This window comes from Veillonella montpellierensis (assembly GCF_947090115.1).
In the GTDB taxonomy this organism is placed as follows: Bacteria; Bacillota; Negativicutes; order Veillonellales; family Veillonellaceae; genus Veillonella; species Veillonella montpellierensis.
In genome coordinates this window covers 115,343-156,643 of the sequence record NZ_CAMUMS010000004.1, presented here as the reverse complement: position 1 = coordinate 156,643, position 41,301 = coordinate 115,343, and the positions used below count along the sequence as shown (strand labels likewise).

General features: G+C 38.9%; 33 protein-coding genes and 1 other RNA gene (1 of these 34 running past the window's edge). 31 read left to right on the top strand and 3 right to left on the bottom strand.

Going from position 1 to position 41,301, the window contains the following annotated elements:
* Positions 1 to 1,025: 1,025 nt before the first annotated feature.
* Together P6940_RS03345 and P6940_RS03340 are read left to right on the top strand one after the other, a co-directional pair.
* The gene (locus tag P6940_RS03345) at positions 1,026 to 2,081 is read left to right on the top strand and encodes a DMT family transporter (protein WP_277293199.1); all 1,056 of its coding nucleotides are present in this window, start codon (positions 1,026 to 1,028) and stop codon (positions 2,079 to 2,081) included.
* A gap of 450 nt (positions 2,082 to 2,531) precedes the next feature.
* Positions 2,532 to 3,887 carry an NAD(P)-dependent oxidoreductase gene (locus P6940_RS03340; RefSeq protein WP_028258075.1) on the top strand — a complete coding sequence of 452 codons (1,356 nt, stop codon included), beginning with the start codon at positions 2,532 to 2,534 and terminating at the stop codon, positions 3,885 to 3,887.
* 797 nt (positions 3,888 to 4,684) lie between these two features.
* Here the strand turns inward: P6940_RS03340 and P6940_RS03335 are convergent.
* Positions 4,685 to 5,257, bottom strand: a complete 573-nt coding sequence (locus tag P6940_RS03335) for a biotin transporter BioY (RefSeq protein ID WP_277293198.1) — start codon at positions 5,255 to 5,257, stop codon at positions 4,685 to 4,687.
* A 925-nt stretch (positions 5,258 to 6,182) separates the two neighbouring features.
* Between P6940_RS03335 and P6940_RS03330 the strand changes: the two genes are divergently transcribed.
* The 8 genes from P6940_RS03330 (at position 6,183) to P6940_RS03295 (ending at position 13,497) form a co-directional block, all read left to right on the top strand.
* A complete protein-coding gene (locus P6940_RS03330) occupies positions 6,183 to 6,890 on the top strand; it encodes an MBL fold metallo-hydrolase (protein WP_277293197.1) in 708 nt (235 codons plus the stop codon).
* On the top strand, positions 6,880 to 8,139 hold the full coding sequence (locus P6940_RS03325) for a DUF445 family protein (protein WP_277293196.1): 1,260 nt from the start codon (positions 6,880 to 6,882) through the stop codon (positions 8,137 to 8,139). Before P6940_RS03330 ends, P6940_RS03325 begins: the two co-directional genes overlap by 11 nt.
* Entirely contained in the window at positions 8,136 to 9,452 is a 1,317-nt protein-coding gene (locus P6940_RS03320; protein ID WP_277293195.1) for a DUF445 domain-containing protein, read from the top strand. Before P6940_RS03325 ends, P6940_RS03320 begins: the two co-directional genes overlap by 4 nt.
* 79 nt (positions 9,453 to 9,531) lie before the next feature.
* The gene (locus tag P6940_RS03315) at positions 9,532 to 10,224 is read left to right on the top strand and encodes a hypothetical protein (protein WP_277293194.1); all 693 of its coding nucleotides are present in this window, start codon (positions 9,532 to 9,534) and stop codon (positions 10,222 to 10,224) included.
* 188 nt (positions 10,225 to 10,412) lie between these two features.
* Positions 10,413 to 10,892 carry a YhcH/YjgK/YiaL family protein gene (locus tag P6940_RS03310; RefSeq protein WP_277293193.1) on the top strand — a complete coding sequence of 160 codons (480 nt, stop codon included), beginning with the start codon at positions 10,413 to 10,415 and terminating at the stop codon, positions 10,890 to 10,892.
* Entirely contained in the window at positions 10,876 to 11,784 is a 909-nt protein-coding gene (locus P6940_RS03305) for a DMT family transporter (RefSeq protein ID WP_277293192.1), read from the top strand. The genes P6940_RS03310 and P6940_RS03305 overlap by 17 nt, the downstream gene beginning before the upstream one ends.
* 23 nt (positions 11,785 to 11,807) lie before the next feature.
* A complete protein-coding gene (locus P6940_RS03300; RefSeq protein WP_277293191.1) occupies positions 11,808 to 12,665 on the top strand; it encodes a polysaccharide deacetylase family protein in 858 nt (285 codons plus the stop codon).
* Positions 12,666 to 13,146: 481 nt separating this feature from the next.
* The gene (locus P6940_RS03295; RefSeq protein ID WP_277293190.1) at positions 13,147 to 13,497 is read left to right on the top strand and encodes a NifB/NifX family molybdenum-iron cluster-binding protein; all 351 of its coding nucleotides are present in this window, start codon (positions 13,147 to 13,149) and stop codon (positions 13,495 to 13,497) included.
* A gap of 267 nt (positions 13,498 to 13,764) precedes the next feature.
* On the opposite strand, the gene P6940_RS03290 is transcribed toward P6940_RS03295, so the two are convergent.
* Positions 13,765 to 14,943, bottom strand: a complete 1,179-nt coding sequence (locus P6940_RS03290) for an MFS transporter (protein WP_277293189.1) — start codon at positions 14,941 to 14,943, stop codon at positions 13,765 to 13,767.
* 1,000 nt (positions 14,944 to 15,943) lie between these two features.
* Between P6940_RS03290 and P6940_RS03285 the strand changes: the two genes are divergently transcribed.
* From P6940_RS03285 to P6940_RS03185, 21 genes are all read left to right on the top strand, one after another.
* A complete protein-coding gene (locus P6940_RS03285; protein ID WP_038152215.1) occupies positions 15,944 to 16,429 on the top strand; it encodes a MarR family winged helix-turn-helix transcriptional regulator in 486 nt (161 codons plus the stop codon).
* Between the two features lie 1,574 nt (positions 16,430 to 18,003).
* The gene (locus P6940_RS03280; RefSeq protein WP_028258289.1) at positions 18,004 to 18,303 is read left to right on the top strand and encodes a winged helix-turn-helix transcriptional regulator; all 300 of its coding nucleotides are present in this window, start codon (positions 18,004 to 18,006) and stop codon (positions 18,301 to 18,303) included.
* A gap of 53 nt (positions 18,304 to 18,356) precedes the next feature.
* A complete protein-coding gene (locus P6940_RS03275; RefSeq protein WP_277293188.1) occupies positions 18,357 to 18,788 on the top strand; it encodes a GNAT family N-acetyltransferase in 432 nt (143 codons plus the stop codon).
* Between the two features lie 329 nt (positions 18,789 to 19,117).
* The gene (locus P6940_RS03270; protein ID WP_277288197.1) at positions 19,118 to 20,059 is read left to right on the top strand and encodes a DUF535 family protein; all 942 of its coding nucleotides are present in this window, start codon (positions 19,118 to 19,120) and stop codon (positions 20,057 to 20,059) included.
* 253 nt (positions 20,060 to 20,312) lie between these two features.
* An RNA gene (ffs, locus tag P6940_RS03265) (signal recognition particle sRNA small type) lies at positions 20,313 to 20,412 on the top strand.
* A gap of 102 nt (positions 20,413 to 20,514) precedes the next feature.
* Complete coding sequence (locus P6940_RS03260) at positions 20,515 to 20,655, top strand: hypothetical protein (RefSeq protein ID WP_277293187.1); 141 nt, start codon at positions 20,515 to 20,517, stop codon at positions 20,653 to 20,655.
* A gap of 356 nt (positions 20,656 to 21,011) precedes the next feature.
* Positions 21,012 to 23,219: a DNA polymerase III subunit gamma/tau gene (gene dnaX / locus P6940_RS03255; protein WP_277293186.1), complete on the top strand. Its 2,208-nt coding sequence runs from the start codon at positions 21,012 to 21,014 to the stop codon at positions 23,217 to 23,219.
* The gene (locus P6940_RS03250; RefSeq protein ID WP_028258285.1) at positions 23,219 to 23,545 is read left to right on the top strand and encodes a YbaB/EbfC family nucleoid-associated protein; all 327 of its coding nucleotides are present in this window, start codon (positions 23,219 to 23,221) and stop codon (positions 23,543 to 23,545) included. Before dnaX ends, P6940_RS03250 begins: the two co-directional genes overlap by 1 nt.
* A gap of 1 nt (position 23,546) precedes the next feature.
* Positions 23,547 to 24,140 carry a recombination mediator RecR gene (recR, locus tag P6940_RS03245; protein ID WP_038114086.1) on the top strand — a complete coding sequence of 198 codons (594 nt, stop codon included), beginning with the start codon at positions 23,547 to 23,549 and terminating at the stop codon, positions 24,138 to 24,140.
* 7 nt (positions 24,141 to 24,147) lie between these two features.
* A complete protein-coding gene (locus tag P6940_RS03240) occupies positions 24,148 to 24,450 on the top strand; it encodes a hypothetical protein (RefSeq protein ID WP_277293185.1) in 303 nt (100 codons plus the stop codon).
* 16 nt (positions 24,451 to 24,466) lie between these two features.
* Positions 24,467 to 27,055 carry a 3'-5' exonuclease gene (locus tag P6940_RS03235; RefSeq protein ID WP_423839106.1) on the top strand — a complete coding sequence of 863 codons (2,589 nt, stop codon included), beginning with the start codon at positions 24,467 to 24,469 and terminating at the stop codon, positions 27,053 to 27,055.
* Positions 27,056 to 27,191: 136 nt separating this feature from the next.
* Positions 27,192 to 28,241 carry an RluA family pseudouridine synthase gene (locus P6940_RS03230; RefSeq protein ID WP_277293183.1) on the top strand — a complete coding sequence of 350 codons (1,050 nt, stop codon included), beginning with the start codon at positions 27,192 to 27,194 and terminating at the stop codon, positions 28,239 to 28,241.
* Positions 28,242 to 28,332: 91 nt separating this feature from the next.
* Entirely contained in the window at positions 28,333 to 29,319 is a 987-nt protein-coding gene (fliB, locus tag P6940_RS03225) for a flagellin lysine-N-methylase (protein ID WP_277293182.1), read from the top strand.
* A gap of 122 nt (positions 29,320 to 29,441) precedes the next feature.
* A complete protein-coding gene (locus P6940_RS03220) occupies positions 29,442 to 33,221 on the top strand; it encodes an N-6 DNA methylase (protein ID WP_277293181.1) in 3,780 nt (1,259 codons plus the stop codon).
* Positions 33,222 to 33,271: 50 nt separating this feature from the next.
* Positions 33,272 to 34,255 carry a site-specific tyrosine recombinase/integron integrase gene (gene xerA, locus P6940_RS03215; protein WP_277293180.1) on the top strand — a complete coding sequence of 328 codons (984 nt, stop codon included), beginning with the start codon at positions 33,272 to 33,274 and terminating at the stop codon, positions 34,253 to 34,255.
* A gap of 21 nt (positions 34,256 to 34,276) precedes the next feature.
* On the top strand, positions 34,277 to 34,786 hold the full coding sequence (locus P6940_RS03210; protein ID WP_277293179.1) for a restriction endonuclease subunit S: 510 nt from the start codon (positions 34,277 to 34,279) through the stop codon (positions 34,784 to 34,786).
* 164 nt (positions 34,787 to 34,950) lie between these two features.
* The gene (locus P6940_RS03205) at positions 34,951 to 35,589 is read left to right on the top strand and encodes an RNA polymerase sigma factor (RefSeq protein WP_277293178.1); all 639 of its coding nucleotides are present in this window, start codon (positions 34,951 to 34,953) and stop codon (positions 35,587 to 35,589) included.
* A gap of 691 nt (positions 35,590 to 36,280) precedes the next feature.
* Positions 36,281 to 37,444: a restriction endonuclease PLD domain-containing protein gene (locus tag P6940_RS03200; RefSeq protein ID WP_277293177.1), complete on the top strand. Its 1,164-nt coding sequence runs from the start codon at positions 36,281 to 36,283 to the stop codon at positions 37,442 to 37,444.
* Positions 37,445 to 37,516: 72 nt separating this feature from the next.
* Positions 37,517 to 38,482 carry a DNA cytosine methyltransferase gene (locus tag P6940_RS03195; protein ID WP_277293176.1) on the top strand — a complete coding sequence of 322 codons (966 nt, stop codon included), beginning with the start codon at positions 37,517 to 37,519 and terminating at the stop codon, positions 38,480 to 38,482.
* Positions 38,483 to 39,354: 872 nt separating this feature from the next.
* Positions 39,355 to 39,975 (top strand): hypothetical protein, encoded by a 621-nt coding sequence (locus P6940_RS03190; protein ID WP_277293175.1) that lies wholly within the window; start codon positions 39,355 to 39,357, stop codon positions 39,973 to 39,975.
* 19 nt (positions 39,976 to 39,994) lie between these two features.
* On the top strand, positions 39,995 to 40,423 hold the full coding sequence (locus P6940_RS03185; protein ID WP_277288316.1) for a DUF805 domain-containing protein: 429 nt from the start codon (positions 39,995 to 39,997) through the stop codon (positions 40,421 to 40,423).
* Between the two features lie 407 nt (positions 40,424 to 40,830).
* Here P6940_RS03185 and P6940_RS03180 read toward each other — a convergent pair whose 3' ends face one another.
* A protein-coding gene (locus tag P6940_RS03180) for an MFS transporter (RefSeq protein WP_038152178.1) crosses the window boundary here: on the bottom strand, positions 40,831 to 41,301 show its 3' end. It continues 795 nt past the right edge of the window; only the last 471 of its 1,266 coding nucleotides appear in the window; its start codon lies beyond the right edge, outside the window — the gene reads right to left on this strand; it ends in the stop codon at positions 40,831 to 40,833.

Genomic DNA, 41,301 nt, shown 5'->3' with positions numbered 1-41,301 from the left:
GGATAGGAAGTTGCTGATTAAGCGATAAGCACTTACCTTTGGGTAAGTGCTTTTTATTATGCCTATGTATCTTACATTATATAGTAGATTAATCAATTTTGTACTATAATCCTTACTGCACATAGTTATTAGCCTATACTAGTAATAGTAGCGGCATGTACAAAAATAGTAAGTGCTTTTTCTATTCCTGCACATGGAAACTTTGTTACGGACTCACCGTATTGTGATGTACATATAAAGTACATGCGGAATAGAGTAATAAAAAGTTTTTACTATCGTTAGTTAATATCATCCTTGTAGGGAGTACACTATGGAGTATGTCACAGACTTTCAAAAAGACTCAGTGTGCCTTGTTGTATAGAGGGATATGATGGATTGTGGTATAGTAATGGTATGTATATGAAGAGATACACCAATCATAATGGCTACACGTATGGTAATACGTTATGGGTTTCTTCGTATAGGGTATAGATATGCTAGTATCATTATAAATACATGGGTGTCAACATATGGTGTGCATGTATGAACAGTACTTTACTAACATTTGGTGAAAGATGTATATGTTACTATTTTTAGCGTAGTATATGTGTGTGTAATGAGAATTATAAAACCCCATTGTGTCATTAGGTGTATAGGTCTTAATGGGGAGAAAATTATTAGTACATTACTATGGTATATATGATATAGGATATTAGCCTATTGACATGCGTCTAGTGAGAATCAATATAGGCATATAGATAATAAAAGTATTGTAACTATACATACATGTGTTTATATAAGCGGTGTATGCATCGATATATTATCGTAATGATTGATAAGGACTACTGTGATTGATATAGGAAAAGGTATTGCAATTATAAATGCATGCGTGTATATCGGTGGTCCGTGCATGGATATGCTATCTTAATAATTGCTATATGTAGTGATAGTTCCTGTGTATTGACGAGTTATAACGATAGATGTATAGTATCTAATGATGACTATAAGCATAGATTACATATACTATATAGATGGAGATGATTACTATGAAAGAAAATCAACATATAGGTGCAATTATATTGGCTGTATTAGCAGCCGTCTTTTTTTCACTGAATACACCGTTATCAAAATTGTTACTTACAGACGTGCCAGTTACGTATATGGCCTCTTTTTTATATATAGGCGCAGGTATTGGCGTAGGTCTTATGTATTTACTGCGTCACAATAGAGAAGAACGAATGGAGCCCTTATCAAGGTCTGATTTGCCTTATGCAGTGGGAATGATTGTACTAGACATAGCGGCGCCCATCTTTCTTATGTGGGGCATTAGTATAGGATCTGCATCGAATGCATCTCTATTAACTAATTTTGAAATCGTAACGACCACTATTATTGCCCTACTTTTATTTAAAGAACGAGTATCTCTTATTTTGTGGCTAGCCATTGCGTTGATTACCGTTTCTAGTGGCTTATTATCCTTTGATACGACGAGTAGTTTTCAATTTTCCTATGGATCTATTTTCGTTCTACTCGCCACCGTATGTTGGGGATTGGAAAATAACTGTACCCGTCAGTTGTCGAGTAAAAGTACCTATGAAATTGTAGTCTTAAAAGGCTTGTTTTCTGGGGGAGGTTCCTTTGTCATTGCCAGTTTGATAGGTGAAAGCTTACCTTCGCCAATGTATATTCTATTCGCAATGGTATTGGGCTTTATTGCCTACGGAGTTAGTATTTTCTTATACATACGAGCACAACGTGAATTAGGGGCTGCCAAAACGAGTGCCTATTATGCGATTGCTCCCTTTGTGGGCGCATTTCTTTCTTTCATCGTCAATGGTGAAGCCTTAACAGAAATATATTTTATAGCTTTTTTAATCATGGTAGTGGGAACAGTTTTAATCGTTTATGATACCATACGAGTGAACCATGTCCATTATCATATGCATACAATCTATCATACACATGGTGGTTCCTATCATAGTCATGCAATTAGGCATGAACATGCGCACCATCATGTATTACAAACGACAACGCATACTCATAAGCATACAGATTTTATGAATAGCAAGGCTCATAGAAAGGATCATGAGGCGCATCGATAGATGATGAAATTGGTGGGCATACCTATACAAGAACTATATACTATGTATTGACAAGCCTTATTTGATAGCCTAAGGGATACGGCACGGGTGAGATACAAGGGTTATGGCGCTCTTTAATCTATTTGATAGCCTAGGGGATATGGCACAAGTCTATGAATCATGGAACCATATCTTACACGTAGTGCCAGCATATGGGTAGCGGTTACTTTTAAAAACATGTAGACAATAGGAAGTATTCATCATGTAGTGCTTGTGCCTAAGCCTTTCATGTATGCGTATCACTTAGTTTTCTATCTATTGTATAAGGTATTATATATATTCATTATAGATATACTACCTTGCTTGACTAGATTTGATTTGCCCCCTATTATTAAAATAGAGATTATTATGATTAGTACATTTACAGTATATACAATAGATCGAACCCATAGTGGTAAGGAGGCATGTGCCATGAACCAACACACAGAAGAATTTGAAAATTTTGATACAGACTATACCCTGGAAGAAGCCTTAGCCGAAGCTAAGAGATGTTTAAATTGTCCTAAGCCATTGTGCCAAACAGGGTGTCCGATTGACAATCAAATTCCCCGTTTCATCCAAGCTATCGCTCATGGTAACTTTGGGCATGCCAATGAAATTTTGGCAGAACGAACCAACTTACCATCGATTTGCGGTCGCGTATGCCCTCGAGAAAAACAGTGTGAAGGTCATTGCATTTATAATAAAGCTAAGAAACCACCAATTAATATTGGGAAATTAGAACGATTTGCGGCGGACTTTGAAAGTATTAATAAGCTTCATAAAACTAAGAAAGTTAAGAAAGACCAAGGTAAAATTGCGGTCATTGGTTCTGGGCCTGCAGGGTTAACCGTTGCAGGGGATATGAGTAAGTTGGGGTATGATGTGACCGTATTTGAAGGACAGGAAGAGCCAGGCGGCGTACTTTTATTTGGCATTCCAGAATTTCGCCTTCACAAATCGATTGTACGTCGTGAAATCGCTCGACTAGAAGATTTAGGCGTGCATTTTGAATGCAACACATACATTGGTCCATCACGGACCATTGATGACTTAATGCAGCGAGAAGGATTTGATGCAGTCTTTATTGGTACGGGTACCCATGTGCCTCAAAACCCAGCGTTAGAGAACGATCAAGTGCCAGGCGTGTTGCAAGCGATGGCGTTATTGACAGCCGTACAATTGGTAGATAATGGCACCGAAGTGCCTGAACGCATTCCTGTGAAAGCTGGCGATGACGTAGTGATTATCGGTTGCGGTAATGTGGCGATGGATGCCGCTCGTACGTGCATTCGTTTGAAAGCTAATTCTGTTACCGTTGTCTATCGTCGCGGTATTGAACAAATGCCAGCGAATCAAAGTGAATATGAAGAAGCATTGGCAGAAAACGTACAATTCAAATTTTTCTCATCTCCTGTAGCAGTGACAGGCACGTCCCATGTAGAAGGCTTAGCCTATGAAACGATGGAAATTACAGAAGAGGGAAAACTAAAAGGGACGGGAGAAACTGGTGTAGTGCCATGTAATAAAATTATCTACGCCACAGGACATAAACCGAATGCGCGCCTTGTAGGTGAAGGTAATAGTATTGCCGTGGACGATAGCGGCTATGTTATTATTTCAGAGGATCCATATGGTATGACGAGTCGTGAAGGCGTGTTTGCCGGTGGTGACGTCGTTCATAGACCTGCTACGGTTGTATTGGCTATGAAAGAAGCAAAACGTGCGGTAGATGGCATGGTTAAATACTGTGAAACAAAACGCATTCAAGAAACGATGAAAGACTAATTCGTATCAATCATCGACATAAGTGTGTTTTGATGACAAGATTCATAGGGGACCATTAATTTACCAACGTAGTTCATCGGTAGATGCTAGTAGTTCTCTTTATATAGACGTGGAATCAGAAGCGGTGTATGGGGAGCAATGGAAAACAATCTGGTATCTCTTATGTTAGAGCCCTTTTTTCCTGTGCTTTACGTATGTTGTATATCATTTTCATTGTATCGACGTAGTTCGTCTTTTCGTAGAAAGTTTCTCATGAGGAGCGAATCTACTCGCAAGGAATGTACAATACGAGAGAGACAAGGTAACTAAATTTCCATTGTTCTATGAAAGTGTCTTCAAAAATTGTGCGCTTTTCGTCATATAAGAAACGTAGTAAACGATTTTATACTAAACAGTTACACATTGTATGTTACTGTTCTATGGCATTTAAACTATACAAGTAAAAGTGTAAATCATACACATCATATTTTACTGAAACAACAAGGAGCTACACGAAGTGATATATCATTTCGTGTAGCTCCTTGTTGGTAGTACGCGTAACTAGATAACCCGTATCATATCGAGCTTAATACGAATCTATTACACTGCCGCGTATCGTATGTGCAAGTTCATAGAGTCATGAATATAGTATGTATCGCTTCATATATGAATGGGCGACTCAATACATAGACTATGATTTGTGAGTTATATCGATAGTTTCGTTATATGAGTGTTACGACTCAATACATAGGATATGATTTGTTAGTTGTATCGATAGTTTCGTTATATGAGTGTTACGACTCGATACTAGACTATGATTAATTCGATTCTTTTGCTTGCCATGAATGTGTAGAATGAGTAATTGCTTTTACAATGCGTGGTTCTACTAATGATAATAGGCAAATCATAATTACATCTGCAGGAATATCAAAGGCAAAGGCACTGGTCATAATGGTCCAAACTGGTAAAATTTGATTCATATATAGGTTAATAATCAATCCTTTATACCCTAGGCCAAATATATAGGTAATGATAATGCCCAAGAAATTTAATAGAAAAAAGTGGAAACGACTCGTTACCGGATAGGCACGGTATAGACCACTGATACAGGCGATGGTAGCGAGAAAACCGATGAGATACCCAAAGCTTGGTCGAAGTACATAACCAAGACCACCACCAGCAGCGAATACAGGGACACCAATTAAACCGAGTAGTATATACGATCCCATGACAGAAATGGCATAACGCATAGGCAATAAAACGGCAGTTAATAGGACAAAGGTAAATTGCAACGTATAATAATCGAAATAAGGAAGTGGAATTTGTACTTTGGCACCGATAATAATAAGCGTTAAGCATAAGGCTGCTCTAAGTAATAATTGTAACTGCATTGGTAGATTCCCCCTGTATTACATGTAGAAACGTATCAGAGAAAGGCTCTGACTAACAAATTAAGTTATTTTTATTATAGAAAGTAAATAACACAATGTCAACTTTATAGGATTCATATAGATAACAATATAACTACGCTATGTACCGTAGCCTAAATCTATCATAGAAGTATTTTAGTTATCTATGATAAAGGTATTCGTATATGCTTGGGGAAAGCAATGGAAAGATAGGTAAGGGTATTAGTAATTATTTTTTAGGACATGTGAAGTACTGGCGATGAGAACTATATATAATGACGATAGAGGTCAAAACATAAAAGAGTAGGAATATACATTATATGCATCATAGAAGTATTTCAGTTATCTATGATAAAGGTTTTCGCATATACTTGGGGAAAGCAATGCAAAGATTAGTGTATCGCGCTTCTATATGTATGTAAATCATGGATAGCTTTTATCTAGCTAAGTGTGCGAATGATAGATAATGGTATGTGTATGTAAATAATGGCTTTCGTTCTATCCGCTTAGTGGTGTCATTGATATATAGTTGTGATAGGTGCTATCAATATTTTTTAAGAGTTATATGATGGTGTAGATATATGCTACTCATTATGGTTAGTAGAAGCAATTTTTATGGGAAGGCAATAGAGCATAGGAGTTAGCCGATAGAACAACTAGAAAGGGGATTTGTAATAGGTTTAGCCGCTACGTACAGACTACAGAATCATTTTATAGATAATAATTGTCAGCATATAGGGTCACAGATATGGTATAATAATATGATAATATTAATCAATTAATAAATCATTCTATCCATAGGTGTATCAATATACAATATGTTCTCTATGATATGCAAGATAGGGGTAGATTGATGATGAGTATATAGAGTAGCAGCTAAGTAGTATGGATGCAATAAGGAGTTCTTATGAAATTATATTTTTTACATCACAGTGGCTTTATGATTGATGATGGCCATCGTTGTTATATATTCGACTTTTATAAAGATCCGAAAGGGCATGTACAAGCCATGGCGGATCAAGGTCGTGAATTATGGTTTTTTGTGACCCATGTGCATGGGGATCACTATAATCCTGCCATTGCTGAGGTGATTAGCAAGGGAACGGCAAATCGATATATTGTACATGAGGACGTACCGCTTACTAAATTTATGACGGCACCAGTTGGTGAGGTAATACCTATGAGAGTGGGTAGTACCATAACCGTAGATGACGTTACGATTACGATGTACGGGTCCACCGATGAGGGCGGTTCATTTCTTGTGGATACAGGTAGAAAACGAATCTTTCATGCGGGCGATTTAAATTGGTGGCATTGGAGTGGCGATACACCAGAAAACATAGAAGAAGCACGTCAGTTGATGCTAAAAGAATTTGCACCACTTACGGGATTGTCAGTAGACATTGCTATGTTTCCTGTCGATGCTCGCCTAGAGGAGGCGCGCGAATGGGGCGTATGGGAATTTTTACATAGAGTATGCGTGAAGGAGTTACTAGTGCCTATGCATTACTTTGGTTCTGTATGGCAACCATCCTCCTATTTTAAAGCGCGCTATGGATCAATTCCATTATGGATTCCTCAGCAAGATGGGGAGGCGTTTAGTTGTGGTGAGTAAGTGCCTAGAACGGATCAAGTATAAGCCCATGGCGACCATTGTATTACTCTTCATGACGGTTATATTTCTGATAGCCTATCCCTATAAAGCGTATGTATGGGGTGCTTTCATCATGCATATGAGTGGAGCAGCCATGATTGGCGGTTTAGCCGATTGGTATGGTGTTACGGCTTTATTTTCAAAACCTTTGGGTATATCCTATAAAACAGCGATTTTGCCACGCAGTAAAGATCGGCTGATTCTATTAGCGCGGCGCATGTTGTCCGAAGAGATATTGCGTGTGTCGTACATGTATAAAATTATAAAAAAAGAACGCCTTATGAAGCGGATACTTCAATATGTGGTGAGTTCAGAAGGACAGGCACAAGGGCGTGTCATTTTACATAGTCTTGCCGATCATGTATTGTCACATATGGAACTAGGACCAATTCGCAGGGAAGTGACTCGTTTACTAGCTACAAGTGTAACAAATTGGCGCATTACGCCGCTGGTCATTCAATTTGGTCGATGTGCGTTGGAAAAAAAGACAGCCACCATTTTTTGGTATTATTTCAATCGCACATGTCAACAAGTTATCGTATCGGATCGAGTGTATCCCTATTTATATGCCATTGTGAGTGCTATTTTAAAGCGCTATTCAGAAGGCTATTTAATGCGAGAACTAGGGTTAGCCTTTGGCGGCGATAGTCTATCTCCAGCCTATTTAGTACGGTTATTTCAACGTAAAGCCGTAGAATTATTAGATCGTCATGATTCCTTAGATTCCCCATTAGGTCAGTACATATGGGGGCGTTCCATTTACTTTTTCAATAAACTAGAAACCAATGAAGAATGGCAACAGTTTTTAGAAGACCATAAGGATAAATTTTTTCGCTATATCATCGACCACTGGCAAGGACAGTTTTTTGATGGAAATCGCATTGAATGGCAACGAGTTATCGACATGGGACTAGATAGTATGAGCCATATGGCGAGTAGTATGGCCGATGATGAAAGTAAAAAAGAACCGTTTGAACGCTTTTTACTCATGCGATTGGTAAGCGTATTACAATGGGTACGTCCTATCATTGATCGCATTGTAGAGGAAGAATTAAGGAGCTATACACCGCAAGAAATGACGGATATGGTGCGTTCACGCTTGTATTATGATTTACAAATGATTCGTATTAACGGATCCTTTGTAGGGGCCGTATTGGGCGGTATGTTTTTCGTGGTGGCCCAGTTGATTCGAGAGGTCGTGATACGATGATACAACGATACTTTCAGAATAGCACCTATCATAAGCGAGCCAATGCCCTATTATTCGTTAATATAGTGTTGTATGGAGTGGTGTTTGTAGGTCAATTTTTTACAACCGCCGTTTGGTTTGACGCCTTGTATTGGTGCGTGCAATCGGCACTTATCGGGAGCGTAGCCGACTGGTTTGCCGTGACCGCCCTCTTTCGTAAACCGTTGGGGTTTCCCTATCATACGGCATTAATTCCAAATAATAAGGATCGCTTAATTCGTGGCATTACAGCCATGGTGGAAAGCAAGATTTTAACGAAAAAACGTTGTGAAAGTATGGTGCGCCATATAGAATTTTTACCGATATTGGATCGGTACTTGATGACTGAATCGGGGCAACGGGCGTTGCGATTACTGTTACATCAGACTATTCACGCCATTTGGCATGCGAAAAGTTATGATGAATGGGCTTTTTTAGGGTCGAAGAAAATTCGCCAATGGATGAGCGAGCGCTCTTTGGTGCCAGCGTTGCAACATGTACTATTAGATTTATGCGAGCATAATCGCTATGAATCGATGGTGGTACAAGTCTTATCCGAGTTACAACGACAGATACAGCACCCGGCGATTGTGAATTGGTTAGCCACCATTATTGATGAAGAAGTGCAACGGAAAAAACATAACTTCCTTTCCGATTTATTGCTATCTTTTTCAGAAGCAACGGATATCATTAATCCCCATGATTTGGCTAATTCCATTCTCCATGAACTGTATGACATGCTAGAAATTTGGAAACAGCCAAATAATGAGGAACGAATCGTTTGGTTACGTCAATGGGTGGAACCGATTCAATCGCTTGGTGACAATCGAGATGTATGTGCGGCTCTCGATGTATCGTGGCTGCGTTGGATTGAAGGACAACCGTGGGAATCGATTATAAAAGAGCATGTATGTCCCTATATAGGGGACTTTATCATGAATGGTAATGAACAAGGTGACACACCAGCGACCTTGGTGGAACAGATTATCTTGACCATTTGGGCTCGTCATTACCAAGACGAAGCCTTGCGTAAACGCATTGAAACTACATTGCATCGCATTTCCTTATACCTGTTGGAACAAGGTTACAGTTTGCTCGGTCTTATTATTGGTGAAGTATTGCAAGGGTTTAGTACAGAAAAATTCATCGCTTTCATGGAAAGCAAAATAGATGATGACCTCAGCTGGATTCGCATTAATGGATCCATAGTAGGCGGTGTTTGTGGCTTGTTGGTATGGTGCATATTGCACTTCATCTACGAACCACTCTTACTCTATTGGCATATATGGTTATGAGATTTTCTGTATATAACATGGCTTGACAGAGGTATAGGATTGCTAATATAGAACATGAGGGGCTAGATAGGAGGTAACTATGTTAGGTGATTTATCAGCTCATTATGAAAGTAATGGCAATCCAGCATGTATTAGTGATGGCGTAGGTGATGCGGGCGGCGTATCCTATGGCGCCTATCAATTATCCAGTACTATGGGGAGTGTAGATCGATTTATTGAGTGGCTAGAACGTCATGAAAATAAGGCGTATCGTACAGTGGGAGATCAGCTACGTCTATATCCAGTGACAAGTGAAGCGTTTAATGACCTATGGCGCCGATTGGGCACTGAAAGAGAAACCGATTTTTTACTGATGCAACATGACTTTATACAAGAAACGTACTATGATCCAGCGTGTCAATGCTTGGCGGCACTGGGCTTTCATAGGGAGCATCATTCACATACCATGCAAGATGTGATTTGGAGTCGTGCGGTGCAATATGGTGCGTTTGCGATAGGAGATATGTTTACAGAGGCCTCTAAAGAGGCTGGGGCTATGGAACTCGCCTCGGTGGATACGTGGCGCTGGGATCGCCCTATGATTCGTGCCATTTATACAGTGTGTCAATCGAGTGAATGGAACTATGGGCCTTTACGAGATAGTTTACATCGTCGGTTTGAGGACGAGTGTAACGAGGCGTTACGTCGATTTGAAGCGGAAGTACCAGAGCTCTGTAAGGGTGATACGGACGGGATAGCCAATACGGTGCCGTTCGTATCCGCTGTGAAATAGTGCCGTGTTAGAAATGGCTGTCAATTCCTAGATGTAGTCTTGTTGTGATAAGTAGCAAACTATAGTTTATATAAGACACTTTTGGCTTTATACAGAAGATAGGGATGCTGCGTGTTACATGGTGCCACTAATTTTATGGATTTTACTGTGCTATAATACTAAGTAATAGTTCAGTAAGGAGGAATACGATGATATTTCAATCGATTGCCATTGATTACAGACAGTTTGGCTATGCGCCAGCGATTGTACGCGCATTAGATTTTTTAAAACATACAGATTTGAAATCCCTAGAGGGAGGACGACATAATTTAGAAGGTGAAAAAGGTTCACTGATGTATGCGAATGTAGATGATGTAGATACACTTCTATGGGAGCAGAGCAAACCAGAAGCACATCGTAAGTATATTGATATTCAATACATGGTGACAGGGGAAGAAGAAATCGGCTACATAGGGGTAAAACCAACGATAGAACCGATTCACGCCTATCCTGAGCGGGACTTATACTTTTATGACCCAGAGCTAGTCGATGAGGCACGTGTACATCTACAGGAAGGGTGTTATGCGATTTTTTACCCTGCCGATTGGCATCGCCCTTTGATAGCGGCACATAATAGGCCGATACCTATTAGAAAGGTAGTGGTGAAAGTTCATGTGGATCTTATCTAAGATACCTAGTACGTGGATTGGATTTATCTTAACACTGTTAGGCGGTATGTTATGGGGATTGTCGGGCACATCGGTACAGTTCATTCATGCCTATCGCCACGTGGATTTACAATGGCTTGTGACGGTTCGTTTGTTGGTGGCGGGCCTCATCACCTTGGCGTGGGGTGTATATAGAGAGCCGCAACAGATTAAGGATTTACTACGTCATCCGCAAGATATGAAAAAGACCGCCATATTTTCTATATTTGGCATTTCCATGTGTCAATATGCCTATTTTCGAGCCATTGGTGCTGCAGGCGTGGGCATTGCTACGGTGATTCAATACTTGGGACCGACGTTGATTATTATATATTTGTTAATTCGATATAGGGCAATTCCGAGAAGAAGTGAAATGATTAGCGTGATACTGGCATTTTTGGGAACCTTATCAATTGTATTTCATAATGGTTTCACGTTAGTGGCGTTAAATGTATCTGTCGTCTTATGGGGTCTATTATCAGCGGTAGGCATTGCCGTTTATAGCGTTCAGCCTATCAGTATTTTGCAGCGCTATGGCACATCTACGATTATGGGCATGGCCATGCTTATCGGTAGTTTAGCCGCCTATCTGTTGTTTAGACCTACAGGACCTGGTGGCGAATGGGATATGATGACATATCTAGCCGTATGGGGCGGTATTGTTGGGTTAGGCACGATTGTTTCTTTCAATGCCTATATGGAAGGGATTCGACGTATTGGACCTGTGAAAGGATCTATATTGTCGTCGGTGGAACCGATTTCAGCGGCGTTGTTGGGATGGTGGCTATTAGGTAATACATTTACCATACTTGATATGGTTGGATTTGTATGTATTCTATCTACCGTATTTATTTTAGCTATCGTTAATCAGTAAGATTTCTTGCGAGGTGTTATGTAGTGAAAGCACTACAAGTAATAATTATTGTGATTATAGGTATAATCATCGGCTTTGTGGGGTGGATCACGTATACGTGGACCCATTCCTATGAATACTATGCAGGCGGTATTCCCGTATTAAATTATCATCAAGTAGCAGATACGGGGGCCGGCGTTTTAACATTGCATTCTGAGCATTTCCGCCAACAAATGGAATATTTAAAATCGGAAGATTATCATCCGATTAGCTTAGATGAATTAGAAGCGTATCTAGAAGGACGCGGATCGTTGCCATGGAAACCAGTTGTCATCACCTTTGATGATGGCTATGAAGATAACTACCAAGTGGCGTATCCGATTTTGAAAGAATATGGATTTAAAGCGACGATTTTTATGATTGGTCAAGATGTGAACCGCAAAGGGTTTTTAACGGCCGCACAATTACAAGAATTACAGGCGCATGGTATTGATATTGAAAACCATACATATGCACACAAGCCATTAGATACGTTTAGTTATGATGAAACCGTAGCGGATTTAATTCATGCTAAAGCAATTTTACAGGATATTTTGCATAAAGACACAAAATATGTAGCCTATCCACAAGGGCGATATAATGAAGATGCGAAACGGGCAGTGCATGATACGGGCTTTACTCGTGCTTTCACAGTGGGGCCAGGATTTGCCACTACGGATAGCGACCCGATGGCAACGCCACGGATGCCTATTTTTGAAGGCGCTACTGCATGGTTCACAAATTACGATTTATTTAGAATTCGCATGCATGTAGCACAATTGGTAGAATGGTCATGGAATGTGCGGATGTTTGCGAAACGCCATAATGTACCTTGGCTATATGGTATTATGCCGGATATTTAATAGGCCTATAGACTAGGATGATGGACGTAACAAGGGATGATATAGAGTGCTATGTAGGCAGCTATATAGATAGACCTGTTCTTTATTCATAGATAAAATATAGCCCAGGAGCTGCATAGTTATGTGGCTTCTGGGCTATGTACGACTTATGATAGATAGTTGGTTCGTAGCAAAGGAATAGGATGGGTTTATGGACCATAACGCCTACTGTTCGATGTAGGGGCGCGAGATGATTACTGTATGGATGTGAAGAGCTATGGCATGTGTATAGAATATAGTAGGCTTATGGCCAAGAAGGGCGATAGTTCTAAGATGTGTCATGTCATTTGACGAAGGCCTTTACTATCTAACAGCTACTGTAGAAAGCATCTTTACATATCTTACTATGAATCAGTGTTTCTTAGGCATATAGAGATAGTAGAGTGATACTTTCATGAGGAATGGATAGATAGTTACTATGGAGATAGATAAGGAGGATTTTATGAAGATTGCAGTTACTTATGAAAACGGACAGATTTTTCAACATTTTGGTAAATCGAAACAATGGAAGGTGTATGAAGTAGAGAACGGACGCAGTACGACGTCTTGTGTATTTGATGTAGAGGCAGAAGGTCATACAGCACGGGTTCAGTTTCTTGTGGATCATCACATCGATACAGTGGTGTGCGGAGGTATTGGTGGGCCAGCGCTAGCGGCGTTGAAGGCGGCAAATATTACCGTATATCCAGGTCACACAGGCGATGCTGATGCGGTGGTAGAACAAGTTATAACAGGGGCGATTGTGGCAGATGAAAATTATACACCACATACGTGTCATCATGGGAAAAATTAAAAAATTTACTCGGTAGCCGTTTGTTGTACACCCTATACGTGTCATTATGAAAGCCATGCATCGTGAGAAGTGGCATAGCAGGCGATTTTATCCGCAGTATTTCTTGTATGCGATGGACGATAGGCCATACATGGATTCGTGCTAGATGCGTATGGAATATGTTACACTATAAAGTCAAAACTATCAGCCATGGAAAGATGGAATGGATGCATGAAATTGTCATAGTCTATGAAGTCCTAGAGAAGAGCGATAGGGACATAGACTTGGTTATCGGACTTTCAATAGAATCCAAAGAGCGGCGAGGACAAAGGAAATCCCGTTTACCCAAAAGAGGATTGTAAAGCCAAAGCTGGCCATAATGGTGGAACCTCCGACGGCGCCGAGAAAGAAGCCGATGGAAATCATGGACTGGTTATAGGCGAACACTTGGCCGGAGAATTGTTTAGGTGTCAATGAGGATAAATAGGTGTGAAGCGACGGTAAGAGCCCACCCATGCCGAGACCTTGTAAGAAACGCAGTATGCCTAATTGCACATAATTTGTCACATAGGCTTGAGGAATCGTTAGTAGGCCTACATAGACGAGAGATACTAATAGAATGCGTCGAGGCCCAATGCGATCAATCATATGACCTAGATAGGAACTACTCATGGTTTGTGCCACGCCCATAATGGAAAAAACGGCACCGGAAATGAGGGCGATGTTAGCCGTGTTTGCTGGCACCATGCCTTTAATATAGACGGTCATCACCGGTTGTAAGGACATGACGCACATGGAATAGATTAAGGCGGCTATATACAAGGTGATAATGGTTTTAAAATTAGGAATATGGGTATATAAGGTTTTGAGCGATTGTTTTTCTTTTGCCGCTGCTGGCGTGAAATCTTCATGGATAAAGAAATAGGTGGATAGAAAGGCGATACCCATCAATATACCGATGATTAAAAAGTCGATATGGATGCCAAAGGCGCTGGCAATATAACCGCCGATAATAGGGCCTATGAGTGAGCCGGCAAGATTGGCAGAAGTGAGCATACCTAAGGACCAACCGGTATGCTCTTTTGGCACTTCCGAGGCTAAGAGAGCTACGGATCCAGAAAAAAATCCGTTCACAAGGCCTTGAAAAAAACGGGCTAGAATGATTTGCTCTGGTGTTTGTACAAAGGCTAATCCGATATTGCATAGGGACATGCCGAAACTAGCGCGAAGGAGCGTAATCTTTCGTCCTTTTCGATCGGCTAGACGCCCCCAAAAGGGAGCCACTATGGCGGACATGATAAAGGTAATCCCCATGGCAAGGCCAGACCACAAGCTCATTTCTTCAGGATTTTTTACGCCTAACTCATGAAAATAGAGGGGCGAAATCGGTGCAAACTGACTGATGCCGACAGACATCAAAAAAGCACCGACTAAACAAATATATACCATGCGTTTCCATGGTTCCAATGGAATCACTCCTTTAGGTGTAGTGTAACGCTATATAAGTCATATCTATATAGCTGAATTTGAAGGTTGTAGTACAGCATATGCTTTCTAGGTAGCTCATGCGGTAGCTAGAAAGCATGTAACATGAATAGAGTCGCCACCTAAATCAATTACCCTATGTGACGTATGCGCGTATCGTGTTCGACTATATCCAGTCGATTACTGCTACCAGTAGCCACCTATTTGGTACATACGTGCATGGACCTTACATAGTATACGAAGCGTATCTCGCATGGCTACTAGCAATCTATCTGATTGTACATTACTTTTATTGTACTCATTCTATACATAGGTGTATAGAGATAATTTATGATAGCCTATGGACCACGTCTTACCTATTAGGATAGAGAGTTTGTTCGTGGTAATGCATCGGTAACGGTCCCGATGGTCTTGCGTATCATAATCGAGTCGGGTTTTAGCGGTAGGTCTTGTCGAGTATCATGTGCCTGTTGCAGTAACCTGCCATGAAGCGAGCACTATATAGGTATCTTTATCATCATAGGCGTGGTAGATGCTAAGCATAGCAAGACAAGAGGGATGAGGAAGCACTCTATTGCTAGAAAACAATGTGCTACACCGTTGGATGAGTGAGATATAACTAATGATAATAACACATGTATCGTAATTAATTATATAATAATAAAAGAGAGAATACGTAAAATGGTAAACCATACTGACATACGCTAGTGGGTATTCTTTTATGTACAACCTCGTAGTAGTATGGATTTAGTGTTGTAAGCTAGAATCGACTCGTGCTGGCTTCGTAGTTACATGCGCCGTCTACTAAGGAGATAACATTGATGAGTGGGGCATAGGGGATGTATGGTATACCAATGATGCTTACTAGTTGTGTGAAAGCTCGTACGTATTTCTCTATAAATTGACTAGAATTGTCATATATGATAAAATAATGCAAGTGTATGTAAAAGTAGGAGCTGTAGTAGGGTAGGGAGACCTTAATATGAAAAATGAATTATTTGATTTGACACAGTTTTCAATAGACGAAATATTATTATTAGAAAATCAAGTATGTTTTCCGCTATATGTAACGGCAAAAGATGTGGTAAATGCGTATCGTCCATTTTTAGAAGCCATTGATTTAACATATACTCAATATATTGTTATGATGGTGTTATGGGAAGTGAAATCACTTTCTGTTCGTGACTTGGGCCACCGATTATCACTTGATTCAGGTACATTGACACCGGTGTTAAAAAAATTAGAGAAAAAAGGTGTATTAACACGTACTCGTTCTCGTGAAGATGAACGTGTTGTAGATATTACGATTACACAAGCTGGTATTGATTTAAAAAAGGTAGCAGCAAAAGTGCCAGAACAGATGAATGAACGCGTGCAAGGTTTTTCGTTAGAAGAATTTCGCCAACTACGAACATTGTTGAATAAATTACAACGATGCTTAGCTGCAGGCGAAGAAAAGAATAAATAAATGATATACGCCCTACTGTGAAATAACATTCATAGTAGGGCGTATGTGCTAGTTCCATGAGGGTTATAGGACAAAACGTGCTATACATCTAATCCCGTGAATTGGTAAAAGAACAATCATCATTATGAAATCACTCTATACAATGGGGATTATAGGATAAAATGCGCTATACATCAAACTCTATGAATTGATACAAGAATCATCATACTTATGCAAATTACTCCCTACAGGGCACTCCCGTGTGGGAATCGAGTTGTCTAATCTGGATTGTACAATCATATATTATATATGTTAGAGATACGTGGTTTGTACCTATCCGAGGTACTTTTCCATGACATATACTAAAAAGCCTAGTATGCCATTGAAATTTTCAATGGTATACTAGGCTTTTTAGTTGCGTACACATACCGATTATGCGTACGATGGTACAGTAGATTGATGACTGTACACGGTAGAGAGCTTGTTAGTAGCACCTGCTATCTAGTATGACATCCACATAGATATCCATTAGATATACACTTGCTATATATAGTATGTCTTCTACATACTGTGAAAACGAATTGGTCTAGACACTTGTCATAGTACTCACTTGAGTTATCTGATAACACGCACTTGGTTTATTTATATAGACACTCGTCGGTACCTGCTCACTAGAGCAATTTGCTAATAATTAGTAGGAAAATTACTATGACACTTGTCATAGGTTGCTCACTGGAGCAAAATTAGTAGAAAGGCACTTGCCATTATGTATAGAACCACTTGGTAGAAATTGATACGATCACTTGACACTATGTATAGAGGCACTTGCCATTATATGTATATAGTATTGATACAATCACTTGATTCATAGAAAGTAGAAAGAACTCACTAGAGCATATATAATCGCACTTGCTGTTATAGATCTACTTGGATATACGCACTTGCGTACATATATATAGTTAATATCATCATCTCTTAGATAGTTATATCATCAGCACTTGCTAATCATCTATCGTAACTACTTAGCTTTCATCATCTATTCTACACACTTGTGTACTTGTACTGTACTTACAGTACGTATATAGATTGAATTTGTATAACGTAAGATCTTTCGCTATCTATGCTTGTATTATACAAGATTTTTTCTTCATTATCAAGTAGAGTAAGAAAATGAGAATTTAATATAATTAGCTATCATCTGCCTTGGTAAAGAAAATTAGTCCGTTAGATTGAAGTGCCAATAGATTAAAATCTAGTAAACATCGATATAGTTGAAGTATAAGAACGAACAGTATTCCCTATTTTTGTAAGTGTTTATCATGAAGGGAATAACAATAAGCAAAGGATTTGTAATTTGCTAAATAATAATTATTATTATTTAAAAGCTTTTACAAAGAGTATTTTTAATAAGTATGACTAAAAAGTATAGGTATATCTTAAAAAATTATAGATAAATGACGGATATCCTTTTATAGAAATGGATTAATATATTATAATCATAATAAATAATGATTATAGATAAGTATATTATATAGAACCTCTAAAGTTAGAGCTAAGGCGTAGTAACGATAGCATAATCAATAGAGGTGATTTCGATGGGTACAGTTAAAGCGGGCTTTCAGTTATTACATGGATTAGTTAAGTTAAAATGGGTACCAGAAATTTTATTAGCCTTACATGAGGAGAGCAAGTCTTTTTCACATATATTAAGTGCCATTCCTTTGCTAAGTCCTACTGAATTGAATCGCAAATTAAAATTATTACAACAGGAACAAATTATTGAAAAACGCAAAGATGGAAGATATCGCTTGTTATGTTATGGAGAAGACGTGGTCGCTATTTGTGAATTGTTAGTAGATTTTTACCAACGACACCATGAAAAACAAGTCAGTTAGTCGTGCCATCGGTGAATAGGTAATCTGTTATAGGGGCTACGAAAGGATTCCATATGGTGATTACACTGAAAGAGTCGACGCGAGTTTTAATGGATGAAAAGGCGATTCGCACAAACGTATTTGTAAAAGAGCAAGGCTTTCAAAATGAATTTGATGATATAGATGCGACCAGTTTTCATATGGTTCTATACATCGATGGTGTCGCGGCCTGTTGCTGCCGCTATTTTTCTAGTGATAGTGGGGCGTATATACTAGGACGATTAGCTACATTACCCCTCTATAGAGGGCAAGGGTTGGCGCGGTGTATAGTACAAGCCGTAGAAGAACGAGTGGTGCAGGCGGGCGGTATCACTCTACTTCTTCATGCACAAGTACAAGCTCGTCCTTTTTATGAATCGATTGGCTACGCACCACAAGGGGCGATCGATTTCGATGAAGGCGTGCCACATGTATGGATGAAAAAAGACATAGCACTGGACATGTAAAGCGACGTCATAAGGGCATGGAGAGGAATGGTAGATAAGAAGTGTGTACGTCTTGATGTTTTTACAGTTCTATCGGTATGTACGTAGATATCATAGGGTAGTACAAACTATTGGGTTTTACATCACTTGATGCATAGATAGGACAGTCCTATCTATGGCTAGAAATCTATGTTGCCAGTGGTGACGACGGTAGAGGTTGTGGGCAGCATGAACATAGATCGGTGTGTAAATTTAGTTGAAAATATAGTATACTATATGAATTAGAATAGAAGTCGCAACTAGAGTAGGCGTAGTAACAAGTTAGATAAGCATCTATAGGAGGTACTGTAGTGGGGTATATACGGCAACAGCAAGACGTGGCGATGAAGATTTATGGCAATCGTAGCTGGCGTGAAGGACGGCGACGGTGGCTATTTGTGTTGCGGTCGATTAAAAATAGAAAGCAAGTTGAAGCGTTTACTAATTACTTTCAAAACTATGCGCCACTACCAGATTTTTTAGAAAAGCATATAGAAGTAGAAGAAGTGATCAATCGTATTTTCTTCTATGCCAATTCTTCTGCCGCAGAACGGTTACAAGGGATACAAGATCATTTCGATGCATTATCGCAATTGTTTTCTACTGCAGGCATTCAACAGATGTATCGAGATATAGGGTATATGGATGTAGCCGAAGAAGATAAAACGGCGGGCATTACTATTTGGGAATCATCTGAGTTAGGCATGCAAGCAAATTTGGTGTATATACCAGGGCAGCGCAAGGAAGGTTTGTTATCGTTACTCTTGACGATTGACGGCGAAGGACTGTATCATATCAATTTTCGCTTTGAAAAGGATCTAGAAACATCAGAAATCGTAGTACATGTGGGAACGATTCAGGGGTATCCGAATGGATTAGACAAGGCGAAACAGGCAACGAAAAAAATGTATGGCTATCGACCTAAGAATTTTATTTTCTTTATCCTACGTCAATTGGCTACCGTGTTGGGGATTACTCGAATGAAAGCTGTGTCCGATGAGGGCTTTTATACGAATACCCATATGATTCGTGGCAATCGCCATAAATTGATTCGCTTTAATCCATTTTGGGAAGAATTAGGCGGTCACGTATCGCATGATGTGCGTTTTTATGATATACCCGTTACAGAAATGCGAAAGAGTTTAGAGGAGATTAAATCACAAAAGCGGAACCAATATCGTAATCGTTATGCCTTTCTCGATGGCGTTACCGAAGAGATAGGACGTCGATTAGCGCCGTATGTTAGAGTATAGATAACGCTACTAATGACGTTTGTAAAGGCGTTCTTAACAGAGCATATTGTGGGTATAGATATAGGACTGACCTAATACTTCATTTCCCAATGAATAGACAGGGAAGTCCTTTTTATCCATCGCTAGCAGTTTGTGTCACAGATGGTTGACTACTAAGATGCGCATAGAATAAATGGAATGGAAATATTGTCATTATGGTATATATATAGTATAATGATAACACTAAATACTTATAGCATTGGATTATGGCAGTTCTTTGGCCCCGTGCAATGGGAGCCTGTGAATCGTGTCAGGACTGAGAGGTAGCAGCACTAAGCAGTTACTTTCATGTGCCATGGGAACTCCAGAGGGCTGTCATAATCGAGTGCTACAAGCGGCTAAGCAGTCATGAAGGCTGCTTTTTTTTATATACGATCTAGCAGTAGTGGCGCATAGGATCGTGTGCGTGTGAAGTGGTGCGTACTAGCAATGATGTGTTATCAGCGTGCAATGAAAGTTGGTATGACAGAATTTTGACTGTTTCTGATGTATATATGTGGGCGAGAGGCTTTTATTCTAAGAAACTAGGGCCTATGACGCAGTTCATTGTAGGCTAGTGAGTATGGCTGACAGTAAAGCAATGATACTATCTATGATAACGCACGTAGGATAGGCGCTTTGATTCGTGAAATTCTTTGTATGATCATATCGTTTGGAATGAAAAGAATATCATGAGGATATCGTGGATGATGGATACTTTTACCGTGTTAGGTATAGTAAGCACTGAAAGCGATACAATGTGAATGTGTGGGAACGAGAATTGAAGGCCCTGTGTTAGGTATATGCGGCTATGTAGTGGTATAATTTGATTAGAAGACGATTCAGTTGATGACGTAGAGAGGGCGCTTCATCGATGAGTAGAGTAGCCCCATGCATGGACAGATACAGGCATAGCGGTTAGGAAGGAGGCAGCATGGCGTATATTGCATTATATAGAAAGTATCGACCTAAGACTTTCACCGACGTGGTGGGACAACATCATGTGAGCGATACGTTGATGCGAGCCATTCGTGAAGATAAAGTGGCCCACGCGTATTTATTTGCAGGCCCTCGTGGAACGGGGAAAACGAGTATGGCTAAGATTTTTGCACGGGCTATTAATTGTGAACAAGGTCCTACCGATCATCCTTGTAATGAATGTCAATCGTGTCGTCAAATTTTAGAAGGCCAGGCGATGGATGTATTCGAAATTGATGCGGCTTCGAATCGAGGTATTGATGAAATTCGCGCATTGCGGGAAACGATCAAGTTTATGCCCGTAGAGGGGCGTAAGAAAATCTATATCATTGATGAAGCGCACATGTTGACGACGGAAGCGTGGAATGCGTTGTTAAAAACCATTGAAGAACCGCCAGCTCATATTATGTTTATCTTTGCCACTACGGAATTGGAAAAATTACCGGTTACGATTTTGTCGAGGTGTCAACGCTACACATTTAGGCGGATTACGGTGGATGATATTGCAGAGCGGTTACACTATGTGGCGGCGCAAGAATCGATTCCCTTAGACGAGGGAGCGGCACAGTTGATAGCGATTCATGCCGATGGGGGCTTGCGTGATGCGTTAAGTATATTGGATCAATGTGCCGGTATGGCAACAGATACGATTACACCGCAAGTGGTAGAAAGTATTATGGGGCTCGTGAGTAAGAAGTGGATTTTGACGCTCTTTGATGCGCTATGTGCTGGCGATGGCGCTATAGTGTTACGGTGTATCCAAGAAGCACTCGTAGAAGGGCGTGATGCGATTCAGATTGTAGAGGCCTCCATACGTCATATTAGAGCGCTATTAATCGCTAAGGTGATGCCTGAGGCGGATGAGATTAAAGTGTATGACACATGGCAATCGTCTTTTTTTGCACAAAGTGAGGCGATTACGGTGGATGACATCAATCGTTACATTCGCGCTTTGCAGAGGATTCAAAATGATGCAAAACAAGTGGATAATCCGAGGACAATTGTGGAAATGGGATTTTTGGTGCTCTGTTCACAAGTGGCGACCTATGACGATTCTATGGAAACACGAGTATCTGTATTAGAACGGACGGCGGAGAAACGTGATGAAAGTCTGCTAAATCGTGTGGCACTTTTGGAAGCGCAAGTAGAGGCCGCACCGTCTAGTCCAGGTGAAAGGCGAGCGGTGCATGAAGCGACTGGACATGGAGCAAGCTTTCACAGGACGGGTGAAGCACCTAATACGGTAGCGAAAGCGGGCGTGACAGAACCAGAAGTGGGGCGCACACCGCCTCTAGAGGTCCATACAGTAATAGCGACAGACGTGGCCCCCTCAGCCACTACGACGAAGGGCGAAACGCCCTCGGTAGATGTTACTACACCGATAGATACTGTACAGACTGCGTATCGTACGCCACCTCCTAAGGCGCGTACGAGCACTATAGAACAGAAACAATCGCCATCGACACTTCGTGTGACGAGTACGGGGCAAGGTGTGACGATTGGGACGGGCATTGTTCGCACAGATGAATATAGAAACATTCATGGCAAAGTGTTACAATGGATGCAGTGCCACAAAAAAAATATGTGTGCCGGATTTTATCGGTCTGGGCAAGTGGTCTATGTGGATACGAGCCGTGTGGTCATCGTCTTTAACAGTGATTTTAATATCAAGATGGCTTCCACGGAACAGATGATAGCTGATGCGACGGAAGCGTTTGGCGCAATACTCGAGTATCCGATTACGATGGAGGTCATCGGTGCTGGCACGGAGGAAGACCAAGGGTATCGAAGAGCGGCCCATGAGGCTATGAACGCGCGAAGTGCAGCCACTGATACAGTAAACGCAGCACCGTCTAAGGCCTATGTAGAGGCGGCAGAGCAGATGGCGTCACGGCTTACGCGAAAACCGACGAAGACTGTGGAAAAAGAGGTATCGCCTCCTACTAGCGAAGTGATGGTAGAAAGCTTTGCGCAAGATGCATCACCTACGGATAGTAAGGTGACGAACCTAGACGAGGCAGAGACCCGAGTAAAATGGGATATAGAGCACATGAGTGAGGAAGAGAAACAAAATCCCTTGTTAGTAGAAACACTACGATGTTTTTCAGCAGAGGATTATGATATTTATAAAGAATATATTAATGATGAGCAGGAGGAAAAATAATGTTTGGTAATATGGGAAATATGGCAGGTATGATGAAAAAAGTTAAAAAAATGCAAGAAGATATGAAGAAGATGCAAGAAGAACTTAAAACACGTACTGTAGAAGTGTCTGTTGGCGGTGGAGCGGTAGCCGTAGTGATGAATGGGGAAAAAATGATTGAATCCTTAACCATTAATCCGAGTGCCGTAGATCCAGAGGACGTAGAAATGTTGGAAGATTTAGTAAAAGCGGCGATTAATGAAGCAAGTAAGAAAATTGATGACTTGTTAAGCTCTGAAATGGGGAAAGTAACAGGTGGTTTGAACTTGCCAGGTGGTTTATTCTAATATGGCAGCAAATTCGTTAGAACGGTTAGTGGAACAATTTCGACGCCTCCCTGGTATCGGCGCTAAGTCGGCACGTCGCTTGGCATATCACTTGGTAGAAATGGAACAGGATGAGGTAGATCAACTAGTGAATACCATTGTGGAAGCTAAGGCGGCCACCCATCGTTGTTCCTGTTGCTTTCACTTGTCATCGCAAGATCCTTGCGAATTTTGCAGCGACGAACGGCGTGATAGAACGACGATTCTCGTAGTAGAAACGTCACGCGATGTAATCGCCATTGAACGAAGTGGCGATTATAAAGGATTATATCATGTGTTAGAGGGTGCTTTGTCGCCTATGGACGGCATTGGGGCCGATGATATTCGCATTAAAGAACTCATTGCCCGTTTGCGCGATGGCACCGTAGAGGAAGTCATTTTAGCGACGGATCCCGACGTGGAAGGGGAAGCGACTGCGTTGTATTTGGCTAGATTACTACAACCGAGTGGCATTAAAGTGACACGCATTGCGCGCGGTATTCCTGTAGGTGGCGACATTGAATATGCCGATGAATTAACCTTAGGCGGTGCCGTAGTCAATCGTCAAGAAATGTGAGGTATCTATGGATATAGTATCACTGGTAGCATCGAATCCGTTAGTGGCTCAGAATGCTACTGTACAAGAATTACTAGCGAATCCTACGCTGGCCGTCATCGCAGTTATTGTGGTGATTGCCTTGCTGATTAAAATCGCTTTTTATACGATAAAACGAATTGTGTTGAATGTGGCGGTAGGCTATTTGTTTTATCTAGGGGTCAATCATGTTTCTCACACTGCGGTGGATATGAGTTTTTTGAGTTGGCTCTTAACGGCGCCTTTGGGCCCCTTACCCGTTATTGTTACGTGGTTACAACATAATTTCTAATGCCTAGGAGGTCATGATGAACATCAATGCACAACAACGCCGTGTGGTAGAAGAGCTCGATCGCAATCTATTATTGTTGGCGTCAGCAGGTACGGGCAAGACGAATACGCTCGCCTATCGAGTGGCGCACATTATTCGTTCTGGACGGGCTCGTGGAGAGGCGATACTTTGTATGACATTTACCAACAAGGCGTGTCATGAGATGAAAGAACGCATACAATCTTTGGTGGGCATTGATGCAAAAGCTGTGGAAGTAAGTACATTCCACAGCTTTTGTTATAAAATTTTACGAGAAGAAGCGCGTCTCAATGAAATGCTACCATCAGATTTTACCATCTTTGATGAAGAAGATTGTAAAGAGTTATGGCAACCATTAAAACCAGCACGGATGAAAGAGATGGACTTTCAAAATCTTATCATGTGTATCAAGGAATATCGGTCGCTGTATGACTATGATTCGGAGGATGCACGAGAAGATTATAGAAAAACGATTGAACGGCTCTATGAAGAGGAATACTTGAAAATCGTTTCCTATTTTGGTGGCGCCGACAGTCTTGTTATGAAAGAGGATCGTGAGCAGTTTCGCCAGCAAGGGGCAGATATACTCATAGCCTATGAAACAGCTCTACAAGCCGTACATGGTGTAGATTTTATCGATTTAGTAAGCCTCGTGCATCGCTTGTTTAAGGATGAAGTGATTCGAGAACGGTGGCAGAGACGCTATTCGTATATTGCAGTAGATGAAATGCAGGATACGGGCGAACTGGAGTATCGCGTCATGTCCCAACTATGGCCAGGTAATCATGTTTTACTATGTGGGGATTATTTTCAAACCATTTATGAATGGCGCGGATCGAATCCGTTCAAGCTACTTAGAGACTATCAGCGTGACTTTCAGCCCCTATCCATTATTTTTTATGAAAACTATCGGTCCAATCGGACCTTATTTAGCGCCGCCTTTCAAACGCTGGAAGTCATGTTCCCTGACCTAGTAGGATCCATATACGATGTGATGCCACGGTCAGCGAGCCAGGAAGATGGAGAGCCCATCATGATTCATGAGGCGCGATCGGAACGAGAAGAGGGGGCCTATATCTTTCATTCGATTCAAAAGTTGCCAAAGGATGCGCGCACGTGTGTACTGGTGCGCAACAATCGAAAGGCCCAAGACCTAAGCCGACGGTTTGCACAACTTAATGAAGATACACCTAAGGGCGATCAGCGACAGTTTATGATCATCGACGAGTTTAAATTTTTCCGCCGTCAAGAAATCAAAGATGTGATGGCTTATTTTAAATTACTGATAAATCCCTACGATGCGTTGAGTGCCAAGCGGATTATGAAACGCTATGTGAAAGGCATCGGCGAAGGGCGACTACGGGACATCGAACGTGACGAAGTGCGCCAAGCGGGGATAGCGATTACGGACTTTTTACAAATGCCCATTTTTGAAGAAGAACCGTATGCCAAATTATTGACCGCCCTAGAGGAAGGCAATGTGATTGTCTATGACGTGGAAAGTACGGGTACCGATACGACGAAGGATTACATTATCCAAATTGCAGCGATTCGCATTAATGGTCAAGGAGAGGTATTAGACAAGTTTGAACGCTTTATCAAGCCTCCCAAGTCCGTAGGTGATTCAGAAGCGGTCCATGGCTTTAGCGACGACTATTTAGCTACCCATGGAGAGGAGGCATCGGTTGTCCTAGAAGCGTTTACCTCTTTTTCTAAGGGCGCTGTGATTGTGGGCCATAATGTGAATTACGATGTGAGCATTTTAACGAGTGAACTCTATCGTCATCAACTAGGAGAACCCGATTTTATGGCCGTCTATGATACGTTGGCGATGGCACGGCGTTTCTATCCAGACCTACCGAATCATAAACTCGGCTATTTGAGCGAAGTATTTCCCATTTCTCATAAACCAAGTCACAATGCGTACGATGATATTATGGCGACCGCGTTGCTATTGGTGTATATGGTGGATCACAATATTGTGCCCACCCAGGCAACACGTATGGCCATCATTGCCAAGTATAAACATGCCTTTGCCACCATTGCTTCACAAATGGCGACCTTGGCGCGTAAAAGTAAAAGTGAGGCGCCTACGAGCTTATTGGCTTATATTATGAATGAAATGGGCGTTATTGATTATTATAAAGAACGCCATGAAATGGCACGCGTCGAATATATTCGTGATTTATACCGCATATTAGAGCGGTTAGAACAGACAAATACGGCGATGAATGGGCATGATCGATTGCAGTATATATTGCAATTAGCGGCCTTGACCGCTGGCGAAGTGGATTGTCGCATTAAACAGGAACAACGCATCCCTATTATTACCATTCACCAAGCAAAGGGCAGTGAATTTGATTATGTGTGGTTAGCGGGCATGAATGAAGGACAATTCCCAAACTATATGGCGGTGAAAGAGGGGCACATCGATGAAGAAAAACGATTATTCTATGTGGCCTTAACGAGGGCAAAAGAACGGCTAGTGATTACGTATAGCAAAGAAAATGCCTATGGCAGACCGGCTAGAAAAAGTTCCTTATTAGCCTATTTGCCAACAGATCCAACATTTGTAGATACTGTGTAGCATGCTCATGATGTACTCTTTTCATAGTAGGTCGTCATGGCTGATGGCACATGGAAGAATGGATGCGGATAAGGTTGCTTTACCATAGTCACGCTACGACGAGAGGAAATCAATGTATGGAGTACGAGGAGGTACTATGGCAAGAAAAACAAATCGCGCCGATGATATGGTCATTTCTATTACAGAAGAAGATATACAAGGTGGCGCTCATACGGTAGGAGCCATCTTAGATAATCGAGGGCTACCACGAAAGGGCATGAAAAAATTATTCCATGAAAAACTAGTCCTTTTAGAGGGGCATAGATGTACACCGGAAACGCCAGTTGTAGCTGGTGATGAGTTGCGCCTACAGATGATGAAGGAGACTGTCGACTATACACCGATACAAGGGGCTATCACCATTCTATACGAAGATGAGGATCTACTCATTGTGGATAAACCGAAGGGGATGACCGTTAATTCGGGGGGACAAATTTCTTTGGCGAACCTGGTGGCACAGTATTTCAAAGATCAGGGCATTCGGCGAAAAATTCGATTTTTAAATCGTTTAGACCGTGATACGACAGGGTGCATCGTGATTTGTAAAAGTCATGTGGCACAGAGCTTTTACCAACAACAAATGGAAACGAATCAATTTGAAAAATGGTATACCACCGTCGTGGAAGGGCGACTATTTACGCATATAGCACAGATCACAAAGGAGAAGACCTTAGTGGATGGCGCCAGCCTATCGGTGGTGCACCACGAGAATTTGCCGTGCGTAGGGGAACGAGAAGGCACCTCATGCATGGATAAAGACCTACAGGTGATCGCCTTACCGATGAAGCGCAGTGATGATGGCATCCATTATGAGGTAAGTTCGTTGGGGGTCATGACGAAAACGGGGTATCTAGTGCTAGACACGTATGACAGTATGGCGGCCTATGGAAAAGACGCTAGACATTTGTCCGTAACCGATAGATCCTATGCGTCTATGGCTGATGTGGGCCCCGTCACAAACGTGTTGGTGCGACTCTATACGGGTAAAACCCATCAAATACGCGTGGCTTTTAGCTACCTTGGCTATCCCTTGGTGGGCGATACCTTGTATGGAGCCTCTCATACGGGGCATACCTTTATGTTGCGGTCCGTGTGCGTGGCGTTTACCCATATGAGAACAGGAGAGCGCATCGTAGTGCATGCGTAACCGTTTCAGTGCTGCATGTGTAGATGACAAGTAGATGTAAACGTATGCAATAACAAGTGTGTATGACCTAGAATGAGTAGATGAGGTGCTTATGATTTCTATATATCCTACGTGGTATGATGACTTTCAGTGCAAGGCGGACAGGTGTGAACATACGTGCTGCCAAACTTGGGAAATTGATATTGATTTGGCCTCGTATGCACGATACCGAGAGCTGACAGGGCCGTTCGGTGAACGGCTTCGGGCCAGTATAGCCGGTGAGGGGGATCATCATTATTTTGCCCTAAATGAGCAAGGGTATTGCCCGTTGTTGGAAGCGAGTGGATTATGTTCCTTAGTGCTTGCCAAAGGGGAAGACTATTTATGTGATATTTGCCATCATCATCCGCGTTTTTATGGATATGTGAAAGATGGAACAGATCGGACGATTGAACTAGCTGGTGTGGGCCTAGCTTGCGAAAAGACGTGTGAGTTACTGAGTGCGCCTGTAACGAGCTTGGAAAAGGCAGTGTGTGTGCCAACCTCTGATACGGGTATCAGCGAGATAGTAGGTGCTATGGATGTGCCTGAAGAAGATACTTTATACCTTACCGTAGGAGAGGAACATAAGATATATGGGTACACCACGGTAGATCGCCTATTAGCGCAGTTGGGCATAGATTGCACGAAGGAGGATATGGCGTTTGTGCCACTTCCGAATGAAGCGGACTATTTGATGCTGTTGTCGATTCTAGAAACAACGGAACCGATTCATCAGGCCTGGACAGAGGGTTTGTCGTGGCTTACGGCACATATACACGATGTGGTCGCCAGAGCAGAGCACTATCAAACGGTGTATGATAGCGCTCTATTTCAACGGCTCTATCAATACATTATCTATCGGCACATACCGCGCTTGGCGGACGTATCCCTTGAGGCACTCTTGGCCTACGGGCGGGATAGCGCAGAATATATCTTTATGATGGCCGCCGTTCATGGTCATGAACTGGTGCAAATGGCGCGGTGGTCCGAACAAATTGAATACGATACGGATAACGTGGCGCGGCTTTTGGGGATATATGAAAGTATGTTCTCATAGGGGGAGCGTGTAGAGAATCTGATATAAATCTCTTACACCTGTATAAACAGGTGCATTCGTAAATAGGAAGTAATTTGTATTACTTTAGAATTAAGGCACTATAAAAGTAAGGAGGACTAGGAATGATAACAAAATCAAATTTAGAGAAAGCTTTAGATTTAATTGGTTATAAACAAGACAATCAAACTAACCATTTGATAAAACACTATCCAGAATTTGATTGCTTCATTTCTGTTGACTTTGAACATGAAAAAATAAATTATCCTGAAGATAAAGGGTTACTCATTCATAAAAAAACAACATGTAATTTCTCAGAACCAGAAAATTTTGTTGTGTTGGAATGTATAACCAGATTGATGGATAAAGGATATCGACCAGAACATATAGAAATTGAAAAAACTTGGTCTTTAGGGCATGATCAAAAAAGTGGTAGAGCTGATATTTTAGTAAAAGATAGTAGTGGAAAAACTCTTTTTATCATTGAGTGTAAAACATATGATAAAGAATATGATAAAGCGTTAAAAGATACTCTAAATGATGGAGCTCAATTATTTTCGTATTGGCAACAAGAAAAACATTGTAAATGGTTGATCCTTTATACTTCAACACTTGATAGCGATAAAATAACTTATAAAACATGTGCTATCAATTGTAGCGATGACAAAAACTTAATTGAGTTATCGAAACAAGATTCTTCAATTCTTCTTTATAAAAATGCTTATACTGTGCCTGAACTCTATACGGTATGGCAAGAAACTTACGAAAAAAGACTCTTAGGGGATATTTTATTTAGAGATGACTCTATAGCCTATCAAGTAGGTGTCAAACCGTTACGTAAGAAAGACCTTATCGATTTTTCTGGTGATGATAAAGTTGTCAATAGATTTGAAGAAATTCTTAGACATAATAATGTATCAGATAAAGAAAATGCTTTTAATAGATTAGTGGCACTGTTTATTTGTAAACTTGTTGATGAAAGTCGAAAAGTAGATTCAGATGTTGTCGACTTTCAATATAAAGATGGAACAGATACCTATGAAAGTTTGCAAGATAGACTTCAACGACTTCATAAAGAAGGTATGGAACAGTTTATGAAAGAAGATATTTTCTACATACCCGAAGACTATGCAAAAAGAACGATTCAGCAATATACAGGCAATAATAGAAAAGAGTTAATTAAAGAACTTGATAAAACACTACGCATTTTAAAATTTTATACAAATAACGACTTTGCCTTTAAAGATGTTCATAATGAAGAATTATTCCTTCAAAATGGTAAAATTCTAGTAGAAGTTGTAAAGCTATTTGAAAACTATAGAATTATTGGTTCAAATAATTTACAAATGTTAGGAGATCTATTTGAACAACTTTTAAATAAGGGATTTAAGCAAAATGAAGGACAATTTTTTACACCTGTGCCGATCACTCATTTTATTTGGGATAGTCTACCTTTGGAGAAAATAATTAGACAGGATGAAAAAGTAAACTTTCCCAAAATAATTGACTATGCCTGTGGAGCGGGTCACTTTTTGACAGAAGGTTTTGAAGCCGTAAATGATATTTTTATCTATCTTGATTCAGAGATGAAAATAGATTATTCATGGGCAAGAGATAATATTTATGGTATAGAAAAAGACTATAGACTTGCTAGAGTTTCAAAAATATCTTTATTCATGCATGGAGCAGGAGTAGGGAATATTATCTTTGGTGACGGACTGGAAAACTATAAGGAAAAAGAAATTATTTCAGAAAGTTTTGATATTCTAGTAGCAAATCCACCTTATTCTGTTTCTGCGTTCAAACCACATTTAAATCTTAAACATAACGATTTTACAGTTTTAGATAAAGTTTCAAATACAGGATCTGAAATTGAAACTCTTTTTGTAGAAAGAATTTCACAACTTTTAAAGCCTAAGGCTGTTGCTGCGGTCATTCTTCCTTCCTCTATACTAAATAAAGAAAACGAAAGCTTTATTTCAGCACGTGAGTCAATCCTTGAGAATTTTAAAATTAGAGCCATAGTATCTTTGTCTAGCAAAACTTTCGGGGCAACTGGCACAAATACGGTAGTTTTATTTTTAGAAAAATTTGACGAACCGCCTAAAAAAATTGATTTAGTGAAAGATAGTGTGGAATCAATTATAACTGGAAAATCCTTAGAAAATTGGGAAGATGAAAACATATTTAAAGAATATTTAAAAACAATAGACGTAGAGATAGGCGATTATAAAAAATTCATTGATAAAAGCGTAAACTATGACGAATATAAAAATAAATACTTTAAAAATTATACATCAAGCTTTTTAGGTTTAAGCTCTGTTAAAACTAAGAAAAAACAAAAGACTTTTACAAAACTAGAAAAAAATGAGCAAGATAGTATCTTAAATAAAATGTTCTACGACTATGTTTTTGACATTGAAAGAGAAAAAATTAAATATTTTGCCTTAACGTATAAAGAAAGAACCCTTATAATAAATGCACCTAACGACAATAAGGAACAAGAAGAATTTTTAGGCTATAAATGGTCTAATAGAAAGGGACAAGAAGGAATACAGATAACAAACCATGGTGGGAAATTATATAACAATGAAGATAGGCGAGATGAAAATAACCTAGCATCTTTGATTAGAAAGTCATTCTATGGAGAAGAATACTCTATTGATGATTTAGAGGAATACTACTATTATCTAACTACTAAAGATATGCTAGACTTTAGAAGTGTGGGGTTTAATAAGGGAATTGTTATTCAAAGAAAAAATCTAAAAAATGACTATCTAGGGAGTTTTCCTATAGACAATTTAAGCAACATAGCAAGGTACGTAACAGAAAAAGTTATGTATAGGGAGATTAATCCTGATTATTATGTAACCACAGATAATATGTTGAAGGATAAAAGAGGTGTTGCGTTATATGATAAAATACCCAACGTCAATAAAGTAACTCGATATTATGAGAATGATATCTTAGTATCAAATATTCGACCATACCTGAAAAAGATTTGGCTGGCAGATCATCAAGGTGGATGTTCAAATGATATATTAGTATTTAGAATTTTAGATAATAACAGGATTCTTCCTGAATATCTTTATGAAATTATGAAAGATGATGCTTTCTTTGACTTTATAATGTCAACTGCTAAAGGTATTAAGATGCCACGTGGTGACAAAGAAAAGATATCTGATTATCTAGTTCCAATTCCATCTATACAACAACAAAAAATAATAATTGACGAATTTAAGAAAGTAGATAATAAAATAAATGAAGAGAAAGAATTATTAGAACAATATGATAAAGATATTAAATCAAAATTTGTCGAGATGTTTGAAGGGAAAAATTTTGAATCTAAAAAGTTATCAGATTTATTTTCTTTTCAATTAGGAAAAACTCCATCAAGGTATAATAATGAATACTGGAATAAAATTGGATATAAGTGGATTTCAGTTGCGGATATGGGAAATTATGATAGATTTACAAGTGATACTTCGGAATTTATAACTGATAAAGCTATTATTGATACAGGTATAAAACATGTACCAGCTGGTACTGTTATTATGAGTTTTAAATTAACTATTGGAAGAACAGCAATAACATCAGAAAATATCTATACAAATGAAGCTATCATTGCATTTTTAAATAGGGGTAAAAATTATGTTGACAACGATTATTTACGATTGTATTTATCTATACATGATTGGTCATCAGGAGAATTGAATGCTATTAAGGGAGCTACTCTCAATCAATCATCTATAGGAAATACGGTAATAAAGATTCCACCAAAAGACCTACAAGACGAATTTGCATCTTATGTAGAAGACATCGACAAATTGAAATTTGAAGCCAATGAAAGAAAGAAAAAAGCAGAAATAGAAAAAGAAAATTTAATAGATAAATACTTTAGATAAAATAAGCCCACCAACTTGTTATCTGCATTTTATTTTTCAAGGAGGATTTTATGAAAAATTTAGTGATTACAGAAATTATGCAAGACATGGTGGGCTATTTAAATAATGAACAGTTGGAAAAACTTGAAAAGACTTTACATCACACATTCTGGAATAAGGAAATCATAGAGAAGGATGATTCAAACCTAAGTGATGATTTTGATTACTTAGCTGAGTTTCTATCCGCAAAAAAAGTTGAAGGTTGCTCTGAAAGAACTCTTTCCTATTATAAAAGCACTATAAAAAAGATGATGAATAGTATAAACAAGATCGTAAAACAAATAGAAACCAGCGATTTACGTTCTTATATTGCTTCATATGCAGATACCAATGAGGTAAGCAAAACAACCCTTGATAATATAAGGCGCATCATATCAAGTTTCTTTTCTTGGCTGGAAGAAGAAAACCACATTATAAAAAGTCCAGCAAGGCGTATCCATAAAATAAGAACAGGAACTACAGTAAAAGCAGTTTATACAGATGAAGAATTAGAGTTATTAAGAGATTCTTGTAAAAATATTCGAGACTTAGCTATAATAGACTTTTTATCATCAACTGGAGTTCGTATAGGAGAGTTGACGAAAATAAATATATCAGATATTGACTTTGATAAAAGAGAGTGTGTTGTGTTAGGAAAAGGAAATAAAGAAAGAATCGTATATTTTGATGCAAGAACTAAAATTCATATGTTAGACTATCTTGAAAGTAGGGTTGATGATAATGAAGCTCTTTTTGTATCTTTACATAGCCCCTACAATAGGCTAAAAATATCAGGAGTTGAAATTAGACTTAGAAACCTAGGAGAAAAACTTAATATCGAAAGAGTCCATCCTCATAAATTTAGAAGAACCCTGGCAACAAAGGCGATTGATAAAGGAATGCCTATAGAGCAAGTTCAAACACTTTTAGGGCACACAAAAATAGACACCACTTTGCATTATGCAATGGTAAATCAAAATAATGTAAAACAGTCTCATAGAAAATATATAGGTTAATTCAAATCAAAATTTGTCGAGATGTTTGAGAAAAATTTATATAAGAAACAAACTATTGAAAATTTATGTTTTGATGGTAGAGGTAGAGTTATAAATCAAGATTATATAAGATTAAATTCAGGGAAATATCCAGTCTATTCATCACAGACAACAAATCAAGGAATTTTTGGTTTTATTGATACTTTTGATTTTGATGGAGAATATGTAACGTGGACTACTGATGGAGCAAATGCAGGCACTGTATTTTACAGAAACGGTAAATTCAATTGTACTAATGTTTGTGGAACTTTAAAAGCTAAGACCGTTAACATAAATATGATATATTTATCTTTTGCACTAGGTATGGTTGCTAAAGACCATGTAAGTCATGTTGGTAATGATAAGTTAATGAATGAAGCTGTAAAAAAAATCTTGATTCCTGTGCCACCTAAAGAACTACAAGACAAGTTTGCATCCTACGTAGAAGATATCGACAAATTGAAATTTGTGCTATGTACAGCAACTTCACCCATTTTAGTCACCCTATTGTGAGTAAAGTGGGTGAAGTTGCTGTATGTTCGTTATAAGAGAAGCCAACTAGCCATTTGCACCGCTTACGCCTTTCATTTATAGTACAAGCAAGCGCTACAGTTAAATTTGCAATAGCTATTGCTCGTATGTACGAGAAATGCATTTCTCCGTAGGGAGATAGTGAAATGAAAACAATGATAGGCGAAGAAAAAGCACGATTGATGAGTGATAGAGAGTTAGTGGCAGCGTACCGCAATCATATAGAGGGGGCGCTAACAGAGATTTGTCGACGCTATGAGCGATTGGTACTTAAATATGGGCATAATAGTTTCGCCATTACTTTAGGCGAAGATTTGTTGTCGGAAATGTGGATGGCTTTATTTGAGGCCGTGGAGCAGTATGATATAGAGGGGCCCGTTCAGTTTGCGGGATTTGCGATGAGCAAGATTCGCTTTGCCAATTGGAACTTTTACAAACGATGCAGTAGGAATTGGGAGCGTGAGCAGTTGTTGCAATATACTCATAGCGGTGAAGAGAGCTTTAAAGAGATTGCGTGGGAAGATATACGATCCTTGGCAGATACGGAAGGGGAAGCCTTAAACGCGATGGAGCGACACGATGCAAAGCGGCGCGTGATGGCGGCCTTGGGAGAGTTGGAAAGGACGAATCGGTATATTATGTATTGTGTATTTTATCGCGGTGAAACGATGGCGCAGGTAGGAAAACGGATGGGGTGCACACGGCAAGCGATTCATTATCGATATAAACACGCATTAGAGGCGCTCCGTAATCGCATCGGTGATGATATGCGAAGTGAGTTTTGAGGGATAAGGACTTGTCGGTGAGGGGTGAGCCCTCGTGAACATGGTATGGCTAGCTGTAGCTATCTTTGTTGAGGTGATAGCGGTATTTCTTGTATGATGAAAGTTAGTGATTTTGCTACCTTATGAAGTTGATTCGTAGGCTATGGCCGATACATTTGTTACAAAGAACGTTACTAATCGGTAGAACGATAGCATGGACTACATTCAGTATTGAACTTGATATAACGTAAAAGGGGGCATAGTGCCCCCTTTAGTATATAGGATGAAAAACAGACGTAAAAGATGGTTACCATTGTTAAGTTGTGAGTGCGATGATGAGGAACGAATTTGTTGGAGTATTATTTTTATAATAATCTGTTTTAAAAACAGAACATTTGTACTATACTATAGATATAAATTAAGTGATAAGGAGATATATTTGATTTATAATTAATAGTTTTTTGTTTTATAGTTGATTAGAATCTGTATAACTTACGTGATATATATTAATATAAAAGTAGTGTATACAAGCAAATAATTTAAAGGGAATACGCATTTTTTTACATAGATAAATGGAAATGTATATAGAAAAAATCTATCAGTGTATTAAATAAAATAAAAGCTAATTCAGATTAAATACAATGAATGAAGTGTATAGGAAAAAAAGGAGGGAAAATGCTATAATATTAAAAATGAGCGGGGGTTGGATTAGATGGAAAATAGCTTTTTTATAAAACAATCAGAAAAAGATAGAGAACTATACATAAAACTGTTAGAAGTTACAGGTTCTTTATCAAATTTATTTGCAGAGAGTAATAATCCATTTTTGTATTATAGAGCTATGGAAAATATATTTTGTAAAGCATTCAAGGCGGATAATTTATCAAGGAGTGATATTTCTGCTGATGCAGGTAAAGATGGTATTGGAATAGGATTAAAAACATTTTTACAGAGTAATGGTAAAACGTTTCAGAAAATTGCAGAATTTAATAAAGAGTCATATTTATTACAAGGTCTAGAAGGATTAGAATTAGTCAGAATGGTTTCTAAAATGAGGAATGAAAGAGTTAAATCTACCATGAGGATCTGTAAATTATCGGACATGATGTATCATTTAATTACTAGAAGTAATAGATATATGGCTATTTATGAAGAACATATGGATTTTATCGATATTGAAAAAATCAAATTAAAACAAATAAATAAAACCACGATACACTTTACAGATAATATACATGATTATAATTTTAGTATCTCTAAAAGTACATTGTTAAAAAGATTTGATACTTCAGATAAGAAAAAAATATGGGGATTTCATGTAGATATTTTAAAAGATCCTTATGAGTTTTTGTTATCTGCAAAAGCGCAAGAAGATGCCAGTGCTGTGTGGAGTAGTGAGATAAAAGCTGGTGAAGATTACATAGTATTGCCATTATATAGTCCAAGAACACAAAATGTAGAAAAACATTCGGGACTTAATCAATGGAATGCAAATGGTAGAGCGAGAGATGAGAATGAAGTGTATGTATCAATACCAAGTTGGATACATAAAGCTAAGCGTAATTTTTTTAGATATAGTACAAATGACAATAGAACCGAGCCATTTGATGTAAAATTACCAAATGGAAGTGTATTGAGTATGAGAGTAGCACAACAAGGTGGTAAAGCATTAATGAGTAATCCTAATTCTGCATTAGGGAAATGGATTTTAAGAGATGTGCTTGATTTAAAACCTGGGAATTTAGTTACTAAGGGACAACTCGATATAATAGGCATAGACAGTATAAAGCTATCAAAGATGGAAAATAATATGTATCGGTTGGATTTTTTAAAGTCTGGTAGTTATGAAGACTTTGAAGAGAATTATAACAGATGATGTGAAAATATAATCAGTATTTCTGATTATATTTAAAAAGTTATTTGTAGCATGTCGCAAAAGGAGTAAATAATGAAAGTAGCAGGTTTTTTTGCGGGTGTTGGTGGTATAGAATTAGGCTTTTCACAAGCAGGGTTTGAAATTGTATGGTCAAATGAAATTGATGAAAAAGCAGGAGCTACTTTTAGAGCAAATCATAATACACCTATAGTAATAGATGATATCCATAATATTAGTGCGGACAATGTGCCACATGTAGATGTAATTGTAGGTGGATTCCCTTGTCAAGCTTTTTCTATAGCGGGCTATCAAAAAGGTTTTGAAGATGAACGAGGTGAAATATTTTTTCAACTTGCAAGAATGATTAAAGAAAAAGAGCCAAGAGTTATTTTTATTGAAAATGTAAAGAATTTATTAGGACATGATAAAGGAAATACTTTTAAAGTTATTAAAGAAACGTTGGAGAGTTATGGCTATCATTTAAAAACTATGATATTGAATGCAAGTGAATATGGTAATATACCACAGAATAGAGAAAGGATATATATTATAGGATTTAGAGATAAGAATGATTTATACAATTTTAGAAGTATAGAGCCAATAAAGTTAGATGCTAAAATAACTGATATTGTAAATTATGATGAAAAAGTAGATGATAAATTTTATTATACAGAAAAAAACTGTGCATTTTATGATGAATTAATAAAAGACATGACAAATATAAATACTTTATATCAATGGAGAAGAGTATATGTGAGAGAAAATAAATCTAATCTTTGTCCAACACTTACGGCTAATATGGGTACAGGTGGTCATAATGTGCCTCTTGTTTTAACTAAGTATGGGATTAGAAAATTAACACCTAAAGAATGCTTCTTATTTCAAGGGTATCCAAAAAGCTTTATATTGCCGAATGATATTGCACAAAGCCATTTATATAAACAAGCAGGCAATTCGGTAGTTGTTCCAGTTATTACTAGATTGGCGAAAGAAATTATGAATGCTATTAAGCGGAGTGAGAATATAGAAATAGAATAAGTAATGGCGTCTATACATATATAAAGTAGAGATATAAATTGTTTTATGAGTACATTAGGGTCGTAGTTGATTTAGTTAAAGGTATAAAAAAAGATATGTCTATCAATTTGTAAAAGCTACATAAGAATTAGATCTTTAGCCACAGATGATTGTGTTGTTATTACTTTGTATAGGTAGCGTACAGTTATTATACTTTAAAAGTTTATGTTCAACATATTTTACCCTAATATAGTCCCCTTCCCATCATCACAACAACCGACTAATGATTACGCAAGAATACTCTTTGACAAGAGTATTCTTTTTTTGTTCGTAAAAAAGGAACCTATGTATGATACGTACTACCTTCTTAGGTTGTGATTCATAGCGATACACGAAGGATGTAGCTTAAATTAATTTACTCATCACTGGATGCATTACCTCATATTCTTTGATTTTAGGCGATTATAGGCGATTTTAAGGTAAAATACTAGGCTTATAAGAAAGTTGCGTTTTAGTAATGGTTGAACATTGTATATTTATTTTAAAAGATAAATAAATACTTATAGGATGATTATTATATAAATAAATAAGTACATAAATAATTACGATAAAAGTACGCTCATACTATACGTATGTACTCGGTCTATGGATGAGGTCAAGTTATGTGGGAGCATAATGTGTAAGGGGCATAAAAAATCATGGACCGCACCATACAGGCAAGTTGATTATGAAATATAGCGTTTTTTAACAAAACGCATAATTCATATATAGAATAGTCATATTGGATTGATAGGATATAACATTTTAGCTATAATTTTATTGAAAAAGATTAATATCATTTTTCAAGTTTGTTGTATGCAATGCGTTTGATAGCAGGTGCTAGGAGGAGTAGAATGGGTAGAATGGTAGAAGTAGAAGCAGAATGTGATATGCCACAAACGTTGAAACGGTTTAATTCGCTAGAGGTGAAAGCGAATTCCTTAGGTGGAGTTCAGAGGTTAGTGATGGCAGCGATTCCCTTTTATGATGGAGGAATCGATAGTACACTCGTTGTTTATGAAGATGGAAATTTAATGATTGAGCATACATCGGTACGCCGTTTCATTCATCACATGGCAAAAGCGCGAGGATTACAGTTGAGTTATGTGCGCCAGATTGAAATGGGAGACCATATTCGTGGCTATACACTGCCCTTTACCATTGACCCGTTGCATACTTTTATTATGATGAAATGCCGCAATCATCCGATTGGGCGAGATCCAGCATATGGTTATTTCAATAGTTATCTATTATTTTCTGGTTTATTTGCGTCCACCACGACGAAAGAATCGGCCTTTGTGATTAATAGAACGTGGCAGATTCCTATTTATTTAGGACTTCGTAGTATTCATAGTAAATTATGGCACGCCTATGAAAGTCATCGCGCGTATCTATGCGATTTAAAATATATGTTAGAGTTGCCATGCAATAGTCATGTATGTCATAATTATAGTAATCAATATATACAGTCCTAATGATAGAAAGGGGTCTATTATGAACACTACGGATTATGATAGCATGTACCCGTATACGGGTGGCAATCAGTATTCTACTAAATTTTGGGAAAATTTTGTATATGTTACAACGCATAAGTATGCTGATTTTCATGGACGTGCTTCACGGGGCGAGTTTTGGCGTTACACGTTAGTCGTATTCCTTATATCCGCCATTCTTCCTCTATTGGCGATGGCTATTTTTAGTGATGGGGTTGGGGATGCGTTGTCGGTTATCATATCCATAGCTTTGTTCTTACCGTCGTTGGCACTATCGGTGCGTCGATTGCATGACATCGATAAATCGGGCTGGTGGGTATTGATTCAGATTATCCCATTATTGGGCGGTTTATATTTGTTATATTGCAATGTCCGTCGTGGCGATCCTCAAGCCAATCGATTTGGTCCAAATCCGATTCCAGAAGAATAACAAGATAGGTCTATGCGTACCATCTTGTGTTACTGAGTTACTATAGAAATACATGCATGTTGCTGATGTTGAAAGTCGGCAATGTGCATGTTTTTTATTGTGGCATGGAAGGTCATGGATATGACTTTCATCAAAAGTGGGCGCCTTATCATAGAAAAGAGGGCGTGCATAAGGTGCGTGTATGAGTGCCTTGTCAAGTGATGGGTTCGTTTATACCTTATAGACGCAAAAGCACCGATTGCTCATGATAGAAAGGGGGGGTAAGAGCAATCGGTGCTTTTTGCATACTATATAGTTAGGTGTTATATAGTTCATCAGTTATTGATACATATATAGCAGATAATACCTATATAAGCTATATCTATGGTAAATAGATAATCGTAGGAGTGGTAGATTATCTATGAATATTAGTCGAGTGTATTGGATTCAGTTTGCATAAGACCTTGGGCATTACGGAATTCAATGTCTTCTTTTTGAGCTTTTAATGTAGGATCCTTAGGCGTACCGAGTAGACGTCCATAAAGGAAGTGGTAGGCAAGGAACGCTACGATTGATACGATGGCGGTCAATAGGAACATGTTGGTGAAACCGACGATTTCTTTCACACCGCCTAGTATGTAAGGTCCTACGCCGATACCGATATCAAGGGCGATAAAGTATGTGGAAGTGGCGATGCCGATGCGATGGTAAGGAACCATTTTAACCACAAGGGCTTGTCCGTTTGACATGTACGTACCATATCCTAACCCGACAAATACAGCGGATAATAGAATCATCCAACTAGCGCTAGCATAGGCAAGTAAGATAATGCCGATGGCAAGGGAAATGAAGCAAGGGTATAAGACAAAGTTTTCCCCTTTTTTATCAAATAGAATGCC

What these genes read in the sequence shown, in the direction of transcription:
- P6940_RS03235 (WP_423839106.1), top strand. Translation starts at nt 24,467, where the DNA reads ATGAACATCAATGCACAACAACGCCGTGTGGTAGAAGAGCTCGATCGC.
- P6940_RS03345 (WP_277293199.1), top strand. Translation starts at nt 1,026, where the DNA reads ATGAAAGAAAATCAACATATAGGTGCAATTATATTGGCTGTATTAGCA.
- P6940_RS03205 (WP_277293178.1), top strand. Translation starts at nt 34,951, where the DNA reads ATGAAAACAATGATAGGCGAAGAAAAAGCACGATTGATGAGTGATAGA.
- P6940_RS03185 (WP_277288316.1), top strand. Translation starts at nt 39,995, where the DNA reads ATGAACACTACGGATTATGATAGCATGTACCCGTATACGGGTGGCAAT.
- P6940_RS03320 (WP_277293195.1), top strand. Translation starts at nt 8,136, where the DNA reads ATGATACAACGATACTTTCAGAATAGCACCTATCATAAGCGAGCCAAT.
- P6940_RS03330 (WP_277293197.1), top strand. Translation starts at nt 6,183, where the DNA reads ATGAAATTATATTTTTTACATCACAGTGGCTTTATGATTGATGATGGC.
- P6940_RS03335 (WP_277293198.1), bottom strand. Translation starts at nt 5,257, where the DNA reads ATGCAGTTACAATTATTACTTAGAGCAGCCTTATGCTTAACGCTTATT.
- xerA (WP_277293180.1), top strand. Translation starts at nt 33,272, where the DNA reads ATGAAAAATTTAGTGATTACAGAAATTATGCAAGACATGGTGGGCTAT.
- P6940_RS03275 (WP_277293188.1), top strand. Translation starts at nt 18,357, where the DNA reads ATGGTGATTACACTGAAAGAGTCGACGCGAGTTTTAATGGATGAAAAG.
- P6940_RS03190 (WP_277293175.1), top strand. Translation starts at nt 39,355, where the DNA reads ATGGGTAGAATGGTAGAAGTAGAAGCAGAATGTGATATGCCACAAACG.
- dnaX (WP_277293186.1), top strand. Translation starts at nt 21,012, where the DNA reads ATGGCGTATATTGCATTATATAGAAAGTATCGACCTAAGACTTTCACC.
- P6940_RS03285 (WP_038152215.1), top strand. Translation starts at nt 15,944, where the DNA reads ATGAAAAATGAATTATTTGATTTGACACAGTTTTCAATAGACGAAATA.
- P6940_RS03340 (WP_028258075.1), top strand. Translation starts at nt 2,532, where the DNA reads ATGAACCAACACACAGAAGAATTTGAAAATTTTGATACAGACTATACC.
- P6940_RS03295 (WP_277293190.1), top strand. Translation starts at nt 13,147, where the DNA reads ATGAAGATTGCAGTTACTTATGAAAACGGACAGATTTTTCAACATTTT.
- P6940_RS03240 (WP_277293185.1), top strand. Translation starts at nt 24,148, where the DNA reads ATGGATATAGTATCACTGGTAGCATCGAATCCGTTAGTGGCTCAGAAT.
- recR (WP_038114086.1), top strand. Translation starts at nt 23,547, where the DNA reads ATGGCAGCAAATTCGTTAGAACGGTTAGTGGAACAATTTCGACGCCTC.
- P6940_RS03280 (WP_028258289.1), top strand. Translation starts at nt 18,004, where the DNA reads ATGGGTACAGTTAAAGCGGGCTTTCAGTTATTACATGGATTAGTTAAG.
- P6940_RS03230 (WP_277293183.1), top strand. Translation starts at nt 27,192, where the DNA reads ATGGCAAGAAAAACAAATCGCGCCGATGATATGGTCATTTCTATTACA.
- P6940_RS03305 (WP_277293192.1), top strand. Translation starts at nt 10,876, where the DNA reads ATGTGGATCTTATCTAAGATACCTAGTACGTGGATTGGATTTATCTTA.
- fliB (WP_277293182.1), top strand. Translation starts at nt 28,333, where the DNA reads ATGATTTCTATATATCCTACGTGGTATGATGACTTTCAGTGCAAGGCG.
- P6940_RS03315 (WP_277293194.1), top strand. Translation starts at nt 9,532, where the DNA reads ATGTTAGGTGATTTATCAGCTCATTATGAAAGTAATGGCAATCCAGCA.
- P6940_RS03210 (WP_277293179.1), top strand. Translation starts at nt 34,277, where the DNA reads ATGTTTGAGAAAAATTTATATAAGAAACAAACTATTGAAAATTTATGT.
- P6940_RS03200 (WP_277293177.1), top strand. Translation starts at nt 36,281, where the DNA reads ATGGAAAATAGCTTTTTTATAAAACAATCAGAAAAAGATAGAGAACTA.
- P6940_RS03310 (WP_277293193.1), top strand. Translation starts at nt 10,413, where the DNA reads ATGATATTTCAATCGATTGCCATTGATTACAGACAGTTTGGCTATGCG.
- P6940_RS03250 (WP_028258285.1), top strand. Translation starts at nt 23,219, where the DNA reads ATGTTTGGTAATATGGGAAATATGGCAGGTATGATGAAAAAAGTTAAA.
- P6940_RS03195 (WP_277293176.1), top strand. Translation starts at nt 37,517, where the DNA reads ATGAAAGTAGCAGGTTTTTTTGCGGGTGTTGGTGGTATAGAATTAGGC.
- P6940_RS03220 (WP_277293181.1), top strand. Translation starts at nt 29,442, where the DNA reads ATGATAACAAAATCAAATTTAGAGAAAGCTTTAGATTTAATTGGTTAT.